The sequence below is a fragment of the Rhodanobacter caeni genome, from assembly GCF_039523575.1.
GTDB classification, from domain to species: Bacteria; Pseudomonadota; Gammaproteobacteria; order Xanthomonadales; family Rhodanobacteraceae; genus Rhodanobacter; species Rhodanobacter caeni.
Map to the genome: position 1 here is coordinate 286,591 of NZ_BAAAFO010000002.1, position 57,671 is coordinate 344,261.

44 protein-coding genes (2 of these 44 only partly in view) are annotated in these 57,671 nt (G+C 67.2%); 23 read left to right on the top strand and 21 right to left on the bottom strand.

Annotation, left to right across the window (positions count from 1 at the left end):
- Positions 1-113, bottom strand: the 5' portion of a protein-coding gene (locus ABD017_RS05750; protein ID WP_343881096.1) for a beta-ketoacyl-[acyl-carrier-protein] synthase family protein. Its footprint begins 1,081 nt before the window's first position; the window shows 113 of its 1,194 coding nt (coding positions 1-113); it begins with the start codon at positions 111-113; the stop codon falls past the left edge of the window.
- 141 nt (positions 114-254) lie between these two features.
- On the opposite strand from ABD017_RS05750, the gene ABD017_RS05755 reads away from it, so the two are divergent.
- Complete coding sequence (locus ABD017_RS05755; protein WP_343881098.1) at positions 255-974, top strand: YdcF family protein; 720 nt, start codon at positions 255-257, stop codon at positions 972-974.
- 373 nt (positions 975-1,347) lie between these two features.
- Positions 1,348-2,253: an oxygen-dependent coproporphyrinogen oxidase gene (gene hemF, locus ABD017_RS05760; protein WP_343881100.1), complete on the top strand. Its 906-nt coding sequence runs from the start codon at positions 1,348-1,350 to the stop codon at positions 2,251-2,253.
- A gap of 73 nt (positions 2,254-2,326) precedes the next feature.
- Here the strand turns inward: hemF and ABD017_RS05765 are convergent, their stop codons facing one another.
- On the bottom strand, positions 2,327-3,799 hold the full coding sequence (locus tag ABD017_RS05765; RefSeq protein ID WP_425543695.1) for a mannitol dehydrogenase family protein: 1,473 nt from the start codon (positions 3,797-3,799) through the stop codon (positions 2,327-2,329).
- 38 nt (positions 3,800-3,837) lie between these two features.
- Positions 3,838-5,346, bottom strand: coding sequence for a UxaA family hydrolase (locus ABD017_RS05770; protein WP_343881101.1), 1,509 nt, complete (start codon positions 5,344-5,346; stop codon positions 3,838-3,840).
- A gap of 347 nt (positions 5,347-5,693) precedes the next feature.
- Between ABD017_RS05770 and kduI the strand changes: the two genes are divergently transcribed.
- On the top strand, positions 5,694-6,542 hold the full coding sequence (gene kduI, locus ABD017_RS05775; RefSeq protein ID WP_343881103.1) for a 5-dehydro-4-deoxy-D-glucuronate isomerase: 849 nt from the start codon (positions 5,694-5,696) through the stop codon (positions 6,540-6,542).
- Positions 6,543-6,549: 7 nt separating this feature from the next.
- Complete coding sequence (gene kduD / locus ABD017_RS05780; RefSeq protein ID WP_343881105.1) at positions 6,550-7,305, top strand: 2-dehydro-3-deoxy-D-gluconate 5-dehydrogenase KduD; 756 nt, start codon at positions 6,550-6,552, stop codon at positions 7,303-7,305.
- Between the two features lie 97 nt (positions 7,306-7,402).
- Here the strand turns inward: kduD and ABD017_RS05785 are convergent, their stop codons facing one another.
- Positions 7,403-8,047, bottom strand: a complete 645-nt coding sequence (locus ABD017_RS05785; protein ID WP_343881107.1) for a DUF4097 family beta strand repeat-containing protein — start codon at positions 8,045-8,047, stop codon at positions 7,403-7,405.
- A gap of 147 nt (positions 8,048-8,194) precedes the next feature.
- Between ABD017_RS05785 and gpmA the strand changes: the two genes are divergently transcribed.
- A complete protein-coding gene (gene gpmA, locus ABD017_RS05790; protein ID WP_343881109.1) occupies positions 8,195-8,938 on the top strand; it encodes a 2,3-diphosphoglycerate-dependent phosphoglycerate mutase in 744 nt (247 codons plus the stop codon).
- 343 nt (positions 8,939-9,281) lie between these two features.
- Entirely contained in the window at positions 9,282-9,845 is a 564-nt protein-coding gene (locus ABD017_RS05795) for a CcdC protein domain-containing protein (protein ID WP_343881111.1), read from the top strand.
- A 70-nt stretch (positions 9,846-9,915) separates the two neighbouring features.
- Here the strand turns inward: ABD017_RS05795 and zapE are convergent, their stop codons facing one another.
- Both zapE and ABD017_RS05805 read right to left on the bottom strand, forming a co-directional pair.
- Positions 9,916-11,028 (bottom strand): cell division protein ZapE, encoded by a 1,113-nt coding sequence (gene zapE, locus ABD017_RS05800; protein ID WP_343881113.1) that lies wholly within the window; start codon positions 11,026-11,028, stop codon positions 9,916-9,918.
- Between the two features lie 42 nt (positions 11,029-11,070).
- Positions 11,071-11,766, bottom strand: coding sequence for an alpha/beta hydrolase (locus ABD017_RS05805; RefSeq protein ID WP_343881115.1), 696 nt, complete (start codon positions 11,764-11,766; stop codon positions 11,071-11,073).
- 48 nt (positions 11,767-11,814) lie between these two features.
- Between ABD017_RS05805 and ABD017_RS05810 the strand changes: the two genes are divergently transcribed.
- Entirely contained in the window at positions 11,815-12,408 is a 594-nt protein-coding gene (locus tag ABD017_RS05810; RefSeq protein ID WP_343881117.1) for an acyl carrier protein phosphodiesterase, read from the top strand.
- 250 nt (positions 12,409-12,658) lie between these two features.
- On the opposite strand, the gene ABD017_RS05815 is transcribed toward ABD017_RS05810, so the two are convergent.
- Positions 12,659-13,180, bottom strand: a complete 522-nt coding sequence (locus tag ABD017_RS05815) for a c-type cytochrome (protein WP_425543696.1) — start codon at positions 13,178-13,180, stop codon at positions 12,659-12,661.
- A 417-nt stretch (positions 13,181-13,597) separates the two neighbouring features.
- On the opposite strand from ABD017_RS05815, the gene ABD017_RS05820 reads away from it, so the two are divergent.
- The 3 genes from ABD017_RS05820 (at position 13,598) to ABD017_RS05830 (ending at position 21,552) form a co-directional block, all read left to right on the top strand.
- Positions 13,598-14,827: an efflux RND transporter periplasmic adaptor subunit gene (locus ABD017_RS05820; protein ID WP_343881119.1), complete on the top strand. Its 1,230-nt coding sequence runs from the start codon at positions 13,598-13,600 to the stop codon at positions 14,825-14,827.
- Between the two features lie 107 nt (positions 14,828-14,934).
- A complete protein-coding gene (locus ABD017_RS05825) occupies positions 14,935-18,168 on the top strand; it encodes an efflux RND transporter permease subunit (RefSeq protein WP_343881121.1) in 3,234 nt (1,077 codons plus the stop codon).
- 255 nt (positions 18,169-18,423) lie between these two features.
- The gene (locus ABD017_RS05830) at positions 18,424-21,552 is read left to right on the top strand and encodes an efflux RND transporter permease subunit (RefSeq protein WP_343881123.1); all 3,129 of its coding nucleotides are present in this window, start codon (positions 18,424-18,426) and stop codon (positions 21,550-21,552) included.
- A 151-nt stretch (positions 21,553-21,703) separates the two neighbouring features.
- On the opposite strand, the gene ABD017_RS05835 is transcribed toward ABD017_RS05830, so the two are convergent.
- The 6 genes from ABD017_RS05835 to rpmH all read right to left on the bottom strand — a co-directional run bounded on the left by ABD017_RS05835 (position 21,704) and on the right by rpmH (position 26,794).
- Complete coding sequence (locus ABD017_RS05835; RefSeq protein WP_343881124.1) at positions 21,704-22,624, bottom strand: SDH family Clp fold serine proteinase; 921 nt, start codon at positions 22,622-22,624, stop codon at positions 21,704-21,706.
- Positions 22,608-22,784 (bottom strand): hypothetical protein, encoded by a 177-nt coding sequence (locus ABD017_RS05840; RefSeq protein ID WP_343881125.1) that lies wholly within the window; start codon positions 22,782-22,784, stop codon positions 22,608-22,610. Before ABD017_RS05840 ends, ABD017_RS05835 begins: the two co-directional genes overlap by 17 nt.
- A 247-nt stretch (positions 22,785-23,031) precedes the next feature.
- The gene (gene mnmE / locus ABD017_RS05845) at positions 23,032-24,375 is read right to left on the bottom strand and encodes a tRNA uridine-5-carboxymethylaminomethyl(34) synthesis GTPase MnmE (protein WP_343881126.1); all 1,344 of its coding nucleotides are present in this window, start codon (positions 24,373-24,375) and stop codon (positions 23,032-23,034) included.
- A gap of 91 nt (positions 24,376-24,466) precedes the next feature.
- Positions 24,467-26,182, bottom strand: coding sequence for a membrane protein insertase YidC (gene yidC, locus ABD017_RS05850; protein WP_343881128.1), 1,716 nt, complete (start codon positions 26,180-26,182; stop codon positions 24,467-24,469).
- A gap of 61 nt (positions 26,183-26,243) precedes the next feature.
- Positions 26,244-26,645 carry a ribonuclease P protein component gene (gene rnpA, locus ABD017_RS05855; protein ID WP_343881130.1) on the bottom strand — a complete coding sequence of 134 codons (402 nt, stop codon included), beginning with the start codon at positions 26,643-26,645 and terminating at the stop codon, positions 26,244-26,246.
- 14 nt (positions 26,646-26,659) lie between these two features.
- A complete protein-coding gene (rpmH, locus tag ABD017_RS05860) occupies positions 26,660-26,794 on the bottom strand; it encodes a 50S ribosomal protein L34 (RefSeq protein ID WP_007510029.1) in 135 nt (44 codons plus the stop codon).
- Between the two features lie 190 nt (positions 26,795-26,984).
- On the opposite strand from rpmH, the gene dnaA reads away from it, so the two are divergent.
- The 9 genes from dnaA to ABD017_RS05905 all read left to right on the top strand — a co-directional run bounded on the left by dnaA (position 26,985) and on the right by ABD017_RS05905 (position 37,392).
- Positions 26,985-28,319: a chromosomal replication initiator protein DnaA gene (gene dnaA / locus ABD017_RS05865; RefSeq protein WP_343881133.1), complete on the top strand. Its 1,335-nt coding sequence runs from the start codon at positions 26,985-26,987 to the stop codon at positions 28,317-28,319.
- Between the two features lie 247 nt (positions 28,320-28,566).
- Positions 28,567-29,667 (top strand): DNA polymerase III subunit beta, encoded by a 1,101-nt coding sequence (gene dnaN, locus ABD017_RS05870; RefSeq protein ID WP_343881135.1) that lies wholly within the window; start codon positions 28,567-28,569, stop codon positions 29,665-29,667.
- Between the two features lie 85 nt (positions 29,668-29,752).
- Positions 29,753-30,832 (top strand): DNA replication/repair protein RecF, encoded by a 1,080-nt coding sequence (gene recF / locus ABD017_RS05875; protein WP_343881137.1) that lies wholly within the window; start codon positions 29,753-29,755, stop codon positions 30,830-30,832.
- Between the two features lie 90 nt (positions 30,833-30,922).
- The gene (gyrB, locus tag ABD017_RS05880; protein ID WP_343881139.1) at positions 30,923-33,355 is read left to right on the top strand and encodes a DNA topoisomerase (ATP-hydrolyzing) subunit B; all 2,433 of its coding nucleotides are present in this window, start codon (positions 30,923-30,925) and stop codon (positions 33,353-33,355) included.
- Between the two features lie 224 nt (positions 33,356-33,579).
- Entirely contained in the window at positions 33,580-34,875 is a 1,296-nt protein-coding gene (locus ABD017_RS05885; protein WP_343881142.1) for a tetratricopeptide repeat protein, read from the top strand.
- A gap of 196 nt (positions 34,876-35,071) precedes the next feature.
- Positions 35,072-35,731, top strand: coding sequence for an energy transducer TonB (locus tag ABD017_RS05890; protein WP_343881144.1), 660 nt, complete (start codon positions 35,072-35,074; stop codon positions 35,729-35,731).
- Between the two features lie 98 nt (positions 35,732-35,829).
- Complete coding sequence (locus ABD017_RS05895; protein WP_343882188.1) at positions 35,830-36,555, top strand: MotA/TolQ/ExbB proton channel family protein; 726 nt, start codon at positions 35,830-35,832, stop codon at positions 36,553-36,555.
- A gap of 11 nt (positions 36,556-36,566) precedes the next feature.
- Entirely contained in the window at positions 36,567-36,983 is a 417-nt protein-coding gene (locus ABD017_RS05900; RefSeq protein ID WP_343881146.1) for an ExbD/TolR family protein, read from the top strand.
- 4 nt (positions 36,984-36,987) lie between these two features.
- Entirely contained in the window at positions 36,988-37,392 is a 405-nt protein-coding gene (locus tag ABD017_RS05905) for an ExbD/TolR family protein (RefSeq protein ID WP_343881148.1), read from the top strand.
- 124 nt (positions 37,393-37,516) lie between these two features.
- Here ABD017_RS05905 and ABD017_RS05910 read toward each other — a convergent pair whose 3' ends face one another.
- Both ABD017_RS05910 and ABD017_RS05915 read right to left on the bottom strand, forming a co-directional pair.
- A complete protein-coding gene (locus ABD017_RS05910) occupies positions 37,517-38,266 on the bottom strand; it encodes a pyridoxine 5'-phosphate synthase (protein ID WP_343881150.1) in 750 nt (249 codons plus the stop codon).
- A gap of 66 nt (positions 38,267-38,332) precedes the next feature.
- The gene (locus ABD017_RS05915) at positions 38,333-38,980 is read right to left on the bottom strand and encodes a 4'-phosphopantetheinyl transferase family protein (RefSeq protein ID WP_343881152.1); all 648 of its coding nucleotides are present in this window, start codon (positions 38,978-38,980) and stop codon (positions 38,333-38,335) included.
- A gap of 150 nt (positions 38,981-39,130) precedes the next feature.
- Between ABD017_RS05915 and ABD017_RS05920 the strand changes: the two genes are divergently transcribed.
- Positions 39,131-42,607, top strand: a complete 3,477-nt coding sequence (locus ABD017_RS05920; protein WP_343881154.1) for a hybrid sensor histidine kinase/response regulator — start codon at positions 39,131-39,133, stop codon at positions 42,605-42,607.
- A gap of 88 nt (positions 42,608-42,695) precedes the next feature.
- Here ABD017_RS05920 and ABD017_RS05925 read toward each other — a convergent pair whose 3' ends face one another.
- From ABD017_RS05925 to acs, 4 genes are all read right to left on the bottom strand, one after another.
- Positions 42,696-44,159, bottom strand: coding sequence for a glutamate synthase subunit beta (locus ABD017_RS05925; protein ID WP_343881156.1), 1,464 nt, complete (start codon positions 44,157-44,159; stop codon positions 42,696-42,698).
- A gap of 18 nt (positions 44,160-44,177) precedes the next feature.
- Positions 44,178-48,878: a glutamate synthase-related protein gene (locus ABD017_RS05930; protein ID WP_343881158.1), complete on the bottom strand. Its 4,701-nt coding sequence runs from the start codon at positions 48,876-48,878 to the stop codon at positions 44,178-44,180.
- A gap of 168 nt (positions 48,879-49,046) precedes the next feature.
- Positions 49,047-49,718: a response regulator transcription factor gene (locus ABD017_RS05935; protein WP_343881160.1), complete on the bottom strand. Its 672-nt coding sequence runs from the start codon at positions 49,716-49,718 to the stop codon at positions 49,047-49,049.
- 85 nt (positions 49,719-49,803) lie between these two features.
- The gene (acs, locus tag ABD017_RS05940; protein ID WP_343881162.1) at positions 49,804-51,744 is read right to left on the bottom strand and encodes an acetate--CoA ligase; all 1,941 of its coding nucleotides are present in this window, start codon (positions 51,742-51,744) and stop codon (positions 49,804-49,806) included.
- Positions 51,745-51,959: 215 nt separating this feature from the next.
- On the opposite strand from acs, the gene ABD017_RS05945 reads away from it, so the two are divergent.
- Positions 51,960-53,324, top strand: a complete 1,365-nt coding sequence (locus ABD017_RS05945) for a DcaP family trimeric outer membrane transporter (protein WP_343881164.1) — start codon at positions 51,960-51,962, stop codon at positions 53,322-53,324.
- Positions 53,325-53,395: 71 nt separating this feature from the next.
- Positions 53,396-55,051, top strand: coding sequence for an MFS transporter (locus ABD017_RS05950; RefSeq protein WP_343881166.1), 1,656 nt, complete (start codon positions 53,396-53,398; stop codon positions 55,049-55,051).
- A gap of 67 nt (positions 55,052-55,118) precedes the next feature.
- On the opposite strand, the gene ABD017_RS05955 is transcribed toward ABD017_RS05950, so the two are convergent.
- Positions 55,119-55,379 (bottom strand): GlsB/YeaQ/YmgE family stress response membrane protein, encoded by a 261-nt coding sequence (locus ABD017_RS05955; protein ID WP_007082475.1) that lies wholly within the window; start codon positions 55,377-55,379, stop codon positions 55,119-55,121.
- Positions 55,380-55,524: 145 nt separating this feature from the next.
- Between ABD017_RS05955 and ABD017_RS05960 the strand changes: the two genes are divergently transcribed.
- Entirely contained in the window at positions 55,525-56,610 is a 1,086-nt protein-coding gene (locus ABD017_RS05960) for a PA0069 family radical SAM protein (RefSeq protein WP_343881169.1), read from the top strand.
- Positions 56,611-56,704: 94 nt separating this feature from the next.
- Here the strand turns inward: ABD017_RS05960 and ABD017_RS05965 are convergent, their stop codons facing one another.
- A protein-coding gene (locus ABD017_RS05965; RefSeq protein ID WP_343881171.1) for an ABC1 kinase family protein crosses the window boundary here: on the bottom strand, positions 56,705-57,671 show its 3' portion. The gene runs 749 nt beyond the window's last position; 967 of the gene's 1,716 nt are visible here — the last part of the coding sequence; its start codon lies off the right edge, out of view — the gene reads right to left on this strand; the stop codon is at positions 56,705-56,707.

The following is a 57,671-nucleotide window of genomic DNA, read 5'->3' on the forward strand; positions in this document are numbered from 1 at the left end:
AAATCGTTGGGACGCAGGCCGCTGCGCATGCTTTCCAGCGTCTCGCGCTGGGCGGCCAGGCCGCAGCCCATGGCGGAAGTGGCGGTGTGCGCGGTCACCGCGAGAGGCATCATCGTCAAGGACATCCACCGAAGCGTAGCGGCCACTCCGGGGCTTGCCTAGTCCGATCGGCGCCTTGGTCGCCACGCTCACAAATGTGATGATTCCCTTCACGAAATTGCGCGACTTCTGGCGTTTGCGCACACGCCTCCCTTTTGCGTCTGCAGCTCTTGTCCTCCCACCTCTCTCCCGCCCAACGACGCCTGCGCTACCTGCGCGACCGCGACGTGCAGTACGCGGCGCTGGTAACGATCCTGGTGGGATTTTTCAGCGCCGGGCTGGTGTGGCTGGGCTACCTGATCCACGTCTGGCGGATCGCCGCGCGCAGCCCGCTGGCGCCGCCGCGGCGGATGACGGTGCTGGTGTTCGGGCAGCGCCTGGGGCGCGACCAGCCGCAGCCCGATTACCGCCACAGGCTGCGGCGGGCGCTGGAACTGCTTCGGCACGAACAGGCCGACCAGCTGTTGCTGCTGGGCGGCCGCAGCGGCGGCAGCTGCAGCGAGGCACAAGCCGGCCTGGCCTGGCTGCGCCAGCAAGGGCTGCCCGCGGCGGCGCCGGTGGAGCTGGAGCAGGACTCGGTCGATTCGCTGGAAAACCTGCGCCACGCGCGCCGCCTGCTGCAGGCGCAATCGTCGGCCGGGGAGCTTCCCGCCGTGGCCCTGGTCACCAGCCGCTACCACCTGGCCCGCTGCCTGCTGCTGGCGCGCCGGCTGGGTTTCAACAGCGTGCCGATCGCCGCCGAGCCCGCCCTGCCGCGCCACCCGCGTTACGCCGGCCTGCTGCTGATGGAGGCCACCTACCTGATGTGGATCGACATCGGCCTGCGCTGGGCGCGCCTCACCGGCCGCCAGCGCATGACCGAGCGCATCAGCTAGCGAAGGCCGGAACGACCCGTAGGGGTGTCGCAAGGCTCCCTCCCCTGCTTGCAGGGGAGGGCTGGGGTGGGGTCGCTCTTGATCTTCGGCCAGCCCGCACAACCCCCTCCAAACCTCCCCCTGCAAGCAGGGGGAGGGGCCTATCCGGCAGCGGGAAACAATCCGGACAGCAGCGGGCGGAGGCCGTGATCGAGCGTTTGCCGATGGCATGAAGGCACTGGATTCCAGCTTGCGCTGGAATGACGAGCAAAGGTTTGTGCATCGCCAGGAACGGTCGAGGGTTGATGCAGCTCAGCCCGCCGCGGCACCGCGCCACAGGGGCGGCCCGGGGTCGCTTGCTAAGCTTGCGCCATCCCCCGCGACGAGCACCCCGATGAGCCAGCAGGCCGACCTTGCCGAAACCTTCTTGCGCGATCTGCAGGATCGCATCTGCGCCGCGATCGAGCGCGCCGACGGCCAGGCGCGCTTCGAGGAGGACGCCTGGCAACGCGCCGCCGGCGGTGGCGGACGCACGCGCGTGCTGCGCGACGGCGCCGTGTTCGAGCAGGCCGGGGTCAATTTCTCGCGCGTGTCCGGCCACACCTTGCCGCCCAGCGCCACCGCGCACCGGCCCGACCTGGCCGGCGGCAGTTTCATCGCCACCGGCGTGTCGCTGGTGCTGCATCCGAAGAACCCGCACGTGCCCACCACCCACGCCAACGTGCGCTATTTCGAGGCGAGCAAGGAGGGCGTGGAGCCGGTGTGGTGGTTCGGCGGCGGCTTCGACCTCACGCCGTTCTATCCGGTGGACGAGGACGTGCGGCACTGGCACGCGGTGGCGCGCGACCTGTGCGAGCCGTACGGCATGGACGTCTATCCGCGCTACAAGCAGTGGTGCGACGACTACTTCTACCTGAAGCACCGCGACGAGACCCGTGGCGTGGGCGGGCTGTTCTACGACGACATGAACGAGGGCGGTTTCGAGCGCTGCTTCGCCTTCACCCGCGACGTCGGCCAGGGCTTCCTCGACGCCTACCTGCCCATCGTCGAACGCCGCAAGGACACGCCCTACGGCGAGCGCGAGCGCGAGTTCCAGCTGTACCGGCGCGGGCGCTACGTGGAGTTCAACCTGGTCTACGACCGCGGCACCTTGTTCGGCCTGCAGTCGGGCGGGCGCACCGAGTCGATCCTGATGAGCCTGCCGCCCAGGGTGCGGTTCGAGTACGCCTACGCGCCTGAACCTGGCTCGGCCGAAGCGAAGCTGGCGGATTACCTCAAGCCCCGGGATTGGGTGTTGTAGGAGCGGCTTCAGCCGCGACTTGTACCGCCGCACGCCGGTCGCGGCTGAAGCCGCTCCTACAGGTGTGGCGAGCTCAGCGCACCGCCACATCGGTCTCCCGCAGCACCTGCGCCAGGCATTCGCGTTTCAGCCGCAGGCAGTCGTAGGCTTGGGCCATGGCATCCACGAAGCGCCGATCGCCCGCCAGCGCAGGCGGAAACACGGCGTCGAGCGCAAGAAACATCGGCAGGTCGTGCGCCACCTCGTTGACGCAGGCGCGGCCGATCCTGAGCAGTTCCGGCGCCAGCGGGTCGACCAGGGTCGCGCCGGCTTGCGCCCGATGCCGCACGAAATGCATCCATGCCGCCACCGGCAGGCACAGCCGCTCGATCGGGTGGCCGCTGCGCAGGTGGTCGAGCAGGGTGCCGAACAGGCGGAACGGGAGTTTTTGCGAACCGTCCCACGCGATCTGCGCCAGCTCGTGGCGGATGGTGGGGTTGCCGAAGCGCTGCAGGATCGACTCGATGTAGGCAGCCAGATCCATCCCGGGCGGGCTGACCAGGGTGGGCCGGATGTCTTCCACCATCAGGCGGCGCACGAACGCGGCCAGTGCCGGATCGTTCATGGCGTCGCCCACGGTGGCGTGGCCCAGCAGCAGGCCGAGATAGGCCAGCGCGGAGTGCGCGCCGTTGAGCAGGCGCAGCTTGGCGCGCACGTACGCCGGCACGTCGCCGGTGAGGGTAACGCCGACGCTGGCGAAATCGGGCCGCCCGTTGCAGAACGCGTCCTCGATCACCCACTGGCTGAACGCCTCGCGCTGCACCGGCCACTGGTCGCGCACGCCCAGCGCGTCGCTCACGCGCTGGCACAAGGCGGTATCCGTGGCTGGCACGATGGCGTCCACCATGGTGCGGGGAAAGGTCGCTTCCTGCTCGATCCAGCGCGCCAGCGCGGTGCTGCCTTGTGCCGAGGCCAGCCGCAGTACGGCGGCGCGCAGGCGCAGGCCGTTGTCGACCAGGTTGTCGCAACTGATGGTGGTGAACGGCATTAGCCCGCGCACGTGTCGGCGGCGCAGGCCTTCGACGAGAAAGCCGAGCGCGCTGGCGGGTTGTTGCGGCGTGGCCAGGTCGTGCATCACGTCCACGTGGCGCAGGTCCAGCTCGCCGCGGGCATCCAGGCAATAGCCCTTCTCGGTGATGGTGAGGGTGACGATGCGGGTCTGCGGGTTGGCCAGGCGCTCCAGCACGCGCTCGCGATCGGCGGCGGCCACCAGCACCTCGCGCAGCGCGCCGATCACCCGGTAGGACACCTGATGGTCCAGCACCGCCATCGTGTACAAGCCCTGCTGCGGCCGCAACGCATCGCGCAGGCCGCGGCTTTTCAGCGACACCGCGCAGATGCCCCAGCCCGGCTCGCGCGCCAGCAGGCGGTCGACGTAGGCGGCCTGGTGCGCGCGGTGGAACGCGCCCGGCCCCAGATGGACGATGCCGATGCCGATGGCATCGAGCGGATAGTCGGGCAGCGCCAGGTGGTTGGATGGCGCCGGCAGCGAGTCCCGGCCGAGCAGGGCGCCCGGTGCGCCAGCGGTGGCGGACTTCGCGCGGCTCACAGGGTGACTCCGGTCTTCCACAAGGCAATCTCGCGTTCGTCGTTGATCTCGTTGCGGGCCGGCTTTCCCGAGGCCGTGTCCAGCAGCAGTTGTTGCAGTTGATCGGCCAGCGCTTCCATGCCGCGACCGTCCAGCAGCGCGCCGGCATCGAAGTCGATCCAGCGGGGCTTGGCCGCGGCCAGCGCGCTGTGGGTGGCGATCTTCAAAGTCGGCACCGGAAAGCCCAGCGGCGTGCCGCGGCCGGTGGTGAACAGGATCACGGTAGCACCGGCGGCGGTCAGCGCGGTGGCGGATACCGCGTCATTGCCCGGCGCTTCCAGCAAGGCCAGGCCGGGCACGTGCGCGCGCTGGCCGTAGCGCAGCACCTGGGTGACGGTGGCATGGCCGCCCTTCTGCACCGCGCCCAGCGATTTCTCCTCCAGCGTGGTGATGCCGCCGGCGAGGTTGCCGGGCGAGGGGTTCTCGTGCACCGGCTGGCCGTGATCGAGGAAATAGCGCTTGAAGTCGTTGACCAGGGTGCCGATCTGCTCGAACACCTCGCGGCTCTGCGCGCGGTCCATCAGCATCTGCTCGGCGCCGAAAATCTCGGGAATCTCGGTGAGGATGGGCGTGCCGCCGGCCGCCGCCACGCGGTCGGCGATGCGGCCCACCACCGGGTTGGCGGTGATGCCGCTGAAGCCATCGGAGCCGCCGCATTTCAGGCCGATGACCAGGTCCGCCAGGGCGCAGGGCTGGCGCCGGTCCCGTTCGGCCACCGCCACCAGTTCTTCCACCGCGGCCAGGCCCTGCTCCACCTCGTCGTCGGCAAGCTGCGAATTGAACCAGCGCAGGCGGGCCGGATCGACGCCATCCATGGCCTGCAGCAGCCACGGCATCTGCAGCGACTCGCAGCCCAGGCCCACCAGCAGCACGCCGCCGGCGTTGGGATGGCGCGCCAGCGCGGCCAGCATCTGGCGGGTGTGTTCCAGGTCGCTGCCCAGCTGCGAGCAGCCGAAGGGATGGGTGAACGCGTGCACGCCGTCCACGCGCGCGCCGAAGCGGCGATCGGCCGCCTCGGCGATACGCCGCGCGGTACGCGCCACGCAGCCCACCGTGCACAGCACCCAGATTTCGTTGCGGGTACCCACGCGGCCATCGGCGCGGCGGTAGCCCTGGAAAACGGCGGCCGGGTTGGCGTCTTGCGCTGGCACCGGGGTCGGCGGCTGGTAGTGGTAATCCAGCGTGCCCGACAGCGCGGTGGCCATGTTGTGGCTGTGCACCCAGTCGCCCGCGGCCACCGGCGCGGTGGTGCGACCGATCGCAAAACCGTATTTGCGCACCGGCTCACCGGCGCCCAGGCCGCGCACGGCGAACTTGTGGCCGCGCGGTACGGCCTGGCGCAGGCGCACCTCGCCGGTGGTGACCGTCATCAGCTCGCCTTCGGCCAGGTCGGCCAGGGCGATCGCCACGTCGTCCCCGGCATGGACGTGCAGGGCGGTGAGGGGGGCGGGACGGTCAGGGTGCATGGTTTGAGTCGCGGCAGAAGTAACCGGTGTCATTGAAGCGCCTGGCGCGGTTCTTGTCGATGGCCGAGCAGAAGGGATCGGCAACGGCGGGAACGCCACGCTACACCCGAATCCGGGGTCGGGAACATCCGGGCAACGCCGGATTGGCCGAGGAGACGATCATCCGGGGCCAGGCGACGCGGTTTCGTGCGCTCCGATGACACCGGTCACCAAAAGCCGGCCAGATGGCTATGATGGGGGTTCATCAGCGTCGACGGCCGCCGCAGGCCACGGCCGTCGATCCGCCCCGGCGGCCTGCCGACTCACGCGCCCCCCGAACGCTGCGCGCCCACCGCATGAGGACCGACATGTACCAGAAGACCTACCACGCCACCCACCCCGACATGATGGCCGGCGCCAGCAACGACCAGCTGCGCGACCGCTACCTGATGACCGACTTGTTTGCCGCCGACCAGGTGCGCCTCAACTACAGCCACAACGAGCGCTTCGTGATCGGCGGCGCTGCGCCGGTGAAGCAGGCGCTGGCGCTGCCGCGGCAGACCGAACCGGCCTCGGCCGCCGGCCAGCCGTTCCTGCAGCGGCGTGAGCTGGGCGCGGTGAACGTGGGCGGTGGCGTGGGCCGCATCCGCGTCGACGGGCAGACGTTCGACATGCAGCCCAGGGATGGCCTGTACGTGCCGATGGGCAGCGCCGAGGTGAGTTTCGAATCGGTGGACGGCGCCAACCCGGCGCGCTTCTATCTCGTCTCCACCCCCGCGCACGCGCGTTTCGAACTGAAGCACATCCCGATCGACCAGGCCGTGGCGCTGGAGCGCGGCGCGCTGGAAACCTCCAACGAGCGCGTCATCTACCAGTACATCGTGCCGGCCACCTGCGCCTCCTCGCAGCTGCTTTTGGGGCTGACCGTGCTCAAGCCCGGCAGCGTGTGGAACACCATGCCGCCGCACCTGCACGATCGCCGCTCGGAGGTGTACTTCTATTTCGACCTGGGCGAGAACGACCGCGTCTACCACTTCATGGGCCTGCCCGATGCGCAGCGCCACATCGTCATGGCCGACGGCGAGGCGGTGGTGTCGCCGCCGTGGTCGATCCACATGGGCGCCGGCACCAGCAACTACTGCTTCATCTGGGCGATGGGCGGCGAGAACCTCGACTACACCGACATGCACGTGCTCGACATCTGCCAGTTGAAGTGAGGCCGCCATGAATCCGTTTTCGTTGCAGGGCAAGGTGGCGCTGGTCAGTGGCGCCAACACCGGCCTGGGCCAGGCGATGGCGATCGCGCTGGCCGACGCCGGCGCCGACGTGGCCGCCGTGGGCCGCACCGATCCGGCCGACACCGCCAGCGCGGTGCGCACGGCCGGTCGCCGCTTCCACTGGGTGGAGGCATCGCTGGATACCACCGCGCCGATCCCCGCCATTATCGAAACCGTCGAGCGCGCGCTGGGCGGCATCGACATCCTGGTCAACAACGCCGGCACCATCCGCCGCAACGACGCACTGGATTTCAGCGAGGAGGACTGGGACGCGGTGATGGGGGTGAACCTGAAGACCGTGTTCTTCCTTTCCCAGGCGGTGGCGCGACGGCTGGTGGAGCGCAAGCGGCCCGGCAAGATCGTCAACATCGCCTCGATGCTCTCGTTCCAGGGCGGCATCCGCGTGGCCTCCTATACGGCCAGCAAATCCGGCCTGCTGGGGCTGACCCGGTTGCTGGCCAACGAGTGGGCCGCGCACGGCATCAATGTCAACGCGATCGCGCCGGGCTATTTCGAGACCAACAACACCACCGCGCTGCGCGCCGACGAGAAGCGCCAGCGCGAGATCGTGGCGCGCATCCCCGCCGGGCGCTGGGGCGTGCCGGCCGACCTGGCCGGTGCGGTGGTATTCCTGGCCGCCGCCGCATCGGACTACGTGCATGGCACGGTGCTGCCGGTGGATGGCGGCTGGCTGGCGCGCTAGCGGAACACCCATGCAGGAGCGGCTTCAGCCGCGACGCGCTTGTTCCAAGAAGCAAAAAGCGTCGCGGCTGAAGCCGCTGCTGCAGGATCCCGCAAGCTTAAGGATTCGCGCCGCTGAACTTCTGCACCGTGGCACCTTTCACCGGGCCGATCTGCGCACTGTCACTGACTTTCAGCACCACGTCGCGGCGAAATTCCAGCGTGCCCTGCACCACGGCATGCGGGCCGATCACCACGGTCGGCTTGCGGTCGTTCCAGCCGAACCAGCTGCTGGACTTGTCCACCAGGATGCCGCCCTCCACCCGCGAACCGGCGCCGACGGTGATGTCGCCGCTGACCGTCTCGATACCGCCGGCCACGTGCGCCGCATCCAGCCTGATGGCGCCGTTGACGTTGCTGAGCTTGCCGCCGATGTCGGCGCCGCGGGCCAGCTCGACGCTGCCGTTGGTGGCGTCCACGTCGCCGGCAACCTTGCTGCCGGTGCCCAGGTGGATGGCGCCGTTCACCGTGCTGAGCGCGGCCGCCTGCGCGCGCTCGCCGAGGGTCACCGCGCCGTTGACGGTCTGGGCCTCCTTCACGATCGCGCCGGCGCCGATCTCCACCGCGCCGTTGACCGTGCTGACGTCGCCGGCATGCTGGCCGGCCTCCACCCGCGCGGCACCGTTGATCTTGTCGATATCGTTGTCGCTGGCCGCGGCCAGCAGCGGCAGAACCAGGAGCAGGGCAAACAGGATGCGACGCATGGGGCAGTTCCTCGTGATGGGTGACGGCTTGAGATGCGCTGGCGGCCCCATGGGTTGGCATGACCTGTGGCAGGGCTGCATTTGACGATACCCGATGCTGGGCTGCACCATTCATCGTTTCCCTCCCTTGCACAAACGGCGCCCACCATGCACAAACTCGTCCTGATCCGGCACGGCCAATCCCAGTGGAATCTCGACAACCGCTTCAGCGGCTGGGCTGACGTCGATCTCACCGAACAGGGCGTGGCCGAGGCCGCCGAGGCCGGCCGCCTGCTGAAGGAGGCGGGTTACACGTTCGACGTGGCGCATACCTCGGTACTCAAGCGCGCCGTGCGCACGCTGTGGGGCGTACAGGACGCGATGGAACTGATGTGGATTCCGGTAGTGACCGACTGGCGCCTCAACGAGCGCCACTACGGCGCGCTGACCGGCCTCAACAAGGCCGAAACGGCCACGAAGTTTGGCGAGGACCAGGTCAAGATCTGGCGCCGCAGCTACGACATCCCGCCACCGGCGCTGGAACGCAGCGCCAACGAGTCGGTACACGACCCGCGCTACGCCACGCTGGATCCGAAGGACATCCCCGACACCGAGTGCCTCAAGGACACCGTGGCCCGCGTGCTGCCGTACTGGCACGAGGTGCTGGCGCCGGCGATCAAGGCCGGCCAGCGCGTGGTGGTGGCCGCCCACGGCAATTCGCTGCGCGCGCTGGTGAAATACCTGGACGGCATTTCCGACCAGGACATCGTGGAACTGAACATCCCCAACGGCGTGCCGCTGGTGTACGAATTTGATGACGCGCTGAAGCCGCTGCGGCATTACTACCTGGGCGACGCCGAGGTGATCGCGGCGAAGATGGCGGCGGTGGCGAACCAGGGGAAGGCGAAGTAGGTCGGGTCAACGGACTTCGTTGCGGCTTTCCCGCGGCGTGTCCCCCTCTCCCCAGCCCTCTCCCCGCAGGGGAGAGGGGATTACGGCCTCTTCCGGCCTCGTGGCGCGGCGTGCGGCCCCGTTCCGGCTTTACGGTGCGGCATACGGCGTTTCCTTGCCCGGCCGATGAGTGGAAAAGCCCGAAGGCACGGTCATTCCTCCTCTCCCCAGCGGGGAGAGGATCGAGGAGAGGGGGCGGGTGCTTGCGGGGAAGCTGAGGTGTAGCGATAACGGGTGACAAGCGTCAGTTCTGCATGCCGCGCCACCGCACTAAGCTGGTGTCCTCCGCCGCCGGAATCACGCCATGCCCGCGCACATGCTCAACTACCTCGTCGCGCTGCCGTTTGTCGCCTGGATGGTGTGGCGGCGCATCAGCCGGCAGTTCGGGCGCCAGCCGATCCGGCGCAAGCGCATGGTTTTCCGGGTGGCCATCTTCGCGATGGTCGGCGTATTGCTGGCGCTCAGCGGCCTGCACCGGCTGGCGCTGGCGGAAGGGGCGCTGGGCGGGATGCTGATCGGCGCCGCCGTCGGCCTGCTGGGGCTGAGACTCACGCGCTTCGAAACCGACCCCGTACGCGGCGACTGCTACGTGCCCAACAGCTGGATCGGCGCCCTGCTCACGCTGTTGCTGCTGGGCCGACTGGCGTGGCGTTTCATGATGATCGGTTCGCAGCTCCCGCCCGGCGTGGAAGACCCGATGGGACACGCGATGGCGTCCCACAGCGCCAGCCCGCTGACGATGCTGGTGGTCGGCGTGCTGGTGGGCTACTACCTCGTGTATTACAGCGGCTTGCTGATCCACCATCGGCGCTTCCAGCAAACGCCGCCGGCAAGTGGGAATTCGGGATTGGAAATTCGGGACTCGTAAGAGCAAAAGCCCGAGCGTGTGGCGCTCTTGAGCTTCTACAAATCCCGAATCCCCAATCCCGAATCCGGCCTCACGGCAAATGCGCGCTGGCCAGGTATTCCTCGCTCTGCATCTCGATCAGGCGGGACTCGGTGCGGCCGAATTCCGCGCGCAGGCGCTCGCCGTCGTACAGCTCGGTGATCGGCGCGGCGGCGGACAGCACCAGCTTCACGCGGCGGTCGTAGAACTCGTCCACCAACTGCACGAAGCGGCGCGCCGCATCCTCGCTGTAAATGCTGAATTGCGGCACGTTGGCCACGATCACCGCGGGCCCGGCCTTGGCCAGTTCGATGTAATCCGCCACCGCGCGCGGGCCTTCGCACAGCGCGGGGAAGTCAAACCACAGGATGTTGTCGGCGCGCTTGCACAACGCGATGTCGCGGCCGTTGACGTGGATGCTGCCGCCCTCGCGCACCTCGCCGCTGGCTTGCTGGGCGAAGATGCGCTCCAGCGCCCGATGCGCCTCAGCGCCGGGCGGGTAGTGGTAGACCGATGCCTGGGCCAGCGCTCGCAGCCGCCAGTCGCGCGAGGAGGCCATCTCCACCACGTGGCAATGCTGCTCGATCAGCGCGATGGCGGGCAGGAAGCGGGCGCGCTGTAGGCCGTCGCGATAGAGATGGGCCGGCGCGGTGTTGGAGGTGGTGACCAAGGCCACGCCACGCTCGAACAGCGCCTGCAGCAGGTTGGCCAGGATCATCGCGTCACCGATGTCGTTGACCAGGAACTCGTCCAGGCACAGCACCCGGCAATGCGCGGCCAGTTCCTCCGCCACCTCGTCCAGCGGGCTCTGCCGATCGCCCAGCGCGCGCAGGCTGTCGTGCACCTCGGCCATGAAGCGGTGGAAGTGCCGCCGCCGCGCGACGCCGTGGGGCAGGCTGGCCACGAACAGGTCCATCAGGAAGGTCTTGCCGCGGCCCACCGAACCCCACAGGTAAAGCCCCGGCACCGCGGCGACCGGTTCGCTGGCGAGCAGCGATTTCAGCCGTCCAAACAGGCCGGCGCCAGTCGCCGGTTCGGCGCGCAATGCCGCGTGCATGCGATCGAACTCGGGCAGCAGCGCCAGCTGGGTCGGGTCCGATTCCCAGCGATGCGCTGCAACGCCGTCGAGATAGCGGGCGGAAGGGGGGAGCGTGCTTTCGGGCATGGGCCGATCGGAAGGATGGAGGTCGCGAAGACGGGCTGACCGCTAGGCGCCGCCGCCCCGCTTGGGCGGCAGCCAGCCACGCACCGCGTGCTTGATCGCGCCGCGCAGGTCCATCAGCCGGCGATGGAAGAAGTGGCTGGTCTCGGGCATCCGCACCAGCTCCGGCTTGCGCTTCAACGTGTCCACCCAGTCGAACACGGCTTGCGGATCGACCACCTCGTCGGCCTCGCCCTGCACGATCAGCCACGGGCAGGTGGGCGGCGCGATCGTCTCGAACGCCCAGCGGCCCACCGGCGGCGCGATGCTGACCAGCGCATCGGCGCGCAGGCGCACCGCGTGGCGGATGCTGACGTAGCTGCCGAACGAGAACCCGGCCAGCCACAGCGCGTCGTCCGGGCGCACGCGGCGCACCCACGCCACCACCGCGCCAAGATCGTCGCCTTCGCCCTCGCCTTCGTCGTGGACGCCTTCGGAGGCGCCGGTGCCGCGGAAATTGAAGCGCACGGTATCGAGCCCGGACTCGCGCAGCGCCCGCTCCACCATCGTCACCACCTTGTTGTGCATGGTGCCGCCCTGAACCGGGTTCGGATGGCAGACCACGGCCACGCCGCGGCGGGCACAGGCCGGGTCGGCCACGTCGCTGATGGTTTCGAGCTTGCCGGCGGGTCCGGCCAGCATGAAACTGGCCGCTTCATCGGGAAAGCTGGCGGGATCGGCGGGAAGTGCAATGGGCGTCATGCGGACGATCATAACCGCCGAAGGAATCGGCTGCCGCAGGGCGCACCGGTGAACCACCTGGCGCATACCCTGCTGGCCGGCAGCGAGGAAGCCCTGCAACTGGGCGGCATGCTGGGCGATTTCGTGCACGGCGCGCCGGACCCGGCCCGGTTCGCGCCGCGGGTCATCGAGGGCATCCGCCTGCATCGGGCCATCGACGTCTATACCGACGCGCACGCCGAGGTGCTGGCAGCCAAGGCCCGGTTGCCGCCGCCGTACCGGCGCTATGCCGGCATCCTGCTGGACATGTGGTTCGACCATTGCCTGGCGCGCGATTTTTCGCGCTGGAGCGACCAGCCGCTGGCGCTGCGCTCCGCGGCCCTGCGTGGATTGCTGCGCCGCGAGCAGCCGCGCCTGCCGCCTGGCCTGCGCCGCTTTTCCGCCTACATGGAACAGAACGACCTGCCCGCCGCCTATGCCGACCGCACCGTGCTCGGGCAGGCGCTGGCGGGGATCGGACAACGGCTGAGCCGCGCCAACCCGCTCGCTTCCGCGCTGCCGGTGCTGGCCGAACGCGAGGCCGTGCTGCAGCAGCATTTCGAGGCGTTCTTTCCGCAGTTGCAGGCATTTGCGCGGGCGTGGGTCGAGCAGCATGCGGGATGATCTGCTCCCTCCCCTGCGCCAGCAGGGGAGGGTTGGGGAGGGGTGCTTTTGACTTTTCCGCCAGCCGGGGCTCCCCATCCCAACCTACATTCGGGCCATCCCTGGCCCTCACCCTGCGGGCGGCTTCGCCGTGCAAATCGGCAGTCCTGCCGATTTGTCCCCCACAGGGGGAAGGGGCAAACGAGAACGCCGCCCGATGGGCGGCGTTTTGCGAAAGCTTGTTGAATCAGGCGATGCTCGCCTGATCGAATTACTTTGCCTGATCGACGATCCAGTGCACGGCGTTGGTGACCTGTTCGTCGGTCAGTGCCGGGTTGCCACCCTTGGGCGGCATGAAGTTGCCGTCCGGGCCGTGATAACCCTCGATCGCGTGCTTGACCAGGGTGTCGATGCCCTGGGCGATGCGCGGCGCCCACGCGCCCTTGTCGCCCACCTTCGGCGCGCCGGCAATGCCGCCGGTGTGGCAGCTGGTGCACAGGTGGTCGTAGATTTCCTTGCCGTCGGTGGTGCCGCCGTAGGCGACCTGCGAGGCGGCGGCCTTGCTGGCGGCTTCGGCGGCGGCCTGCATCGCGGCGCGGCCGGTGTCGCCGGCGTACACGGCGCCCGCCGGAGCGATCCGCTCGGCCACGCGCGCGGGCTGGGTCGGGTCGGTTTCCTTCGGCTCGCTGTTGTAGATGCACAACGCCGTGACGATCAGGATCACCGCCACCACCACGAGGCCGCCGATCATGATGGCAAACTGGCGCATGGTTGTCTGGTCGGATTTGCTCAGGGAACCGCTCACGCGTGTACTCCAGTCAGTAGATAATCCCGGCCGGGCCCGGTAGTTTCCGGACCCGGCCGATAATGAGGTCAGCGGCAGTGCCGCCTGTGGTAGCGCCATGGCCGCGAGACAACCCGATGCCCCGGCAACCGGTTGGCTCCGTCGAAGGCAGGCGGATGCCAGCGGCGGATTATAAACGAAGCGGGACACAAGTTTCAGGCGGGGTGCGGCGTTGACGACGGCGGCCAACGGCGGTGACGGCGCGGTGCGGCCACGGCCACACTGTGTCGTCAGTCACGATGCACCCGTGTCAACTGGCATTGTCCCGGTTCGTTGAACTGCCTCTATGCTTTCACCCGGAATCCCCCACGCCCGCCCGCCGCGGTCGTGTCCCGGCAGCCACACTGCCAAACCCAGGAGTTCTACATGTCGCGTTTTTGGAAGATCACGTTGATCGTGATTGCGGTTGTGGTGCTGGCGATCGTGGGCGTGCGCCTGCTGCACAAGCCGGCCGCACCAGCCGGGGCGCACGCCGCCGGTGCCAAGGCCGACGGCGCCGACGCCACGCCGGTGCCGGTCACGGTGGTGCCGGTGGAGCGCAAGAACGTGCCGGTTTTCCTGACCGCGCTGGGCACGGTGCAGGCGCTGAACACGGTGACACTGAACCCGCAGGTGGGCGGCCAGCTGCTGAGCCTGGATTTCCAGGAAGGGCAGCCGGTGAAGAAGGGCCAGGTGCTGGCGCAGATCGACCCGCGCACCTACCAGGCCGCGCTCGACCAGGCCGTGGCCAGGAAGCGCCAGGACGAGGCGCAGCTGGCCACCGCCAAAAGCAACCTGACGCGCAGCCAGGACCTGGCGGCCAAGGGCTACATCTCGAAGCAGGATCTGGACACCTTGCGCAACACAGCCTCGCAGTACCAGGCCGCGGTGGCGTCGGACGCGGCCAGCATCCGCGATGCCCAGGTGCAGCTGGCGTACACCAAGGTGGTGTCGCCGATCGACGGCCTGGCCGGCATCCGCAATGTGGACCCGGGCAACGTGGTGAGCACCAGCACGGCGATCGTCACGCTGACCCAGCTGCATCCGATCTATGTGATGTTCACCCTGCCCGAGCAGAACCTGGACATGGTTCGCGCCGCCGCCGCCAACGACAGCTCGCCGTTGGAAGTGACCGCGCTGGATCGCGTCGACGCGCACCCGATCGCCACCGGCGGCGTGCTGAAGGTGATCGACAACCAGATCGACACCAGCACCGGCACGTTCCGCCTGAAGTCCGAATTCGCCAACGCCAAGAACGAACTGTGGCCGGGCCAGTTCGTCAACGTGCGGCTGCAGGTACGCACCGCGATGGGTGCGCTGGTGATCCCGGCGCAGGCGGTGCAGCGCGGACCGGACGGCGACTACGTCTACCAGGTGCAGGGCGACAGCACGGTCAGGATGCAGCCCGTGGTGGTGGCCGGCGAAGTGGGCGACAGCCACGTGATGATCGGCAGCGGCCTGAAGGCCGGCGACCGCGTGGTCACCGAAGGCCAGTTCCGGCTGAAACCCGGCAGCAAGGTCAATGCGCTCAAGCCCGGTGAAGTGCCGGCGGTGCCGACCCAGGCCGAGCTGGACAAGGCGAAGAAGGACACCAAGGGCGGCCGTCGCCGTCATTGATCCGGCCGTGCGTGCCGGCGGCCTGCCGCCGGTACGCCATGCGATGAAACCTGCCAGCTGCTGGCCCTGATCGCGGCGGACGCCGCCCCTCCACGTTCCGGATAGCCATGGGATTCTCCACACTCTTCATCCGCCGCCCGATCGCCACCTCGCTGCTGATGGTGGCGATCCTGCTGCTGGGCATCCTGGGCTACCGGCAGCTGCCGGTGTCCGCGCTGCCGGAAATCGAGGCGCCCAGCCTGGTGGTGACCACGCAGTACCCGGGCGCCAGCGCCAGCACCATGGCGTCGCTGGTGACCACGCCGCTGGAACGCAACCTGGGCCAGATCTCCGGCCTGGCGATGATGAGCTCGGACTCCTCCGCCGGGCTGTCCACGATCATCCTGCAGTTCAACATGGACCGGGACATCGACATCGCCGCGCAGGACGTGCAGGCGGCGATCAACCAGGCCAAGGGCACGCTGCCGGGCAACCTGCCGTACCCGCCGGTGTACAACCGCGTCAACCCGGCCGATGCGCCGATCCTCACCCTGTCGCTGCAATCGGGCAGCCGCCCGCTGCGCGACGTCAACGACCTGGCCGACTCGATCCTGGCGCAGAAGCTGTCGCAGGTGCAGGGCGTGGGCCTGGTCTCGATCGCCGGCAACGTGCGCCCGGCCGTGCGGGTGCAGGTGAACCCGGCGCAGCTGTCCAACCTGGGCCTCACGCTTGAAGACGTGCGCAGCGCGCTGACCCAGGCCAACGTCAACGCGCCCAAGGGCACGCTCAACGGCAAGACGCAGAGCTACTCCATCGGCACCAACGACCAGCTCAGCAGCGCGGCCGAATACAAGAACACCATCATCAGCTACAAGAACGGCGCGCCGGTGCGGCTGTCGGACGTGGCCAAGGTGGTCGACGGGGTGGAGAACGACCAGCTGGCGGCGTGGGCCAACGGCCAGCCGGCGGTGTTGCTGGACATCCGCCGCCAACCCGGCGCCAACATCGTGCAGACGGTGAAGCAGATCCGCCAGGTGCTGCCCGAGCTGCGCAACGCGCTGCCGGCCGACGTGCACCTGGACGTGTTCGCCGACCGCACCATCACCATCCAGGCGTCGGTGCACGACGTGCAGTTCACGTTGCTGCTGACCATCTTCCTGGTGGTGGCGGTGATCTTCGTGTTCCTGCGCCGGTTGTGGGCGACCATCATTCCGGCCACCGCGGTGCCGCTGTCGCTGATGGGTACGTTCGGCGTGATGGCGTTCACCGGCATGTCGCTGGACAACCTGTCGCTGATGGCGCTGACCGTGGCCACCGGCTTCGTGGTGGACGATGCGATCGTGATGATCGAGAACATCGTGCGCTACATCGAGCAGGGCAAGAGCGGCAAGGAGGCGGCCGAGATCGGCGCGCGCGAAATCGGCTTCACGGTGCTGTCGTTGACGGTGTCGCTGGTGGCGGTGTTCCTGCCGCTGCTGCTGATGCCCGGCGTCACCGGCCGGCTGTTCCACGAGTTCGCCTGGGTGCTGACCATCGCGGTGACGATCTCGATGCTGGTGTCGCTGACGCTGACGCCGATGATGTGCGCCTACCTGCTCAAGCCCGACGAACTGCCGCCGGGCGACGACGCGCACGAGCGCAGCGCGGCCGACGGCAAGCGCGACCTGTGGGTGCGCACGGTGGGCGCCTACGAGCGCTCGCTGGACTGGGTGCTGGCACGCCAGAAGCTGACCATGCTGGTGGCCGCCGCCGCGGTGGTGCTGACCGTGTGCCTCTACATCATCATCCCCAAGGGCCTGCTGCCCGAGCAGGACACCGGCCTGATCACCGGCGTGGTGCAGGCCGACCAGAACATCGCCTTCCCGCAGATGGAGGACCGCACCAAGGTGGTGGCCGAAGCGCTGCGCAAGGACCCGGCCGTGGCCGGCGTGGCCGCCTTCATCGGTGCCGGCACGATCAACCCCACCATCAACCAGGGCCAGCTCAGCATCGTGCTGAAGGAGCGCGGCGACCGCGACGGCCTGGACAAGCTGCTGCCGCGGCTGCAGCAGGCGGTGGCCGACATCCCCGGCGTGGCGCTGTACCTGAAGCCGGTGCAGGACGTGACGCTGGACAGCCGCGTGGCCGCCACCGAATACCAGTACACCTTGTCCGACGTGAACTCGGCCGAGCTGGCCACCTATGCCGCGCGCATGACCGAGGCGCTGCGCCAGCGCCCGGAACTGGCCGACGTGGACAACAACCTCGCCGACAAGGGCAACGCGCTGAAGCTCACCATCGACCGTGAGAAGGCCAGCCGCCTGGGCGTACCGGTGCAGAGCATCGACGACACCCTGTACGACGCGTTCGGCCAGCGCCAGATCTCCACCATCTTCACCCAGCTCAACCAGTACCGCGTGGTGCTGGAGGTGGCGCCCGAGTTCCGCAATTCGGACGACCTCTTGAACAAGCTCACCGTGCGCGGCAATGGCAACGGCGCGCTGACCGGCAGCAATGCCACCAGCTTCGGCCAGGTGAAATCCAGCAACTCGGCCACGCCCTCGGGCATCGGCAACGCCGGCAACGTGGGCTTCGAGATCGGTGGCGGCGGCACCATCCCGCTGTCGTCGCTGGCCAGCGCCCAGGTCACCAGCGCGCCGCTGGTGATCAGTCACCAGCAGCAGTTGCCGGCGGTGACGCTGGCGTTCAACGTGGCGCCGGGCTACGCGCTGTCCGATGCGGTGGATGCGATCCACGCCACCGAGGCGCAGCTGAATTTTCCGCCGCAGGTGCGTGGCGAGTTCGTGGGCAAGGCGGCGGAGTTCAGTTCCTCGATCGGTGACGAGGTGCTGCTGCTGCTGGCGGCGATCGTGGTGATCTACATCGTGCTGGGCGTGCTGTACGAGAGCTACATCCATCCGTTGACGATCATCTCCACCCTGCCGCCGGCCGGCGTGGGCGCGTTGCTGGCGCTGATCATCTGCGGCATGAGCCTGTCGGTGGACGGCATCGTGGGCATCGTGCTGCTGATAGGCATCGTGAAGAAAAACGCGATCATGATGATCGACTTCGCGATCGAGGCGCGCCGCACCGGCATGAACGCGCACGACGCGATCCGCCGCGCCTGCCTGCTGCGCTTCCGCCCGATCATGATGACCACCGCCGCGGCGATGCTGGGCGCCTTGCCGCTGGCATTGGGCAACGGCATCGGCGCCGAACTGCGCCGGCCGCTGGGTGTATCCATCGTCGGCGGCCTGCTGTTGTCGCAGCTGGTGACGCTGTACACCACGCCGGTGATCTACCTGTACATGGAGCGTTTCTCCGACTGGCTGGCCGCGCGCCGCGAACAGCGCGCCCTGCGCCACGCCGGCCAAGCGGCCTGAGCGCGTCGCGCCGCCGCTTTGCTCCCTCCCCTGCTCGCAGGGGAGGGCTGGGGAGGGGTCGCCTTTGATCTTCCCCGCGATCCTGCGCAACCCCCTCCCAGCCTCCCCCTGCGCGCAGGGGGAGGAGCGGTGCGCGGCGGCATCGAAGGAGCGGCCGCGGTTCAACCTTTTCGCCGCTCGACCGTTGAGAGCTGGGATGTGCCGTTCACGCCCCTTCTGCCATACCTCCGCGGACTCCCCGGTCACGCTTGATCCATGAACATTTCCGGCATCTTCATCCGTCGCCCGATCGGCACCTCGCTGCTGGCGATGGGGCTCTTCGTCGTTGGTGCGATCTGCTACGTGCTGCTGGGCGTGGCGGCGCTGCCGGCGATGCAGTTTCCGGCGATCTTCGTGCAGGCCAGCCAGAGCGGCGCCGATGCCAGCACGATGGCCTCGACGGTGGCCGCGCCACTGGAACGCCACCTGGGCCAGGTGCCCGGCATCCAGACCATGCGCTCGCGCAGTTCCGAAGGCAGCACCTTCGTCTTCATGATGTTCAACGGCGACGTCGATCTGGATGCGGCGGCGCGCGACGTGCAGGCGGCGATCAACGCGGCCGCGCCCGATCTGCCCACCGGCCTCAACAGCGCGCCAAGCTACCAGAAGGCCGACCCCAACGACGACCCGATCATCGCCTTCGCGCTGACCTCTGACACGCAATCGGCCGACGCGCTGTACAACGTGGCCGATACCTTGCTGGCGCAGCGGCTGCGCCAGCTGCCGGGGGTATCGTCGGTGGAGATCGCCGGCGCCGCCACGCCCGCGATCCGCGTCGACGTGAACCTGCGCGCGCTGAACGCGATGGGCATTTCGCCCGACCAGCTGCGCAACGCGCTCAGCGCCGCCAACGTCACCTCGCCGGAGGGCTTCCTGTCCAACGGCAAGACCACCATGGCGATCAACGCCACCACCCAGCTGCACAACGCCGACGACTTCGCCTCGCTGGTGATCGCCAGCCACGACGGCACGCCGGTACGCCTGCGCGATGTGGCGCACGTGTACGCCGGCCCGCAGGACGCGTACCAGGCGGCGTGGTTCGACGGCAAGCCCGCGGTGCTGATGTACGTGTACAAGAAGGCCGACGCCAACATCATCGCCACCGTGGACCTGGTCAAGGCGCAGGTGCCGCTGCTGCGCGCCTACCTGCAACCGAGCACGCGGCTGACGCCGTTCTTCGACGGCACGCCCACCATCCGCGCCTCGCTGCACGAGGTGCAGGCCACGCTGCTGATCTCGCTGGCCATGGTGGTGTTGACGATGGCGCTGTTCCTGCGCCGGCTGGCGCCCACCCTGATCGCCGCCACGGCGGTGCCGCTGTCGCTGGCCGGCGCGTTCGTGGCGATGTACCTGTTCGGCTACACGCTCAACAACCTCACCCTGCTGGCGCTGGTGATCGCGATCGGTTTCGTGGTGGACGACGCGATCGTGGTGATCGAGAACATCATCCGCCATATCGACAACGGCATGAGCCGCCTGCAGGCCACCCTGGCCGGCGCGCGCGAGATCGGCTTCACCATCGTCTCGATCACCGCGTCGCTGGTGGCGGTGTTCATCCCGCTGCTGTTTGCCGGTGGCATGACCGGCATGTTCATGCACGAGTTCGCCGCCACCTTGGTGGCGGCCATCGTGGTGTCGGCAGTGATCTCGCTGACGCTGACGCCGGCGCTGTGCGGCCGCTTCCTCAATGGTCATCGCGAGCCGGAGAAACCGTCGCGGCTGGGCCGGGCGCTGGATCGTTTCCACGCCGGCATGCTGCGCGTGTACACCCGCGCGCTGGGCTTTTCGCTGCGCCATGCGCTGGCGCTTTCGCTGACGCCGCTGCTGCTCATTGCGGCCACGTTCTTCCTGTTCGGCGTGGTCAAGACTGGCTTGTTCCCGCCGCAGGACACCGGCCTGATCTGGGGTCGCGCCAGTTCCAGCGCCACCGTGTCGTTCGAGGAAAGCCGGCAGCGGCTGCGGCGCCTCACCGACATGCTGCTGGCCGACCCCGATGTGGCGTCGGTGGGTTCGCGCCTGGGCAGCAGCCGGCACGGCGCCAGCGCCTCGTTCAACATCGACCTGAAGACGCGCGCCGACGGCCGCAAGGACGACACCTTCGCCGTGCTCGCGCGGCTCAGCGCCAAGGCCGCGAAATATCCCGACCTCAACCTGCGCCTGCGCCCGGTGCAGGACCTGCCCAGTGGCGGCGGCGGGGGCGGCGACCAGGGCGCGCAGTACCAGATCGGGCTGCAGGGCAACGACTTGGCCGAGTTGCAGGAGTGGCTGCCGAAGCTGGTGGCGGAGCTGAAGAAGAACCCGAAACTGGCCGACGTGGGCAGCGATGTGGAAGAGGGTGGCTTGCGCCAGAACATCGTGATCGACCGCGATCGCGCCGCGCAGCTGGGCGTGTCCATCGGCGCCATCGACGGCGCGCTGTACGACGCCTTCGGCCAGCGCCAGGTATCGACCATCTACTCGGACATCAACCAGTACAAGGTGGTGGTCAACGCGCTGCCCGCGCAAACCGCCACGCCCGACGCGCTCAACCGCATCTACGTGCGTTCCAGCAGCGGCCAGATGATTCCCATCACCGCGTTCACACGGCAGGAGCCGGGCCTGTCGCCCTCGTCGATCAGCCACGAGAACCAGTACACCACGATGGATCTCAGCTTCAACCTGGCACCCGGCGTGAGCATGGGTGAGGCGATGGCGATCGTGCAGGCCACGGTCAGCGGCATGCGCATGCCCGGCGACATCCGGCTCAACGTGGGCGGCGACTTCCGCCGCTTCCAGGAGTCGCAAGGCGGCATGCTGTGGCTGGTGCTGGCCGCCGTGATCACCGTCTACATCGTGCTGGGCATGCTGTACGAAAGCCTGCTGCATCCGGTCACCATTCTGTCCACCTTGCCGGCCGCGGGCGTGGGCGCGCTGCTGGCGTTGTGGCTGACCGACACCGAACTGTCGGTGGTGGCGCAGATCGCGCTGGTGCTGCTGATCGGCATCGTCAAGAAGAACGCGATCATGATGATCGACTTCGCCCTGGTCGCCGAACGCGAGCACGGCAAGACCCCGCTGGAGGCCGTGCGCGAAGCCTGCATCGTGCGCTTCCGCCCGATCATGATGACCACCATGGTCGCCATCCTGGCCGCCCTGCCCATCGCCATTGGCCTGGGCGAAGGCAGCGAACTGCGCCGCCCGCTGGGCATCGCCCTGATCGGCGGCCTGCTGATCTCGCAAAGCCTCACCCTGCTCAGCACCCCGGCGCTGTACGTGATCTTCTCGTGCCTGGCCGAGCGGCGGAAAAGCTGGGTCGCGCGGCGGCGGGCACGGCGAACGGCACGACGATTGCCGGCGAGCATCTAATCAGCGTTCGCCGGTTGGGGAATCGGCCGGATGGACGGCTATTTGCCGAGGTAGAAAGGCACATAGGCCTACCAGCCATTGCAGCTATTAGGCCATACCTTCCATCTCCACCTCTGGACCCGCTAATGAGCCCAAGCGGATCGATCATTGGCTATGCAAGGTTCTTCAACCAAAGCTTGCCAGCGTCATTCGCCATGAACTTCACGGCCTTTGTGACACTGAAATACAACGAGGCGACGTGATAGGTGGTCAGGACCGCATCCTGTAAATCTTGGTTTTGCTCAAGCTCATCGATGTACACGCCTAATGCTCGTGCCTGGTCACGATCGATACGCCTGCCGTGATGCTTATGAACGGAGGTATCGTTGAAGTGGGCAGCAACGCTAGCGGCCATCTTCAACGGCTCAGCCTGGTCCTTGAACATGCGATTAGCCAACCAGCCCGCGACCATCTGTTCACCGTAATCGAGGGCATTGCGAGCTTGGGAAACCAACGAAGGACCCATGCTCTGCAGGATCGGATGCCATAGATGCGCTTTCGCGTTGTTATTGGCTATATCCGTGGACGCACGGTTGAAGGTATCTATCACTTCGCCAGCGGAAACCGTGCGGTTACCCCAGCCCAACTGCGCATCGATAGGGCCCAGCTGACTCTGCTTCCCCATCATGATCCGATCGGTTCCCAAGCAAACCATCGTGCCAGCCGACATTGCATAGGTAGGCACAATCGATTCGATGAGCGGGAATTTTGCGTGCAGGTAAGGGACCATCGCGTTGGCGGCACCTGGGTCCCCACCCGGCGTATGCATGACCAACAGAAGAGGCTTCGTGCAATCCATCCCATGAAGAACCGCCATGAGCCCGTTGAGGTCTTCGGTGGTCATCATGGTCGTCCACGCCGGAGCGGCTGGTTTCTGAAGAAACCCGCTTGCGTAGAAAATCACATTGGCACCGCTCTGTAGACCGGCGACGCTACGCAGCGATGCCACCAGTGTCTGGTTCAGCCAAGCAAGCTTTGCGTTGTCATTGGGTTGCCGATCAAGCTCTAAGCGAAGCTCATCCCACGATGCCATTCGCGTAGCTCTCGATGAGAACCGGGCTCACCGACGCGACGATCACGCTTTCGGGCGGTTCCGGATCCATTGAACCCAACTGGCCTAGCTCAGCCAGCTTCACGTATTCCTGGTACAGCCTGTCAGCGTCCGCCAAGGCATCTTTCAGCTCAGCACTCATGATGCGCTCCATCCCCCTGTTCGAGGATATGGTCAACCAAAAGCTGGTGACTTATCAACAAGATTATCCAGTTTATTGTGAATAAGTACCTGAACGGCCACGCTTAGACCCATGCGGCAGCATCGTAGCCAGAGAATTGGTGCACGGTATGCTGCCCACCCAAGAGGCGCGCAACCAAGTTGTCGCCGAATCAGCGCGAAATCGGTGGATATATCGGGATCACTTGGGGACGGCTGGAAACGTTAAATCACTTCCCGATGCAGAACGACCCGAAGATCGCCCCCAGCAGATCGTCGCTGCTGTAGCTGCCGGTGATTTCGCCCAGCGCCTGCTGGGCGTGGCGCAGTTCTTCGGCGGCGAGTTCGCCGGCGCGGGTGGTGGCCAGGACGGTGGCGGTGCGATCGAGGTGGTCGCGCACGGTTTCGAGGGCCAGGACGTGGCGGCGGCGGGCGCTGAAGCTGCCTTCGCCGCCGGCACCGGCCAGCAGGCGCAGGGCCTTGCGCAGGGCGTCGAGGCCGGCGCCGGTCTTGGCCGAGGCCCACAGCCAGCGGGTGCCGTTGCGCTGGCCACTGCGGGCGGGGGCCTGGTCCAGGTCGATCTTGTTGATCATCACCAGCCGCTCGACGCCTTCGGGCAGGTTGGCGAAGAACTGCTGGTCGGCGTCGGCGTGGTCGGCGTCGGTGACCAGCAGGGCCACGTCGGCGCGCTGCAGTTCGCCGTGGGCGCGGCGCACGCCTTCGCGTTCGACTTCGTCGTCGGTGTCGCGCAGGCCCGCGGTGTCGGCCAGTTCGAGGGCGATGCCGTCGAGGTCGAGGTGCTCGCGCAGCACGTCGCGGGTGGTGCCGGCGACAGCGTTGACGATGGCGCGGTCGCTGCCGGCCAGCGCGTTGAGCAGGCTGGATTTGCCGGCGTTGGGGCGGCCCACGATGGCCACCTTGAGGCCATCGTTCAAGCGCAGGCCGCGTTGCGCCTCACGCAGCAGCTCGGCCAGTTCGGTGCGCAGGCTGTCGAGTTGCGCCGTGATGGCCGGGTCGGCGAGGAAGTCGATCTCTTCCTCGGGGAAATCGATCGCCGCCTCGATGTGGACGCGCAGGGCGATCAGGGCTTGCAGCAGCGCCTCGACCTTGCGCGAGAACACGCCTTCCATCGAGTGCAGCGCGGCGCGGGCGCCGGACTGCGAGCGCGCCGCGATCAGGTCGGCGACGGCTTCGGCCTGGGCCAGGTCGAGCTTGCCGTTGAGAAAGGCGCGTTCGGTGAATTCGCCGGGTCGGGCCAGCCGCGCGCCCAGTTCGCAGCAACGGCGCAGCAGCAGGTCGAGCACTACTGCGCTGCCGTGGCCTTGCAGTTCCAGCACGTGCTCGCCGGTGTACGAGGCGGGCGCGGGGAAGTGCAACAACAGGCCGCGGTCGATGAGCTCGCCGTCACCGTCGCGGAAGGCGGCGAAGTGGGCGTACCGGGGTGTGGGTGCGCGACCGAGCAAGGTTGCCGCGATGACGGGAGCCGCCGGCCCGGATACACGTACCACGCCCACGCCGGCGGCGCCGGCGGCACTGGCGATGGCGGCAATGGTGTCGGTGACGGGCGGTGTCATGGGAAAGGCGTTGTCTTGGTGTCGGCGATAAAAGAAAACAGCCGCGGCGAGGTCATCGACGCGGCTGGGTAGGGAAGCAGCGCGCCGATGCTCAGGCCGCTTTCGCTTCCTCGCGATCCACGTGGTGCGTGACCCACCACTGCTGGCCCAGGCCGACCAGGCCGTTCACCGCGTAGTACAGGCACAGACCGGCGGGGAAGAAGGCGAACATCACCGAGAACAGCAGCGGCATCACCTTCATCATCTTCGCCTGGGTCGGGTCCATGCCCGCGGCGACGGGGTTCAGCCATTGGGTGCCCAGCATCACCAGCGCGTAGATGATCGGCAGGATGTAGAGCGGGTCGGCGGCGCTGAGGTCGGGGATCCACAGGAACGGCGCGTGGCGCAGTTCCAGGCTGTACTCGAGCACGTAGAACAGGCCGTAGAACACCGGCATGGTGATCAGCACCGGCAGGCAGCCGCCCATCGGGTTGACCTTCTCCTTCTTGTACAGCTCCATGGTGGCCTGCTGCATCTTCAGCTTGTCGTCGCCGTAGCGCTCCTTCAGCTGCGCGATGCGCGGTGCCAGCTTGCGCATGCGCGCGCTGGAGCGGTACTGCACCGCGGTGAGCTTCCAGGTGAGGCCCTTGATCAGCAGCACCAGCAGGATGATCGCCAGGCCCCAGTTCTTCGTTATCGCGTGGAACTGCGACAGCACCCAGTGCATCGGCACCGCGATGGCCTTGAGCATGCCGTAGTCGATGGTGAGGTCCAGCCCCGGCGCGATCGCGTCCAGCGTGCCTTGCACGTTCGGGCCGATGTACAGCCGGGCCTGGCTGCTCTGGCTCTGCCCGGGCGCCACCGTCATGGCCGGACCGATCGCGCGGATCAGGTAGCGCGGATGCGCGCTGTCAGGGTCGAGCGTGGTGGTGACGTAATGGTCGGTCTGGTCCGCCGGCGGGATCCACGCGGCGAAGTAGTACAACCTCAGCATCGCCGCCCAGCCGCCCTTGTAGGACGCATCGAGCGCGTCGTCCTTCTCGGCGAAATCCTTGAACGGCAGCTTTTCGAACTTCTCGCCGGTGTACCAGGCGGCGCCCTGGAAGCTGCGCGATTCGGGGTCCATGAAGCTCTTCAGCCAGCCCTCGGGCTTGGGCGGCTCCACCCGCAGCAACTGGCGGTAGGCGTTGCCCTGCCAGGTCTGGCTGCTGCCGTTGTCGATGCGCTGGGTCAGCCCGATCACGTAGCTGCCGCGCTTGAACGTGTAGATCTTGGTGACCTTGAGACCGTCCGCGTTCTGCCAGGTCAGCGGCACCTGCAATTCGTCCTGGCCGCTGGCCAGCGTGTAGGCGGCCTTGTCGCTGTGGAACAGCGCCAGGTGGTTCGGTTGATCCTGCGTGCCGGAGCTGCTGACCAAGCCGTTCTGCGCCACGAAATAGCGCGTGGCGCTGTCGTTCAGCAGCGCTACCGGCGGCGGCGAGGGATGCTTGTGGGTGGGGGCGACGGAGGGGTAGGCGAGCAGGTCGCTGTGCACCACGCTGCCGCCGCGGGTATCCACGACCAGGCGCAATACGTCGGTGGTGATGGTGATGCGCGGCGATGGCGCTGCCGATGGCGCCGTGGCGTGGTCGGCAGCGACCGCGGCAGGCGCCGAGCCGGCCTCGGGTATCGCGCCCGGCACGCTGGCATCGGCCGGCACCGCAGCGCTGGACGCGCTGGCCACGGCGGCCTGTGGCGGTTGCGGCGCGTAATCCTTCTCCCAGGCCAGAAACAGCAGATAGGCGACCGCCAGCAGGGCGAACATGAGGAAGGTGCGCGTTTGATTCATCGCGTAGCAAATCCGGTAACGCCACGACTCGGAGCGGCCGCGGGAGGCAGGAAAAGGGAGGTCAACGGCCGATTGTGGTGGTGTCGTCGACCCGCTTCAATGGTTCGGCTGGCGCCGTGCTGGCGAGCAGCTTGTTCCACAACGTGTCGATTTCCGCCAGCAATTGCGGCCCCGGCACGTTGGCCGCCTGCTCGCGCGCCATCACCATCAGGTCGACCGCAGGCAGCCGATGGCGGACCTGGCGAAAGGACTCGCGCACCAGGCGCTTGATGCGGTTGCGCTCGACCGCGCGTTTCGAAACGCGCTTGGAGACCGCCAGGCCAAGCCGGGCATGACCCAGCTCGTTGTCTCGGAAGCGCATATGAAAACAGCGGCCGCCTGCGCGTCCGCTGCTTGCTCGCAAGGCGGCGAAATCACCCGGCCGACGCAACCGCGCCTCGCGCGGCAGTCCGGCAGGGGCCATCACCGGTACGCCGCTTACGGGATCAGGCGCTTGCGGCCCTTGGCGCGACGGGCGTTGAGGACTTTGCGACCGTCGGCGGTGGCCATACGGGCACGGAAACCGTGCGTGCGCGCGCGCTTGAGCTTGCTGGGCTGGAAGGTCCGCTTCATGGCTTACTCCGAAGGGAATGTGGGTAAAAAGGTTTGCGAGTATGTGGTCAGATCGTGGCGCTGTCAAATGCGCCCGCCGCCGGCCTGTGGACACCATGTGGATAAAACGGCATGGCGGCAGGGCGTACTGGTAGACTTGCCGATCGACATTCCGCGCGCCAGCGCTTCCTGCAGTGGATTGAATAGATCGATGAGTGATTTGTGGCGACGTTGCCTCGAGCGTCTGGAAGGCGAATTGAGCGCCGAGGACCTGCATACGTGGCTGATGCCGTTGCAGGCCCGCGACAGCACCACGGGCCTGCAGTTGTTTGCCCCCAACCCCTACACGCTCGACACCGTGCGCGACCGCTACCTGGCGCGCATCGAGTCGGTGATGGAACAGTTGACCGGCCATGCGCTGACCGTGCGCCTGGAGGTGGGCTCCAGCTCGCCGCGTCCGGCGCCGGCGACCAGGCCCGCGTCCGCGCCGGCACCGGCCGTGCAGGAACCGGCGGCGGCCAGTTTCCCGCACAACCTGGACCCGCATTACACCTTCGAGACCTTCGTCGAGGGCAAATCCAACCAGCTGGGCAAGGCGGCGGCGATGCAGGTGGCGATGAACCCCGGCCGCGCCTACAACCCCCTGCTGCTGTATGGCGGCACCGGCCTGGGCAAGACCCACCTGATGCACGCCGCGGGCAACCTGATCCGGCAGCAGAACCCGGAGCGCAAGGTGCTGTACCTGCGTTCGGAGCAGTTCGTGGGCTCGATGATCGAGGCGCTGCGGACCAAGAGCATGGACCAGTTCAAGCAGCGCTTCCGCTCGGTGGACGCGCTGCTGATCGACGACATCCAGTTTTTCGCCGGCAAGGACACCACGCAGGAGGAGTTCTTCCACACCTTCAATGCGTTGTTCGAGTCCAAGCAGCAGATCATCCTCACCTGCGACCGCTACCCGAAGGAGGTGGACAAGCTCGAACCGCGCCTGAAGTCGCGCCTGGGCTGGGGCCTCAGCGTGGCGATCGAACCGCCGGATTTCGAGACGCGCGCGGCGATCCTGCTGGCCAAGGCCCACGACAAGGGCGTGGCGGTGGACGAGAACGTGGCGATGCTGCTGGCCAAGCGCATCCGCTCCAACGTGCGCGACCTGGAGGGTGCACTGAACACGCTGGCGGCACGGGCCAACTTCTACGGCAAGCCGATCACCACCGATTTTGCCGAAGAGACCTTGCGCGACCTGCTGGCCACGCACGCCCAGGCCATCACCGTACCCAACATCCAGAAGATCACCGCCGAGTACTTCAACGTGCGACTGCAGGATCTGCTGTCGAAACGGCGCGTGCGTTCGCTGGCGCGGCCACGGCAATACGCGATGGCGCTGTCGAAGGAGCTCACCGAGCACAGCCTGCCGGAGATCGGCGAGGCCTTCGGCGGCCGCGATCACACCACCGTGCTGCACGCGTGCCGCACGATCCGCAAGTTCGTCGAAACCGATACCCGCATGCGCCAGGATTGGGAGCAGTTGATCAGGACGTTGACAGGCTGACGTAGCCGCGCGTGCGAAAGTCATGCATAACTGGCGGGGCTGGCTGTGGATAATAGGTGGATGAAACGCCGCAAAAAGTTACCCACAATCGATCAACAGCCGGACCGCCTCGCCAGCCACAGCCGTTGGTCCCGTTAAGCAATTGATTTTAATGGCAATATGGCGACATCAAAGTTATCCACGGCGCCAACTACAACAACTAAACTTCTTTTAAAAAAACAGAACAGAAGCTAGGGGAAGCGAAATCATGCAATTCAGCATCCAGCGAGAAGCCTTGCTCAAGCCGCTGCAGCAGGTGATTGGCGTTGTGGAGCGCCGCCAGACGCTTCCCGTGCTCGCCAACCTGCTGGTCAAGGTCGGCGACGGCAAGGTGTCGTTGACCGGCACCGATCTCGAGGTGGAGATGATTGCCTCCACCGCCGCCGAGAAGCTGGCCGAAGGCGAGATCACGATCCCGGCACGCAAGCTCTTCGATATCGTGCGGGCGCTGCCCGATGGCGCGCAGATCGACCTGAAACTCAACGGCGACCGTGTGGCGCTCAACGCCGGACGCAGCCGTTTCACGCTCACCACGCTGGCGGCCAGCGAATTTCCCACCGTCGACGAAATCGAGTTGGTGGAAACCGTGAGCCTGCCCGAGCAGGTGCTGCGCGACCTGATGGAGCACACCTCGTTCGCGATGGCCAACCAGGACGTACGCTATTACCTCAACGGCATGCTGCTGGACCTGCAGGAACACACGCTGCGCTGCGTCGCCACCGATGGCCACCGATTGGCGATGAAGGAAACGCAGCTGCAGAGTTCGGTCAGCACGCGGCGGCAGATCATCATCCCGCGCAAGGGCGTCAACGAGCTGGTCGGCCTGCTGGAATCGGGCGACGGCGAGGTGGAGCTGGAGTTCGGCCGCAACCACCTGCGCGTACGCCGCGGGGGCGTGGTGTTCACCTCCAAGCTGATCGACGGGCGTTTCCCGGATTACGAGGCGGTGATCCCGCTGGGCGCCGACAAGACCGCGACGCTGGACCGCGAGGTGCTGCGGGGCGCGCTGCAGCGCGCCGCGATCCTCTCCAACGAAAAATACCGCGGCGTGAAACTGGAACTGTCCCCGGGCAAGCTGCGCATCGTGGCGCACAACCCCGAGCAGGAAGAGGCGGTCGAGGAAGTGGAGGCCGACACCCATGTTTCCGAACTGGCGGTCGGCTTCAACGTGGGCTACCTGCTGGACGCCCTGGCAGCCCTGGACGGGGAGAAGGCGCGGCTGAGCCTGCGCGACGCCCAATCCAGCTGCCTGGTGCAGGAGGAAGCGAGCGAACAGGCCCGTCACGTGATCATGCCGCTGCGACTCTGACGCTTCATGACGGCAGTTTTGCGGGAGAGGACAAACGCCGGGCGTCTCGCGACTGCCCGGCGTTTTTTCGTGCGGAGGTCGCCGCATGCGATTTGAGCGGCTGCGCATCCAGGGGCTGCGTTGCCTGTCCGAGGTGGAGGTGGACCTGGGCCCAGGCATCAACGTGTTCGAAGGCCCGAACGGCGCCGGCAAGACCAGCATGCTCGAAGCCGCCTTCCTGCTGTCGCATGCGCGCTCGTTTCGCAGCGGCGCGCGGGACGCGCTGCTGCAGCGTGGCGCTTCCGAGCTCGCGGTGTTCGCCGAGCTCATGCATGGCGATGGACGGTCACGCCGGGTCGGTCTGGGCCGGGCCGGATCGCCGCGATGGGACGCCAGAATCGACGGCGAGAAGGCGGCCTTGGGCGCCTTGGTGGGCGAGTGTGCCGTGGTGTGTTTCGAGCCTGGGTCACACGCGCTGATCGCTGGCGCCGCGGACGAACGCCGCCGCTACCTGGACTGGGGCGTGTTCCATGTGGAACAAGGTTTTCTCGAAACATGGCGTCGTTACCAGCGCGCGCTCAAGCAGCGCAATGCGCTGCTGCGCTCCGCCGCGTCCGCTGACGAGCTCTTCTCGCCATGGGAAGCGGAGCTGGCCCAGGCGGCGCACACCATCGAGGCGCAGCGGCAACGCTATCTTGAACAATTGACACCCATGCTCGCCAAGAGCGCCGGCAACCTGTTGCCGGAGCTCGGGGTCGTGGAGCTTCGCTATCGGCGCGGTTGGCCCGAGGGCAGCGATCTCGCCGATGTCCTGGGTGAAAGCCGTGCACGCGACCGCCTGCGGGGTCACACCACCGTCGGCGCACACCGCGCCGACTGGGCGCTCGCCTTCACCCACGCCCCCTTGCGCGAACACCTGTCGCGTGGCCAGGAGAAGCTGGCGGCACTGGCCAGCCTGCTGGCGCAGGCGGCGTTGTTTGCGGCAGAGCGGGGCGAATGGCCGGTTGTCTGCCTCGACGACCTGGCCTCCGAGCTGGATCATCCCCATCAGCAGGCGCTGGTGGCCGAGCTCCAGGCAGCGGGCGCCCAGGTTTTGCTTACCGGTACGGAACTGCCGCCCGCGCTTGCGGCCGTCCCACACCGCCTGTTCCATGTGGAACAAGGCCAGGTGGCACGCCTGTTATAATCACGGGGTTGCATCCACCCGATTGCATACCCTTGTCCGGCGGCGCGGCGCCACGCCGGACGGGTCGATGGCGCCAGGATAGACCTCCCCATGAACGAACCCCTCAACGAATCCCACTACGATTCGAGCAACATCAAGGTACTCAAGGGCCTTGAGGCGGTGCGCAAGCGCCCCGGCATGTACATCGGCGATACCGACGATGGCACCGGACTGCACCACATGGTGTTCGAGGTCGTCGACAACGCGATCGACGAGGCCTTGGCGGGCTACTGCGACCGGGTCGAGGTGACCATTCACGAAGATGGCTCGGTAAGCATCAGCGACAATGGCCGCGGCATTCCGGTGGACATGCATCCGGAGGAAGGGCGCTCCACCGCGGAAGTGGTGATGACGGTGCTGCATGCCGGCGGCAAGTTCGACGCCAACTCCTACAAGGTCTCCGGCGGCCTGCATGGCGTGGGCGTTTCCGTGGTCAACGCCTTGAGCGACCACCTGTGGCTGACCATCCACCGCGACGGCCATGAATACCTGCAGGAATACTCGCTCGGCGAGCCGTTGTTCCCGCTGAAGGAAATCGGACCGTCGAACCGGCGCGGCACCACGGTGCGCTTCCTGCCCAGCCCGGAGACGTTCACCAACAACATCGACTTCCACTACGAAGTCCTGGCCAAGCGGCTGCGCGAGCTGGCCTTCCTCAACTCCGGCGTAACCATCGAGCTGAAGGACGAGCGCGGGGACGGGCGGGCGGACACCTTCGCCTACGAGGGCGGCATCCGCTCGTTCGTGCAACACCTGGCGCAGCTCAAGACGGCCCTGCATCCGAACGTGATCAGCCTCACCGCCGAGCAGGACGGCATCGTGGTCGAAGTGGCCATGCAGTGGACCGACTCGTACAACGAGACCATGTTCTGCTTCACCAACAACATCCCGCAGCGCGATGGCGGCACCCATCTCACCGGTTTTCGCGCGGCGCTGACCCGTTCGCTGCAGAACTACATCGAAAAGGAAGGCCTGGCCAAGAACGCCAAGGTGGCTCTGTCCGGCGACGACATGCGCGAAGGCATGATCGCGGTGCTGTCGGTGAAGGTGCCTGATCCGAAGTTCTCCTCGCAGACCAAGGACAAGCTGGTGTCCTCCGAGGTGAAGACCGCGGTGGAGCAGGCCGTCAACGAGAAGCTGGGCGAATTCCTGCTGGAGCATCCGAACGAGGCCAGGGCGATCGCCTCCAAGGCGGTCGATGCCGCCCGCGCCCGCGAAGCCGCGCGCAAGGCGCGCGAGATGACTCGCCGCAAGGGCGCGCTGGACATCGCCGGCCTGCCCGGCAAGCTCGCCGATTGCCAGGAGAAGGACCCGGCGCTGTGCGAACTGTTCCTGGTCGAGGGCGATTCCGCCGGCGGCTCGGCCAAGCAGGGCCGCAACCGCAAGACCCAGGCCGTGCTGCCGCTGAAGGGCAAGATCCTCAACGTGGAAAAGGCGCGCTTCGACCGCATGCTGTCCTCGGCCGAAGTGGGCACGCTGATCACCGCGCTGGGCACGGGCATCGGCAAGGACGAGTACAACCCGGACAAATTGCGCTACCACCGCATCATCCTGATGACCGACGCGGACGTCGACGGCTCGCACATCCGCACCCTGCTGCTGACCTTCTTTTACCGCCAGATGCCCGAGCTGATCGAGCGCGGCCACGTCTACATCGGCCTGCCTCCGCTGTACAAGGTGAAGCAGGGCAAGCAGGAGCTGTACATCAAGGACGACAGCGCGCTGAACGACTACCTGATCTCCAGCGCGGTGGACAACGCCTCGCTGACCTACAGCCCGGATGCGCCGCCGATCACCGGCGAAGCGCTGGAGAAACTGCTGCGCGGTTACCAGTACGCCCAGGACCAGATCGCCAAGCTGGCCCACCGCTTCGACGCGGCCGTGCTCGACGCGCTGCTGGAACACCCGCCGATCGAGCCGGCCCTGTGGAGCGATGCGGCGGCCATGCAGGTGTGGCTCGACGGTGCCGCGCAACGCCTGGCCGCCAGCGGGCTGGGCAAGCCGCATTACCGCATGGCGTTGCGCCCCGGCCACGACGATCAACCACCCGCGATCGAGGTGGTGAGGGAACAGCACGGCCTCAGCCATACGTGGTTCCTGCCGCAGCCCTTCTTCAGCAGCAACGAGTTCCGCCCGCTGCTGGCGATCAGCCAGCAGATCGCCGGCCTGATCCAGCCCGGTGCGGTCGTGCGCCGCGGCAACGCGTCGCGTGGCGTGCTCAATTTCGTCGACGCGCGCAACTGGCTCCTGGACGAGGCGAAGAAAGGCCGCAGCATCCAGCGCTTCAAGGGCCTGGGCGAAATGAACCCGGAGCAGCTGTGGGACACCACCGTCAACCCCGACACCCGCCGCATGCTGCAGGTCGGCATCGAAGACGCCATCGCGGCCGACCAGATCTTTTCCATGCTGATGGGCGAAGCGGTGGAGCCGCGGCGCGACTTCATCGAGACCAACGCGTTGAAAGTGGCCAACCTGGACATTTGACCGGCCCGGCCTTCACGCATGTGACGCCGGGCTCGGCACGCCGCGACGAAATATGCACGGAAAAATAGGGACAATCCGCAGGGCTTTCGGCAAAGAATCTCTAAGTAATTGATATACTTAATATTAATTTTATAAATCAACGCTTGTCACCGCGCGCCGCGGCGCGCTACGCTCAGCGACCCCCCCACGCGTGCAGCGTGGACCCCATAACCACGAGGACCGTCATGAAGCCCTTTCATCTGTTCCGGACGCTAGCAGGCGCGATGCTCGCGCTGGCCTTGTTCAGCAGTCCGCTGATGGCGCGCCAGCACAAGTCGGACGGCGACAAGAAGGAGGCGCTGTACCCCGACGCCACCCGCGAGGCGCCCAAGCTCGACCTGACCAGCAAGAAGGACCAGAAGGCCATCAACGAGGGCCTCGACGCGGTGGGCGCGGGCGACACGGCCAAGGCCGAAGAAGTGCTCGGGCCGATTGCCGAGGGCGGCAGCAAGAGCAAGTACGCCCAGGCCCTGGCGCTGCAGGGGCTGGCCAACCTCAAGTACAACGACGGCGACGTCAAGGGCGCCATCGCCACCTTGCAGAAATCGCTGGACATCGGCGTGATGCCCAACGACACCTATTTCCAGCTGATGTACGAACTGGCGCAGTTCCAGCTTGCCGACGAGCAGTACCAGGCGGCGCTGGACACCATCGCCAAGTGGCGCGCCGAGGGTCGGAAGGAAACGGCCGACTCGTACGCCCTCGAGGGCAACGCCTATTACCGGCTGGAGAAGTACCCCGAGGCGATCGCCGCCATCCAGAAGGCCAAATCGCTGACCGACGAACCCAAGGACACCTGGAACCAGATCCTGATGGCCAGCTACGCGCAGAGCGGCCAGAAGGACCAGGCGATGAAGCTGGCGCAGGAACAGCTCGCCGCCAATCCGAACGATCCGGAGGCCCGCAACAATGCCGTGTCGGTGCTGGTCAACGCCGAGAAATACGGCGAGGCGATCCAGCTGCTGGAGAAAGCGCGCGCCGCGGGCACCTTGACCACGGAAAAGGACAACATGACGCTGGCCAAGCTGTACCTGCTGCAGGCGCAGAGCAGCAACGACCCGGCACCGGACGCGGCGAAGGCGGCGCAGGTGCTCCAGGACGGCATCGACAAGCACACGATCGCCGGCAACGGCGAGACCTACAAGCTCATGGGCCAGGCCTACGAAATGGCCGGCAACTCGGCCAAGGCCATCGCCGCCTACAACCTGGCGCTGCCGCAGGCCACCGATGGCGAATCCGCCCTGCGCGCCGCACACCTGCTGATGGTGGACAACAAGTTCAGCCAGGCCAAGCCGTTGCTGGAGCAGGCGATCCAGAAGGGCGTGAAGCACAAGGGCACGGCGTACATGCTGCTGGCCGAGACCGAACGCGCCCTCAAGAACAAGCCGGCGGCCATCGCCGCCATGAAGCAGGCGGCGCAGCAGCCGGAAACGGCGGAGAAGGCCAAGGCGTGGCTCAAATCCGCCGGTGTAAGCAAGTAGAACAGCCCTGCGAACCCGTGATTCAGATGGACGTCCATCTGGTGTTCACGGGTGCTATACAAATGCCTCAGGCTGTTGTACCGTTGAAAATTCTTCCCCGCGTATCCCCAGCGGCGAGTACTGTCCGGAAGGGCAAGACTCGACCCATGCGCTGCGGCACGTCCACTCCGATTGACTAGCTTCAGAAAGTTGACAGATGGCCTCTAGTAACGAAGAAAACGGGCGTGAACCATTCAGTTGGAAACGCACCTGGGCGTTGGCGGTGGCCATCGGGCTGCACGCATTTGCGTTCCTGTTGCTGATCGCGCCCATGGCGCCCCATCAGAAAGAACAGAAAGCCAAGGAACACATCGTCCAGGTAAGTTTCATCCCGCCGCCGCCGCCGCCGCCACCGCCGCCGCCGCCGCCGCCGGAACCGCCGAAACAGCCGCCACCGAAGATCATCAAGCAGGTCGTGCCGCCGCCGACACCGCCGCCGCCGGCTCCGCCGCCGGCCGTGGAAGAGCCGTCGCAGATGGCCGTGCAGGCACCGCCGCCGGCACCACCGGCACCGCCGGCGCCGCCGACCGAGATCACGGCCAGCCAGGATCTGAGCTACAACAGCCGTATTCAGCCCCGGTACCCGCCACAGGCGATCCGCATGCGGCATGAGGGCACGGTAGTGTTGATGATCCTGGTGGGCGTGGATGGTTCGCCGAAGGACATCAAGGTCGACAAATCCAGCGGTTACCATGAGCTCGATCGTGCGGCGATGGATGCAGCACGGCGCTGGCGCTTCAATCCCACAGTACGAAACGGACAGAAGGTCGAGGGGTACGCCCGCGTTCCCGTCAACTTCAATCTCAATCAGATGTAATCGGGATGTTCCCGATTGCATTCACAGTTCACGCTTGACTTCCCTAGGGTAGCGTTATGTTCCTACAGACTCCTGCACCGTCCGATGCCACTCCCGTCATGGGTGGCAACACCAACGCCGAAGCCATGAAACAGATGGGCTTCGCCAACCTGGCACAGAACTTCGACTGGCTTGGTTGGGTGGTTTTCATCACGCTGGTCGTGATGTCGTTCCTTTCCTGGTACTTCATCATTGCCAACGGCATCCGCAACGCCATGGTGCGTTCGCGTGCCGACAAGGTGATCAACGATTTCTGGGGCAACGCCTCCACCCAGGACGCCATCCGCGAGCTGGAAGCCCAGCCCAAGGGCGAACCGTTCTCGAAGATCGCGCTGGACGCCGCTTCCGCGGTGGCCCATCACCAGCAGTCGGTTGCCGGTGCGCCGGGTCGCCTGGCCGAGTCGCTGAGCCGCTCGGAATTCATCGACCGCGCCCTGCGCCAGGCCGTGGCTCGCGAGAGCCTTCGCCTGGAAGCTGGTCTCACCCTGCTCGCCACGGTGGGCTCGGCGGCGCCGTTCGTCGGTCTGCTCGGTACCGTGTGGGGCATCTACCACGCGTTGATCGGCATCGCCGCCACCGGCAACGCGTCGATGAACGCCGTGGCAGGTCCCGTCGGTGAAGCGCTGATCATGACCGCCTTCGGTCTGTTCGCGGCTATCCCGGCGCTGTTCGCGTTCAACTTCTTCAACCGCTCGAACCGTCTGACCTACGCTCGTTTCGACGAATTCGCGCACGACCTTCATGACTTCTTCGCCACCGGTTCGCGCGTCGAAAGCCAGAAGTGAGGGATTGACCCATGGGCATGAGTACCGGTGGCAACAACGGCGGGCCGATGTCGGAAATCAACGTTACGCCGCTCGTCGACGTAATGTTGGTTCTCCTGATCATCTTCATGATCACCGCGCCGCTGATGTCGCACAGCATCACGATTGACCTGCCTACCGCCAATCCGAAGGTGAAAGACGACGAAATGCCGGTGCCGCCGCTGGATCTGGCCGTCAAGCAGGATGGCAGCTTGTACTTCAACGACCATCCGGTCACGGAAGTGGAGTTGCGGGCCCAGTTTGCGGTGAACGCGCAGAAGTCGCCGCAGCCGGAACTGCAGATCCGTGCCGACAAGGCAACCGAGTACAAGATTGTGCGCAAGGTTCTTGGCGACGCCAAGGACGCTGGCATGGTCCATGTCGGGTTCATGACGACCGGCAAGGAGTGACGAGATGGCTTTCAGTACCAATACCAGTGGACCGATGTCGGAGATCAACGTTACCCCGTTGGTCGACGTGATGCTGGTGCTGTTGATCATCTTCATGATCACGGCGCCGGTGCTCGCCCACAAGATCAAGGTCGATCTGCCGCAGCCGAATCCGAACGTGGTCAATCCACCGAACCCGCTCGATCCCATTCGGCTGAAGATCGATGCCGGCGGCGCGTTCTACTGGAACGACACGCCGGTGGACGAGTTGGGGCTCAAGGCGCAGCTGGCGGTGATCGCCCAGCAGACCAATCAGCCGGAGATCCAGATCAACGCAGCCGATACGGTGGCCTACGAGTACGTCGCCCGCGTGCTGGCCGACGCAAAGAGTTACAACCTCGTCAAGATCGGCTTTACCGAAGGCGATTGATTCGTCGGACCTTCCACGAGGTCAACGGAAAACCCCGCTTTCGGCGGGGTTTTTTGTTTTTGTGGAATGGTGATCGACCGTCGCACCGGCAGCCACCGGTCTTGCTGCGCCGTGCCGCGACGATTCAGCGCAGGATTTGCAGGTAATTGCGAACGGTGACCGCGAGACCTTCGTACAGCGCCTCGCCGATCAGCGCATGGCCGATCGACACTTCGGCCAGACCGGGGATGGCCGCCTTGAACGTGCCCAGGTTGGCCTGGCTGAGATCGTGGCCGGCGTTGACCGCCAGGCCCGCCTGCTGCGCGCAGCGTGCCGTGGCGACGCAGGCCTCGAGCGCCGGACCGGGAGCATCTTCGGCAAACGCCTTGGCATAGGGCCCGGTGTAGATTTCGATCCGTTGCACGCCGATCGCGGCCGCCTGTTCGAACGCGCGTGTGGTGTTGTCCGCGTCCACGAACAGGCTGACGCGGCAACCCAGCTCGCCTAGCTCGGCGACCAGCGGGCGCAACCGTTCGAGGTCGCGCTGGATGTCGAAGCCGTGATCGGAGGTGATCTGGCCGTCGCTGTCCGGCACCAGGGTGACTTGGGTCGGGCGCACCTCGCGTGCCAGCGCGATCAGGCCGGGGTAGGCGCCACGCGGCGCGGCGAACGGGTTGCCCTCGATGTTGTACTCGACGCGGCCCCGCAGTACGGCGGCCAGCGCACGCACGTCGTCGGGGCGCACGTGCCGCAGGTCCGGCCGCGGGTGCACGGTGATTCCCCCGCAGCCCGCCTCGATGCAGGTACGTGCCGCCCGGCAGATGTCGGGCTCGGTATCGCCGCGCGAATTGCGCAGCACCGCGATCTTGTTGAGATTGACGCTGAGCAGGGTCATGGCGTGCCGATGGTGGCCGGGCCGGACGGAGCAGGCCCGCTGTCGTGGCCGAAAACAGTGCACCAATCAGGCGATGCTGGCAAGCCGCCCGAGGCGCACCTGGCGCGCCGCGCCGCGCCAGGCCAGAGCGCCGGCGAACCCGTGGCCCAGGGCCAGCCGCTGCAGTTGCCAGTGGTCCAGGTCCTCGCCGTCAAAGCGGCGCAGCGCGAGCGATGCTGGCCCCGCCACCACGCTCAGCCGGTCAAGCCCGAACGCCAAGCCCCGGCCGTGGGCCTTCAGCAAGGCCTCTTTGGCCGTCCATAGGTCCAGGAACACCTGGGCCCGCCGCGTGGATGGCGCGTCGGCGATCAGGGTCACCTCGTCGCTGCTGAAGAACCGGCGCGCCACCTCGAGCGCGTTGGGTCGCGGCCGCTGGCGCTCGATGTCGACGCCCGGCGCGATGCCGTGGGCCAGGGCAACCAGCGCGTGGTCGCCGCTGTGCGACCAGTTGAAATCCAGCGTGCTGCGGTGGCTGGGCGCCAGTGCCGGGCGGCCGTAGGGACCTTCGCGCAGCATCACGCCGGAGGGCTCGATCGCCAGGTAGGCGGCAAGCAGCGCGAGCAGTGGCCTGCGTCGCTCGGCCCGATCGTAGGGAAGCATCCATACGTGGATCTCGTCATCGCGCAGGGGCTCTGCTACGTTGGCCAGCCGGGACGGGTGCACGATGGGTTGCATCATCGCGCCATGGTGGCGCGCGCGGCGGCGGCGGACAAGCGCGACGTGCGAAGCGCCCGCTGGCGGACGATGCCGCATTGCCAGTCGCGCCATCGGCATCACCGCGCCGCGTGGAACCGGGCAACGTCGTCCGCTTGCCGGAGAGGGGTCTTGATCCAGGGTTGGCTGCTGCTGCTGGTCTCGCTGCTGTACGTGGGCGTGCTTTTCGTGGTCGCCTACGCGGGCGACCGGCGGCCGCTCTATCCGCGCCAGCCGAAGCTGCGCCCGGTGGTCTACAGCCTGGCGCTGGCGGTGTACTGCTCGTCATGGACGTTCTACGGCGCGGTGGGCACGGCGGCGCGCGACGGCCTTGGCTACCTGCCCATCTACCTGGGGCCGATCCTGCTCTTCGTGTTCGGCTTCGGCCTGTTGCGGCGCATCGTGCGCATCGTCGGCCAGCGCAACATCACCTCGATCGCCGACTTTATCGGCGCCCGCTTCGGCAAGTCGCACGGACTGGCGGCCCTGGTGGCGGTGATCGCGGTCACCGCGGTGGTTCCCTACATCGCGCTGCAGTTCAAGGCCGTGGCGATGTCCTACGGGGTGCTCGGTGGGCAGCCGCTGGCGTCGCCACTGGCCGGTGGCGTCGACAGTGCGCTCTGGTGCGCCATCCTGCTGGCGGTGTTCGCGATCCTGTTCGGCACGCGCAGCATCGACGCCACCGAACACCACCACGGCATGATGCTGGCGATCGCGCTGGAGTCGCTGATCAAGCTGGTGGCGTTCGTGGCCCTGGCCGGTTACGCGCTGTGGCGCGGCCCGGGCCTGCTGGCGAGCATCCACCTGCCGGTGGAACAGCTCGATCAGGGGTTTTCGTCGGGGTTCCTGGCCAAGACCATGCTGGCGTTCTGCGCGATGTTCTGCCTGCCGCGCCAGTTCCAGATCGGCGTGGTGGAGTGCGAGGAGGTCGATGACCTGAAGCGCGCGCGCTGGATGGTGCCGATCTACCTGGCCATCATCAGCGCGGCGGTGCTGCCCATCGTGGCCGCGGGCATGCACATGCCTGTCGTGCGTGACGGCGCCGCCGATGCCTGGGTGCTTACGCTGCCCCTGGCGCACGGCGACAGGGGCATGGCGCTGCTGGCTTTCATCGGCGGGTTTTCCGCCGCCACCGGCATGGTCATCGTGGCCTCGGTGGCGCTGTCGATCATGATCAGCAACGACCTGGTGATGCCCGCCCTGCTGCGCATCCGCCGCCTGCGCCTGGAGCAACGCGACGACCTGTCGCAACTGGTGCTGGCCGTGCGCCGCGTGGCCATCGTGGCGTTGGCGTTGATGGCCTATGTCTACTATCGGCTGGCGGCCAATGCGGAAAACCTGGCGGCCACGGGTTTGCTGGCGTTCGCCGCGGTGGCGCAATTCGCGCCCGCGCTGATCGCCGCGCTGTACTGGCGCGGCGCCAGCCGTCGCGGCGTGGTCACCGGCCTGCTTGGCGGTTTCGCGGTGTGGGGCTACACCTTGCTGCTGCCGGCCCTGAGCCGCTCGGGGGCGTGGCTGCAGCATGGCCCGCTCGGCCTGGGCTGGTTGCGCCCGCAAGGGTTGTTCCAGCTCACCGGCTGGGACCCGGTGATGCACGGCACGTTCTGGTCGCTGCTGCTGAACGTGGGCTGCCTGGTGTTCGTGTCGCTGCGCTTTCGGCCCAGCCTGGAGGAGCGCCTGCACGCGGCGGTGTTCATCGACGCCGATCCGGCCGGCCGCGGCGGGCCTGGCGACTGGCGTGGCCGCGTGGTGGTGGGCGATCTGCGCACGATCGCCGAACGCATCGTGGGCGAGCGCACCACCCGTCGCGCGTTCGACGATTACGCGGCGCGGCGCGAACGCCCCTTGCTGGTGGGCGAGGTGGCCGATCGGGCGCTGATCCAGTACACCGAGCGGCTGCTGGCGTCGGCGGTGGGCGCGGCCAACGCACGCCGCATCCTGATCGGCGCCCTGTCCGGCAGCGGCCTGGATCTGGCCGAGTCGATGGCGCTGATGGACGAGGCATCGCAGGAGCTGCGCTTCAACCGCGAGCTGCTTTCCACCACGCTGGAGAACGTGTCGCAGGGCATCAGCGTAGTGGATGCGAACATGCGGCTGGTGGCTTGGAACCGCCGCTATCTGGAACTCTTCGACTACCCCGACGGCATGGTCCATGTCGGTGTGCCGGTGGCGGAGCTCATTCGCCGCAACGCCGAACTGGGCGAATGCGGGCCCGGCGAAGTGGACGGCCATGTGGCCAGGCGCATCGACCACATGTGCGCCGGCTCGTCGCACCTGTTCCAGCGCGTGCGCCCCGACGGCACCGTGATCGAGATGCGCGGGCGGGCCCTGCCGGGCGGCGGCTACGTCACCACGTATACCGACGTCACGGCGTACAAGCATGCCGAGCAGGCCCTGATCGAAGCCAACGAAACCCTGGAGCTGCGGGTGGAACAACGCACCGCCGAGCTCTCCGAATCGCTGGCGGCCACGGCGCATGCCCGCCGCGCGGCAGAGGCCGCCAACGTTTCCAAGACCCGGTTCCTGGCGGCGGCCAGCCACGACCTGCTGCAGCCGCTCAACGCGGCGCGGCTGTTCACCTCGGCGCTGCGCCAGCATCCGGGGCTGGACGCCGAGGCGAGCCAGCTGGCGGAGCGCATCGATGCCTCGTTCCGCTCCGCCGAAGACCTGCTCGACGCGCTGCTCGATACCTCGCGGCTGGACACCGGCAGCTACAAGCCCGACGTGACGGGTTTCGCGCTGGCGGAACTGTTCGAGTCGTTGAACGCCCAATTCGCCGTGGTGGCCGAACAGCGCGGCCTCCGCCTGCGGGTGGCAGCCACCCGCCTGGCGGTGCGCAGCGATCCGCAGCTGCTGCGGCGCATCCTGCAGAATTTTCTCTCCAACGCGTTGCGCTATACGCGCCAGGGTGGCGTGTTGCTGGGTGCCCGGCGGATCGGTGACGAGGTGCGGATCGAAGTGTGGGATTCCGGCCCCGGCATCGCGACGGAACAGCGCGCCCTCATCTTCGATGAGTTCCAGCGGCTGGATCAGCTCTCGCCGTGGGGCGAGAAGGGGCTGGGCCTGGGCTTGTCGATCTGCGATCGCCTGGCCGGCATTCTTGGCCACCGCCTCGACCTCCACTCGCAGCCGGGTCGTGGCAGCTGTTTTGCGGTCACCGTGCCGCGCAACGAGCCGGTGGCGGCGCGGCGGCACAAGGCCCTGCACAGCGGGCCGGATGCGCGCCTGCCGCTGACCGTGCTGTGCCTGGACAACGATGAAGCCATCCTCGATGGCATGCGTGCGCTGCTCGGTCGCTGGGGCGTGGATTGCCGCACCGCGGTGGACGTGGATCAGGCTTGCGCGGAACTGCAGCGCGGGCCGGTCGACCTGATCCTGGCCGACTTCCATCTCGCCGACGACATCGACGGCCTGCAGGCGCTGGACCAGCTGCGTGCCTGCGTCGCCGCGATGCCCGCCGCCGCGATCATCACCGCCGACGGCAGCAACGAGCTGAAGCAGCGGGCGCGCCGGCTGGGCTATCCGCTATTGCACAAGCCGGTCAAGCCGGCGGCCCTGCGCGCGTTGCTGGCGTCGCCGTTGCGGCCCCAGGCAAGCGGATCCGACTAGGTTCGTCGGTCGAGCGATGGCGTGGCGCGCGCCAGATGCGTGAAAGCCGGCCATGAAGGCCGGCTTTCACGTCATCCAGCGCGAGCGCTCAACGCGGCAGCGTGGACACGCCCATCAGGAACTCGTCCACCGCGCGGGCGCACTGGCGTCCCTCGCGGATCGCCCACACCACCAGCGACTGCCCGCGGCGCATGTCGCCGGCGGCGAACACCTTGTCGACGCTGGTGCGGTAGCAACCGGCGCCGTCGGTGGTGGCCCTGGCGTTGCCACGGGCGTCCTTGTCCACGCCAAACGCATCCAGCACCGCCTGCACCGGCGACACGAAACCCATCGCCAGCAACACCAGGTCGGCGGCAATCTCGAACTCGCTGCCGGCGACTTCGCTCATCTTGCCGTCCTTCCACTCCAGCCGTACGCCGGTGAGGCTCTTCACGTTGCCCTTGCCGTCGTCGTTGAAGCGCTTGGTGGCTACGGACCAATCGCGCTGGCAGCCTTCCTCGTGCGAGGTCGAAGTACGCAGGCGCAGCGGCCAGTACGGCCACACCAGCGGCTTGTTCTCCTGCGCCGGCGGCTGCGGCAGCAGCTCGAACTGGGTCACCGACGCCGCCCCCTGGCGGTTGGAGGTGCCCACGCAGTCGGAGCCGGTATCGCCGCCGCCGATCACCACGACCTTTTTGGCCGTGGCCAGCGTCTGGTGCTTCAGCCGGTCGCCGGCCACCACCTTGTTCTGCTGCGGCAGGAAATCCATCGCGAAATGGACGCCCTTCAGCTGGCGCCCCGGTACTGGCAGGTCGCGCGGTGTTTCGGCGCCACCGGCGATCACCACCGCGTCGAACTCGGCCTGCAATTGCTCGGGCGTGATCGACTCGACCTTGCCGTAACGCACCGCATCCGCTGCCGCGCCCACGAACACGCCGGTGCGGAACTGCACGCCCTCGGCGCGCATCTGTTCCACGCGCCGATCGATATGGCTCTTTTCCAGCTTGAAATCCGGGATGCCGTAGCGCAGCAGGCCGCCCACGCGATCATTCTTCTCGAACACGGTGACGGCGTGGCCCACCCGCGCCAGCTGCTGCGCGGCGGCCAGGCCGGCCGGGCCGGAACCCACCACCGCGACTTTCCAGCCGGTCTTCACGGCGGCCGGCTGCGGTACCACCCAGCCTTCCTCCCAGGCCTTGTCGATGATCTTGTGCTCGATCGACTTGATACCGACCGCGTCGCTGTTGATGTTCAGCGTGCAGGCGGCTTCGCACGGCGCCGGACAGATGCGGCCGGTGAACTCGGGAAAGTTGTTGGTGGAATGCAGCACCTCGATCGCGTGCTTCCAGTCCTGCCGGTACACCAGGTCGTTGAAGTCCGGGATGATGTTGTTGACCGGGCAGCCGTTGTGACAGAACGGGATGCCGCAATCCATGCAGCGCGCGCCCTGGATCTTCGCCTGCTCATCGGACAGGTGCTGGGTGAATTCGCGGTAGTGCTTTTTCCGCTGCGCGGGAGCCTCGGCGGCCTCCGCCTGGCGGGGATATTCGAGAAAGCCGGTGATCTTGCCCATGATTTGTTCCTTCGCGGCTCAGGCCGTGGCCTTCTCGGTGGATGCCAACACGGCACGCTGGTGCAGCTCGGCGAGTGCACGCCGGTACTCGCTGGGCATCACCTTGACGAAACGTGCGCGCGCGGCGGGCCAGTCGTGCAGGATCTCCTTGGCGCGGAAGCTGCCGGTGTAGCGGAAATGCGCCTCCACCAGCCGCCGCACGATCGCCTCGTCGGTTTCGGCCACGGCGCCACGGGCGCCGGCATGCCACAGCTCGCGCGGGATGCGCACCTCCTGCTCCATGCCCGACAGCAGCGGCTCGAGGCCGACCATCGCCAGGTTGCACTTGTGCTCGAAGAGGCCATCGGGATCGTAGACGTAGGCCACGCCACCGGACATGCCGGCGGCGAAGTTGCGGCCGGTATCGCCCAGCACCACCACGGTGCCGCCGGTCATGTATTCGCAACCGTGGTCGCCCACGCCCTCGACCACCGCCGTGCTGCCCGAGTTGCGCACCGCGAAGCGTTCGCCGGCCACGCCGTTGAAATACGCCTCGCCTTCGGTGGCGCCGTACAACACGGTGTTGCCCACGATGATGTGCTCGGGGCCGAAGCCGTGGAAGTCGTTCGGCGAGCGCACGATGATGCGGCCGCCGGACAGGCCCTTGCCGACGTAGTCGTTGGCTTCGCCGACCAGGTCCAGGGTGATGCCGCGGGCCAGGAAGGCGCCGAAGCTCTGGCCGCCCACGCCGTCGAGCTGGATGTGGATGGTGTCGTCCGGCAGCCCGGCGTGCCCGTAGCGGCGCGCCACTTCGCCGGACAGCATCGTGCCCACGGTGCGGTTGACGTTGCGCACGCTGACGATGAAGCTGGTCTTTTCCCCATGCTCCAGCGCGGGGCGTGCCTTGTCGATCAGGGTGTGGTCCAGCGCCTTGCCGGTGGCGCGATCCAGGCCGTGATCCTGCTCGGCGACATGGCGCACGGCCACGTCGGCGGGCACCTCCGGGCGGTGGAACACGCGGCTGAAATCCAGCCCGCTGGCCTTCCAGTGCGCGATGCCCTGGCGCGTGTCGAGCAGGTCGGCGCGGCCGACCAGGTCATCGAAACGACGGATACCCAGCTGGGCCATCAGCGCGCGCACTTCCTCGGCGACAAAGAAGAAGTAGTTCACCACGTGCTCGGGCTTGCCCGAGAACTTCTTGCGCAGCACCGGGTCCTGCGTGGCCACGCCCACCGGGCAGGTGTTGAGGTGGCATTTGCGCATCATGATGCAGCCTTCGACCACCAGCGGCGCGGTGGCGAAGCCGAACTCGTCGGCGCCCAGCAAGGCACCGATCACCACGTCGCGGCCGGTTTTCATCTGGCCGTCGGCCTGCACCCGGATGCGTCCGCGCAGGTGGTTCAGCACCAGGGTCTGCTGGGTCTCGGCCAGGCCCAGCTCCCACGGCGTGCCGGCGTGCTTGATCGACGACCACGGCGATGCGCCGGTGCCGCCATCGTGGCCGGCGATCACCACGTGGTCGGCCTTCGACTTGGCCACGCCCGCAGCCACCGTGCCCACGCCCACTTCGGACACCAGCTTCACCGAGATCGACGCCTGCGGGTTGCAGTTCTTCAGGTCGTGGATCAGCTGGGCCAGGTCCTCGATGGAATAGATGTCGTGGTGCGGCGGCGGCGAGATCAGGCCCACGCCCGGCACCGAGAAGCGCAGCTGCGCGATGTAGTCGGACACCTTGTGGCCGGGCAGCTGGCCACCTTCGCCGGGCTTGGCGCCCTGGGAGATCTTGATCTGGATCTGGTCGGCGGACATCAGGTAGGCGGCGGTGACGCCGAAGCGGCCCGAAGCCACCTGCTTGATGCGCGAGCGCAGCGAATCGCCCTCCTGCAGTACCAGGTCGCGCTCGATGTGCTCGGCGCCCAGCAGGCCGGCGACGGTGTCGCCCTGCTTGATGGTGATGCCGCGCAGCTCGTTCTGGTAGCGCGCCTCGTCCTCACCGCCTTCGCCGGTGTTGGACTTGCCGCCGATGCGGTTCATCGCGATCGCCAGCGTGGTGTGCGCCTCGGTGGAGATCGAGCCCAGCGACATCGCGCCGGTGGCGAAGCGCTTGACGATCTCCTTCGCCGGCTCGACCTCGTCCAGCGGAATGGCCGCGGCCGGGTCGATGCGGAACTCGAACAGCCCGCGCAGCGTCATGTGACGCTTCGACTGGTCGTTGATGAGGCGCGCGTATTCCTTGTACGTCTGACCGTTGTTGGAGCGCGTGGCGTGTTGCAGCTTGGCGATCGCGTCAGGCGTCCACATGTGCTCCTCGCCGCGCACGCGGTAGGCGTATTCGCCACCCGGGTCCAGCCGCTCGGCCAGCACCGGATCGTCGCCGTAGGCAGCGGCGTGCACGCGCAGCGCTTCCTCGGCCACCTCGAACAGGCCGATGCCCTCGATGTTGGAGGTGGTGCCGGTGAAGTACTTGTCGATCAGCTCGCGGTTGAGGCCCACCGCCTCGAAGATCTGCGCGCCGGTGTAGGACATGTAGGTGGAAATGCCCATCTTGGACATCACCTTCTGCAGGCCCTTGTCGATCGCCTTGATGTAGTTGGCGATGGCCTTCTCCGGCTTCACCTCGCCGCCGGCGCAGGCATGCGCCAGGGTTTCCATCGCCAGGTACGGATGGATCGCCTCGGCGCCGTAGCCGGCCAGCAGGGCGAAGTGGTGCACCTCGCGCGCCGAACCGGTTTCCACCACCAGGCCGGTGCTGGTGCGCAGGCCCATCGTCACCAGGTGCTGGTGCACGGCGGAGGTGGCCAGCAGCGCGGGGATGGCCACGCGCTCGCGGTTGGCGCCGCGGTCGGAGACGATCAGGATGTTGTGGCCCAGCCGGATCGCGTCGGTAGCCTGTGCGCACAGCGAGGCCAGCCGCGCCTCGATACCGGCCTTGCCCCACAGCGCCGGATAGGTGATGTCCAGCTCGAAGCTGCGGAACTTGCCCTTGGAGTAGCGCTCGATGTCGCGGATCTTGGCCATCTCGGCGAAGTCCAGCACCGGCTGCGATACCTCCAGCCGCAACGGCGGGTTGATGTTGTTGATGTCCAGCAGGTTCGGCTTCGGGCCGATGAAGGACACCAGCGACATCACCATCTGTTCGCGGATCGGGTCGATCGACGGGTTGGTGACCTGCGCGAACAGCTGGCGGAAATACTGGTACAGCGACTTGTTCTTGTCCGACAGCACGGCCAGCGGCGAGTCGTTGCCCATCGCGCCGATCGCTTCCTCGCCGGCCTGCGCCATCGGCAGCAGCTGGAACTTCAGGTCTTCCTGCGAGTAGCCGAATGCCTGCTGGCGATCGAGCAGGGTCTCGGTGGAACGTGGCTCCGTGCGCGCCGCCGGCAGGTCGTCCAGCTTGATCCGGATGTGCTCGATCCACTGCTTGTACGGCTTGGCGTTGGCGAGCTGATCCTTCAGCTCCTTGTCGTCGATGATGCGGCCCGCTTCCATGTCGATCAGCAGCATCTTGCCCGGCTGCAGCCGCCACTTCTTCACGATGCGCGATTCGGGCACCGGCAGCACGCCGGCCTCGGAGGCCAGGATCACCAGGTCGTCGTCGGTGATCACGTAGCGCGCCGGGCGCAGGCCGTTGCGGTCCAGCGTGGCGCCGACCTGGCGGCCATCGGTGAAGGCGATCGCGGCGGGGCCATCCCACGGCTCCATCATCGCGGCGTGGTATTCGTAGAACGCGCGACGGTTGTCGTCCATCAGGGTGTGACGTTCCCAGGCCTCGGGAATCATCATCATCATCGCCTGCGACAGCGGATAGCCGCCCATCGTCAGCAGTTCGAGGCAGTTGTCGAACGAGGCGGTGTCGCTCTGGCCCGGATAGATCAGCGGCCACAGCTTGTGCAGGTCGTCGCCCAGCACGGGCGAGGAGATCGCGCCGGTGCGCGCGTTGATCCAGTTGACGTTGCCCTTGACCGTGTTGATCTCGCCGTTGTGGGCGATCATGCGGTACGGGTGCGCCAGCTCCCACGCCGGGAAGGTGTTGGTGGAGAAGCGCTGGTGCACCAGCGCCAGCGCCGACACCGTGCGCGGGTCGGCCAGGTCGAGGTAGTACTGGCCCACCTGGCCGGCCAGCAGCAGGCCCTTGTAGACGACCGTGCGGGTCGACATCGAGGGCACGAAGTATTCCTGGCCGTGCTTCAGGTGCAGCGCGCGGATGGCGTGGCTGGAGGTCTTGCGGATCACGTAGAGCTTCCGCTCCAGCGCGTCGGGCACCATGATGTCGGGGCCGCGACCGATGAAGATCTGGCGGATCACCGGCTCGCGCGCCTTCACCGCGGGCGACATCGGCATCGCGCCGTCCACCCGCACGTCGCGCCAGCCCAGCACCACCTGGCCCTCGGCGTGCACGGTGCGCTCCAGCTCCTGCTCGCAGGCCAGCCGCGAGGCGTGCTCCTTGGGCAGGAACACCATGCCCACGCCGTACTCGCCCGGCGGCGGCAGGGTCACGCCCTGCGCGGCCATCTCCTCGCGGTAGAAGCGATCGGGAATCTGGATGAGGATGCCGGCGCCATCGCCCATCAGCGGGTCGGCGCCCACGGCGCCACGATGATCGAGGTTGCGCAGGATCATCAAGCCCTGCTGGACGATGTCGTGCGTTTTACGGCCCTTGATATGGGCGACGAAACCCACGCCACAGGCGTCGTGTTCATTGCCTGGGTCGTAGAGACCCTGCGCGCGCGGTTGTTCCATTTGTCGATCCCGGAAAAAGGGGAGTATCGACTATAGTGCGCTGCAACAAAAAAGCAAGAAAAATCGTTTGGCCGTCTATGAGGCCAATCGCTTGTGCGCGGGCGCGACGGCAAACAACCAAACGATCGTACGAATCGGCGGTTCCGCGACGGCGGCCGGGGGGCCCGCTCAACCCGCGTCGTCCGGTGGCGCAGGCAGGCTTTCCGGGTCCACCGCGAGATGGCTGGCGCACAAGGCCACCTGGGTGCGGTTGCCCACGCCCAGCTTGCGCATGATCGCGGTCATGTGCGCCTTCACGGTGGCCTCGGAGACCCCCAGCTCCCACGCGATCTGCTTGTTCAGCAGGCCCTCGGCGATCATCGCCATCACCCGGAACTGCTGCGGCGTCAGCGTGGCGACCTGGGCGGCAACCACGGCCTCGTCCGGCCGCAGCTCGGCCGTGCCGCCGACCAGGGTGGGCGGCAGCCAGACGTCGCCATCGAGCACCGCGCGGATCGCCGCCACGATGCTTTCGCCTGGGCTGGATTTGGGGATGTAGGCCGAGGCGCCATGGCCCAGCGCGCGGCGCGCCACCTGCGGCTCCTCATGGCCGGATACCACGATGGTGGGCAGGCCGGGAAACTGGCCGCGGATGTGGGCCAGCGCCGAATAGCCGCGTGCGCCGGGCATGTGCAGGTCCAGCAGCAGCAGGTCGGCGTCGGGAAACTGCTCGATCAGCTGCAGCAGGGCATGTACGCTGTCGGCCGCATGCACCCGCGCCCGCGGCACCGCCGCCAGCACCGCCCGCTGCAGCGCGTCGCGGAACAGCGGGTGGTCGTCGGCGATCAGGATGTCGGGCATGGGACCAGAGCCGGGATTGGGGAAACGGGATTCTGGATTCGGAAAAGCGCCGCTTCGAATCCCGAACCCCGAATCTCGACTCCCGTCATTTGATCAACCGCTCGTCCACCAGGTTCTGCACCACGCCGGGGTCGGCCAGGGTGGTGATGTCGCCCAGCTGGTCGGGCTTGTTCTCGCCGATCTTGCGCAGGATGCGGCGCATGATCTTGCCCGAGCGGGTCTTGGGCAGGCCCGGCGCCCACTGCAGGTAATCGGGCGTGGCGATCGGGCCGATCTCCTTGCGCACCCAGGCCACCAGCTCCTTGCGCAGCTCGTCGCTGCCGGTTTCGCCAATGACAAGCGTGACGTAGGCGTAGATGCCCTGGCCCTTGATGTCGTGCGGGCAGCCGACCACGGCGGCCTCGGCCACCTTCGGATGCGAGACCAGCGCGCTTTCCACCTCGGCCGTGCCCAGGCGGTGGCCGCTGACGTTGATCACGTCGTCGACGCGGCCGGTGATCCAGTAGTAGCCGTCGGCGTCGCGGCGCACGCCGTCGCCCGAGAAATAGTTGCCGGGGTAGGCGCTGAAATAGGTGTCGATGAAGCGCTGGTGGTCGCCGTAGATGGTGCGCACCTGGCCGGGCCAGGAGCGGGTGATCAGCAGGTTGCCCTCGGCCTCGCCTTCCAGCACGTTGCCGTCGGCGTCGACGATGGCCGGGGCCACGCCGAAGAACGGCAGCGTGGCCGAGCCGGGCTTGGTGGCGATGGCGCCGGGCAGGGGCGAGATCATGATGCCGCCGGTCTCGGTCTGCCACCAGGTGTCGACGATCGGGCAGCGCTCCTCGCCGACCACGCGGTGGTACCACTCCCAGGCTTCCGGGTTGATCGGTTCGCCCACCGAGCCCAGCAGGCGCAGCGACGCGCGCGAGGTCTTCTTCACCGGCGCCTCGCCCTCGCGCATCAGCGCGCGGATCGCGGTGGGGGCGGTGTAGAACAGGGTGACCTGGTGCTTGTCCACCACCTGCCAGAAGCGGCTGTGGTCCGGATAGTTCGGCACGCCCTCGAACATCACCGTGGTGGCGCCGTTGCACAGCGGGCCGTACACCACGTAGCTGTGGCCGGTGACCCAGCCCACGTCGGCGGTGCACCAGTAGATGTCGTCCTCGCGCAGGTCGAATACCAGCTCGTGCGTGTAGCTGATGTACACCAGGTAGCCGCCGGTGGTGTGCAGCACCCCCTTGGGCTTGCCGGTGGAGCCGGAGGTGTACAGCACGAACAGCGGATGCTCGGCCTCGACCGGGGTGGGCGCGCACTCGCTGGACTGGCCCTCCATCAGCGTGTGATACCAGCGGTCGCGTGGCGACTTCATGTTGATCGGGCCGCCGGTGTGGCGCACCACGATCACGGTTTCCACGCTGCTGGTGCCGGGGCGTTCCAGCGCCGCATCCACGTTGACCTTCAGCGGAATGTGCTTGCTGGCGCGCAGGCCCTCGTCGGCGGTGATCACCACCTTGGCCTGCGAATCGACGATGCGTCCGGCCAGCGAGTCGGGCGAGAAGCCGCCGAACACCACCGAATGGATCGCGCCGATGCGGGCACAGGCCAGCATCGCCACCGCCGCTTCCGGAATCATCGGCAGATAGATCGCGATGCGGTCGCCCTTGACCACGCCGAGGTTCTTCAGCGTGTTGGCGAACTTGCACACTTCGGTGTGCAGCTCGCGGTAGGTGATGCGGCGCGAGTCCTTCGGGTCGTCGCCCTCGAAGATGATCGCCACCTTGTCGCCACGCGTGGCCAGGTGGCGGTCGAGGCAGTTGGCCGAGACATTGAGTTCGCCGTCCTCGTACCAGCGGATGTGCAGGTCGGCCGGGTCGAACGAGACGTCCTTGATCTTCGTCGGCGGTTTGATCCAGTCCAGGCGTTGGCCGATGCGCTTCCAGAAGCCTTCCGGATCGCGGATCGATTCGTCGTACAGGCGCGTGTAATCGTCCTTGCTGACGCGCGCCGCCGCGGCGAATGCTGGGTTGACCGGGTAAAGCTTGGACATGGCTGGCCTCCTGCTGGCCGCCGCATGGGCGGGATCGTTGGATGGATGGACGCGCGGCGGCGCCGCGCGCCACCTGACGTTCGAGTGTAGCCCGATCGTTCCGGCACGGCAGGCAGTAGTCCGCATCGACTTTGGTCGAATAGCGACCAAAGGCGAATAGCGGCGTGCACCGCAGCATGGCCATGCTCGGCTCGTCATCCCCAGGGAGAGCTGGCATGAGCACGAGATACCCAAACCGCTATCAGGCGCTGGCGCTTGGCGTGGCCTGTGCCCTCGGCCTGCCGCTGGCAGCGCATGCACAAAGCGATACGCGCGAGCGGCAACTCGAACAACGCGTGGCGCAGCTGGAGCAGCAGTTGAACGAGCTCAAGAGCCTGGTGCGGGAGCAGGCCGCGCAGACGCCCACGCCGGCCACCGCTCCCGCGCCGCGCGCCGCCGCGCCTGCCGCCACCCACGAGGTAGCGCTGACCACGCCCGGCAACGCGTATGCCAACACCACGGTGAAGATCGGCGGCTTCATCAAGACCGATTTCATGTCCACCCATACGGACGGCTATCTGGGTGACCAGAACGCCGCCCGCGACCTGTACCTGCCCGGCGCCACGCCGATCGGCGGCAAGTCGGCCAGCTACAGCGACATGCACGCGAAGTTCTCGCGCATCGGCGTGGGCGTGGACAGCCTCACCGACGGCGGCGACAAGGTCGGCGCCTTCCTGGAGTGGGATTTCTTCGGCAACGCGCTGGGCAACGAGAACGCCAGCAATGGCTATGGCCTCACCCTGCGCCACGCCTACCTGTACTGGAACAACTGGCTGGCCGGCCAGACCTGGACCAACTTCATGGACCCGAACGCGCTGCCCGAGGCGGTCGACTTCATCGGCGTCACCGACGGCACCGTGTTCGTGCGCCAGGCGCAGTTGCGCTACACCAGTGGCGGTTTCGCGGTGGCGCTGGAAAACCCGCACACCACGGTGACGCCCTACCAAGGCGGCAGCGCGCAGCTTTCCCCCGACCACAACGTGATGCCCGACCTCACCGCGCGCTACACCTGGAAGGGCGACTGGGGCTTCTTCGGCGTGGCCGGCCTGCTGCGCCAGCTGCGCACCGATGGCCGCAACGATGCGCTGCCCAGCGGCACCAGCACCGCCACCGCCGGCGGCGTCAGCGTGATGGGCAAGGCCGTGCTCGGCAGCCATGATGACTTGCGCTACAGCGCCACCGTGGGCAAGGGCATCGGCCGTTACGTCGGCCTGGCCAATGTCGCCGCCGACGGCATGCTCAATGCCGCCAGCGATATCGAGACGCGCCGGGTCTGGGCCGCCTACCTGGCCTGGCACCACGCTTTCGACGACCGCCTGCGGATGAACCTGATGGTGGCGCGCAACGGCATCGACAACGACCTGGCGCTCACCGGGCCGGCCGCCAACAAGCACACCGAGAGCGCGCACGTGAACCTGCTCTATTCGCCGCTGCCCAAGGTGGATTTGGGCGCGGAGTACGCCTGGGGCCGCCGCGTGCTGGAGAACGACGACTCCGGCAAACTGCAGCGGTTGCAGTTCACCGCCAAGTATTCATTCTGATCCACTGGCGACACTGAACCGATGTCGGCATCCGGGAGGGCTGCCGACATTCATCAACGAGGGGAAAAAGCATGGCAACCACCGCGATCGATGGGCGCCCCGCGCTCGACGTCAGTCACAAGCGGGTCATCCTGGCCTCCAGCCTGGGCACCGTATTCGAGTGGTACGACTTCTACCTGTACGGCTCGCTGGCCGTCATCATCGGCCACCAGTTCTTCTCCGGCCTCAACGAGGCCAGCCAGCTGGTGTTCGCGCTGCTGGCCTTCGCCGCCGGCTTCGCGGTGCGCCCGTTCGGCGCGCTGGTGTTTGGTCGGGTCGGCGACCTGGTCGGGCGCAAATACACCTTCCTGATCACCATCGTGATCATGGGCCTGTCCACCTTCTTCGTGGGCCTGCTGCCCAGTTACGGCTCGATCGGCATCGCCGCGCCGGTGATCCTGATCCTGCTGCGCATGCTGCAGGGCCTGGCGCTGGGCGGCGAGTACGGCGGCGCGGCCACCTATGTTGCCGAGCATGCGCCGCCGGGCAAGCGCGGCCTGTACACCAGCTTCATCCAGATCACCGCCACCTTCGGCCTGTTCCTGTCGCTGCTGGTGATCCTGGGCTGCAAGTGGCTGCTGGGCGACAAGTTCGACGACTGGGGCTGGCGCGTGCCGTTCCTGATCTCGTCGCTGCTGCTGATCATCTCGGTGTACATCCGCCTGCAGCTGGCCGAGTCGCCGGTGTTCCAGCAGATGAAGAACGAGGGCAAGGCGTCGAAGGCGCCGCTGACCGAGTCCTTCGCCCGCTGGGGCAACCTGAAGCTGGTGATCCTGGCGCTGCTGGGCGCCACCGCGGGCCAGGCGGTGGTGTGGTACTGCGGCCAGTTCTATGCGATGTATTTCCTGGGCAGCACGCTGAGGATCGACGCCACCACCACGCAATTGCTGATTGCCGCCGCGCTGCTGATCGGCACGCCGTTCTTCGTGGTGTTCGGCTGGCTGTCGGACAAGATCGGGCGCAAGCCGGTGGTGCTGGCCGGCTGCCTGCTGGCCGCGCTGACCTATTTCCCGATCTTCAAGGGGCTCACCCACTACGGCAACCCGGGCGTCGAAGCGGCGCGTGCCACCGCGCCGGTGACGGTGGTGGCCGATCCCGCCACCTGCCACCTGCAGATCAACCTCACCGGCACCTCCACCTTCACCAGCTCGTGCGACATCGCCAAGAGCACGCTGGCCAAGCGCGGTGTGCCCTACGACAACGAAGCGGCGCCGGCCGGCACGCTGGCCAGGGTGACCGTGGGCAGTGCCAGCATCGATGCGTTCGAAGGCAGCGGTCTGAGCAAGGCCGATTTCGCGGCACAGAACAAGGCGTTCGGCGCCAGCCTCGGCGCCGTGCTGGACGAGGCCGGCTACCCGGCCAAGGCGGACCCGGCGCGCAGCAACTACCCGATGCTGGTGGTGTTGCTGACCCTGCTGGTGCTGTACGTGACCATGGTCTACGGCCCGATTGCGGCGTGGCTGGTGGAGATGTTCCCCACCCGCATCCGCTACACCTCGATGAGCCTGCCGTACCACATCGGCAACGGCTGGTTCGGCGGCTTCCTGCCCTCGGTCTCGTTCGGCATCGTGGCGCTCACCGGCAACATCTACTCTGGCCTGTGGTATCCGGTGGTGATCGCGATGATGACCTTCGTGATCGGCCTGCTGTTCGTGCGTGAAACCAAGGACGTCGACATCTCCGCCTGAGCGGCCCTCACGGCCACAAAAAAACGCAGCGGCGCGAGCCGCTGCGTTTTTCCTTGCGCGCATACCGTCAGGCGCGCTTGATCAATCCGATGATCACCAGCAGCACGATCGCGCCGATCATCGCGTACACGATGCTGGTCACGATCGGGCTGCCCAGGCTGAAACCCACGCCCAGCGCCGGCAGCAGCCAGCCGGCCAGGAACGCGCCGATGATGCCGACCACGATGTTGCCCAGCAGGCCAAACCCGAAGCCGCGCACGATCAACCCGGCCAGCCAGCCGGCGATCGCGCCAATCACGAGAAAAATGATCAATCCAGTGGCAGTCATCACGAACTCCTTGATCAGACGAGGCGTTGGATAGCGCGCGATGCCCCGGGACCGCGCCGGCCAAGCGTCCGCGCACCCGCGTAAAGCGCCTGTGATCATGGCTTCAGTCACCGCCGGTGAGACAACGGCCCGGCACACTGGGCGCATGAATCCGTACGAACCGCGCGCGCTCAAGGGCCGCGGCGCCGCTTCCAACCCCGAGGGCCGTTTCGAAACCGTCCGCCACCAAGCCGAGGACGACGGCTGGCAAAGCGCGCTGCTGGACGAGGCCGCGCCGCGCCCGCGCACCGAGGTCACCGAGGAACGCGCCCGCCGCGTGATCAGCCGCAACGACTCGCCCGACATCGGTTTCAGCCAGGCGATCAACCCGTATCGGGGCTGCGAGCACGGCTGCATCTACTGCTACGCGCGCCCGTCGCACAGCTACCTCAACCTGTCGCCGGGGCTCGATTTCGAGACCAGGCTGCGCGCCAAGGGCAACCTCGCCGAGGCCTTGCGCGAGGAGCTGGCGAAACCCGGCTACGTGCCCAGCCCGATCAACATCGGCAGCAACACCGACCCCTACCAGCCGGTGGAAAAGCGCTGGCGGCTGACCCGCGCCGCGCTGCAGCTGCTGGCCGAATGCCACCACCCCTGCACCATCGTCACCAAGAACGCGCTGGTCGAACGCGACCTGGACCTCCTGGCGCCGATGGCGCGCGAACGGCTGGTGCAGGTATTCGTGTCGATCAACTCGCTGGACAACCGCCTGGCCGCCAAGCTCGAACCGCGCGCCAGCGCGCCGCACCGCCGTCTGCAGGCCATCGCCACCCTGCACGAGGCCGGCGTGTCGGTGGGCGTGATGGTGGCGCCGATCATCCCCGCGTTGAACGACCGCGACATGGAGGCGGTGCTGGAACGCGCCGCCGCGGCCGGCGCACGCAGCGCCGGCTACACTACCGTGCGCTTGCCATGGGAACTGAAAACGCTGTTCCGCGAATGGCTGGCCCTGCACGCACCGCAACGCGCCGACCACGTGATGAGCCTGGTGCAGCAGATGAACGGTGGCCGCGACTACGACAGCGACTTCTCCACCCGCATGCACGGCCAAGGCGTGTTCGCCGACCTGCTGCGCAAGCGCTTCGACATCGCCTGCCGCCGGCACGGCCTTCATCGCAATCGCGAACTGCCGCTGGATGTTTCGCGCTTCGTGCCGCCACGCCAGCCGTCGCCGCAGGGCGAATTGTTTTGAAGCCCGTGACTCGGGAATAGGGAATGGGGAATCGGAAGAGCATCGCCTGAGCGAGGTTTTCGGCTTTTGCCATTCCCGATTCCCCATTCCCGGCTCAATCAGGTGTCCGATCCGCCGCACGATCCACCTTGCGGTCGCGGCGCAGCGCGCTGAGGATCAGGCCGGCGCCCAATACGCCGGCCACGATGATGAACAGCGCGGACAGCACCGGCAGGCCGAACAGGCTGGCGCCGCCCTGGATGCGGGCGGTGAGCGCGGCGCCGATCACCAGCGCGGCCACGATCACGCCGGTGGCGATGCGGTTGGCGATCTTCTGCAGGCTTTCCATCATGCGCGACTCTTCCAGTCCGTCGATGCGCACGCGCAGGCGGTTTTCCGCCAGCGTGCGCAGGATCGCGCCCATGTGCTGCGGCGTGCGGCGGGCCAGCTCCTGCAGGTCCAGCCATTCGCTGGCCAGGTTGGCCGGTGACAGCGAACCGAGCGCCTGCTTGCGCAGCATCTGTTGCAGGTGCTGCTCGACCACGGCGCGGGTGTCCAGTGCCGGATCGAGCGCGGTGGTGACCGCCTCCAGGTTCAGCAGGGTCTTGCCCAGGATGGTCAGCTCCGGCGGCGGCCGCAGCCCGCAGGCGGCGCCGACCCGGGTCAGTTCCAGGATCAGCCGGCCCTCGGAATACTGGCGGCTGGCCTCGTGCAGGCCGGCGTAGCCCGCCACCAGCTGGTCGACGCTGCGCCGGTACTGGCTGTGGCGGAAGTCCTGCAGCGGCGTGCCCATCGACTCGCTGATCTCGCCCACCTGGTCGCCATTGCCACCAATTGCGCCCAGCATCAGTTTCAGCAGGCAGTGCCGCGTATGCGGTGGCAGCCGCGCCACCATGCCCAGGTCGAACAGCGCCAGGCGCTGGTCGTCCATCAGCAGCACGTTGCCCGGGTGCGGGTCGGCGTGCACCAGGCCGTGCACGAAGACCTGGTCCAGATAGGCGCGCAGCAACTCCTGCGCCTGCGCCTCGAGCGGATGCTCGATGCGCCGCACCGGCGGCACGTGGGTGACCTTGATGCCGTGC

Bases quoted from the DNA above. Each gene is read 5' to 3' on its own strand.
- hemF (WP_343881100.1), top strand. From the start codon at position 1,348: ATGAGCCAGCAGGCCGACCTTGCCGAAACCTTCTTGCGCGATCTGCAG.
- ABD017_RS05770 (WP_343881101.1), bottom strand. From the start codon at position 5,346: ATGCACCCTGACCGTCCCGCCCCCCTCACCGCCCTGCACGTCCATGCC.
- kduI (WP_343881103.1), top strand. From the start codon at position 5,694: ATGTACCAGAAGACCTACCACGCCACCCACCCCGACATGATGGCCGGC.
- kduD (WP_343881105.1), top strand. From the start codon at position 6,550: ATGAATCCGTTTTCGTTGCAGGGCAAGGTGGCGCTGGTCAGTGGCGCC.
- ABD017_RS05785 (WP_343881107.1), bottom strand. From the start codon at position 8,047: ATGCGTCGCATCCTGTTTGCCCTGCTCCTGGTTCTGCCGCTGCTGGCC.
- gpmA (WP_343881109.1), top strand. From the start codon at position 8,195: ATGCACAAACTCGTCCTGATCCGGCACGGCCAATCCCAGTGGAATCTC.
- ABD017_RS05795 (WP_343881111.1), top strand. From the start codon at position 9,282: ATGCCCGCGCACATGCTCAACTACCTCGTCGCGCTGCCGTTTGTCGCC.
- zapE (WP_343881113.1), bottom strand. From the start codon at position 11,028: ATGCCCGAAAGCACGCTCCCCCCTTCCGCCCGCTATCTCGACGGCGTT.
- ABD017_RS05805 (WP_343881115.1), bottom strand. From the start codon at position 11,766: ATGACGCCCATTGCACTTCCCGCCGATCCCGCCAGCTTTCCCGATGAA.
- ABD017_RS05820 (WP_343881119.1), top strand. From the start codon at position 13,598: ATGTCGCGTTTTTGGAAGATCACGTTGATCGTGATTGCGGTTGTGGTG.
- ABD017_RS05825 (WP_343881121.1), top strand. From the start codon at position 14,935: ATGGGATTCTCCACACTCTTCATCCGCCGCCCGATCGCCACCTCGCTG.
- ABD017_RS05830 (WP_343881123.1), top strand. From the start codon at position 18,424: ATGAACATTTCCGGCATCTTCATCCGTCGCCCGATCGGCACCTCGCTG.
- ABD017_RS05835 (WP_343881124.1), bottom strand. From the start codon at position 22,624: ATGGCATCGTGGGATGAGCTTCGCTTAGAGCTTGATCGGCAACCCAAT.
- ABD017_RS05840 (WP_343881125.1), bottom strand. From the start codon at position 22,784: ATGAGTGCTGAGCTGAAAGATGCCTTGGCGGACGCTGACAGGCTGTAC.
- mnmE (WP_343881126.1), bottom strand. From the start codon at position 24,375: ATGACACCGCCCGTCACCGACACCATTGCCGCCATCGCCAGTGCCGCC.
- yidC (WP_343881128.1), bottom strand. From the start codon at position 26,182: ATGAATCAAACGCGCACCTTCCTCATGTTCGCCCTGCTGGCGGTCGCC.
- rnpA (WP_343881130.1), bottom strand. From the start codon at position 26,645: ATGGCCCCTGCCGGACTGCCGCGCGAGGCGCGGTTGCGTCGGCCGGGT.
- rpmH (WP_007510029.1), bottom strand. From the start codon at position 26,794: ATGAAGCGGACCTTCCAGCCCAGCAAGCTCAAGCGCGCGCGCACGCAC.
- dnaA (WP_343881133.1), top strand. From the start codon at position 26,985: ATGAGTGATTTGTGGCGACGTTGCCTCGAGCGTCTGGAAGGCGAATTG.
- dnaN (WP_343881135.1), top strand. From the start codon at position 28,567: ATGCAATTCAGCATCCAGCGAGAAGCCTTGCTCAAGCCGCTGCAGCAG.
- recF (WP_343881137.1), top strand. From the start codon at position 29,753: ATGCGATTTGAGCGGCTGCGCATCCAGGGGCTGCGTTGCCTGTCCGAG.
- gyrB (WP_343881139.1), top strand. From the start codon at position 30,923: ATGAACGAACCCCTCAACGAATCCCACTACGATTCGAGCAACATCAAG.
- ABD017_RS05885 (WP_343881142.1), top strand. From the start codon at position 33,580: ATGAAGCCCTTTCATCTGTTCCGGACGCTAGCAGGCGCGATGCTCGCG.
- ABD017_RS05890 (WP_343881144.1), top strand. From the start codon at position 35,072: ATGGCCTCTAGTAACGAAGAAAACGGGCGTGAACCATTCAGTTGGAAA.
- ABD017_RS05895 (WP_343882188.1), top strand. From the start codon at position 35,830: ATGGGTGGCAACACCAACGCCGAAGCCATGAAACAGATGGGCTTCGCC.
- ABD017_RS05900 (WP_343881146.1), top strand. From the start codon at position 36,567: ATGGGCATGAGTACCGGTGGCAACAACGGCGGGCCGATGTCGGAAATC.
- ABD017_RS05905 (WP_343881148.1), top strand. From the start codon at position 36,988: ATGGCTTTCAGTACCAATACCAGTGGACCGATGTCGGAGATCAACGTT.
- ABD017_RS05910 (WP_343881150.1), bottom strand. From the start codon at position 38,266: ATGACCCTGCTCAGCGTCAATCTCAACAAGATCGCGGTGCTGCGCAAT.
- ABD017_RS05915 (WP_343881152.1), bottom strand. From the start codon at position 38,980: ATGCAACCCATCGTGCACCCGTCCCGGCTGGCCAACGTAGCAGAGCCC.
- ABD017_RS05925 (WP_343881156.1), bottom strand. From the start codon at position 44,159: ATGGGCAAGATCACCGGCTTTCTCGAATATCCCCGCCAGGCGGAGGCC.
- ABD017_RS05930 (WP_343881158.1), bottom strand. From the start codon at position 48,878: ATGGAACAACCGCGCGCGCAGGGTCTCTACGACCCAGGCAATGAACAC.
- ABD017_RS05935 (WP_343881160.1), bottom strand. From the start codon at position 49,718: ATGCCCGACATCCTGATCGCCGACGACCACCCGCTGTTCCGCGACGCG.
- acs (WP_343881162.1), bottom strand. From the start codon at position 51,744: ATGTCCAAGCTTTACCCGGTCAACCCAGCATTCGCCGCGGCGGCGCGC.
- ABD017_RS05945 (WP_343881164.1), top strand. From the start codon at position 51,960: ATGAGCACGAGATACCCAAACCGCTATCAGGCGCTGGCGCTTGGCGTG.
- ABD017_RS05950 (WP_343881166.1), top strand. From the start codon at position 53,396: ATGGCAACCACCGCGATCGATGGGCGCCCCGCGCTCGACGTCAGTCAC.
- ABD017_RS05955 (WP_007082475.1), bottom strand. From the start codon at position 55,379: ATGACTGCCACTGGATTGATCATTTTTCTCGTGATTGGCGCGATCGCC.
- ABD017_RS05960 (WP_343881169.1), top strand. From the start codon at position 55,525: ATGAATCCGTACGAACCGCGCGCGCTCAAGGGCCGCGGCGCCGCTTCC.